At 49.5% G+C, this 42,279-nt stretch carries 38 protein-coding genes and 2 pseudogenes; 6 read left to right on the top strand and 34 right to left on the bottom strand.

Going from position 1 to position 42,279, the window contains the following annotated elements; genetic code table 11:
• Positions 1 to 384: 384 nt before the first annotated feature.
• The 21 genes from MJ770_RS11175 to MJ770_RS11275 all read right to left on the bottom strand — a co-directional run bounded on the left by MJ770_RS11175 (position 385) and on the right by MJ770_RS11275 (position 21,720).
• Complete coding sequence (locus MJ770_RS11175) at positions 385 to 1,170, bottom strand: IclR family transcriptional regulator (RefSeq protein ID WP_239254197.1); 786 nt, start codon at positions 1,168 to 1,170, stop codon at positions 385 to 387.
• Between the two features lie 280 nt (positions 1,171 to 1,450).
• Entirely contained in the window at positions 1,451 to 2,170 is a 720-nt protein-coding gene (locus MJ770_RS11180) for an ABC transporter ATP-binding protein (protein ID WP_239254199.1), read from the bottom strand.
• Positions 2,171 to 2,189: 19 nt separating this feature from the next.
• Positions 2,190 to 2,948, bottom strand: a complete 759-nt coding sequence (locus tag MJ770_RS11185) for an ABC transporter ATP-binding protein (RefSeq protein WP_239254201.1) — start codon at positions 2,946 to 2,948, stop codon at positions 2,190 to 2,192.
• Positions 2,945 to 3,961, bottom strand: a complete 1,017-nt coding sequence (locus MJ770_RS11190) for a branched-chain amino acid ABC transporter permease (RefSeq protein ID WP_239254203.1) — start codon at positions 3,959 to 3,961, stop codon at positions 2,945 to 2,947. Before MJ770_RS11190 ends, MJ770_RS11185 begins: the two co-directional genes overlap by 4 nt.
• Positions 3,961 to 4,824 carry a branched-chain amino acid ABC transporter permease gene (locus MJ770_RS11195; protein WP_239254205.1) on the bottom strand — a complete coding sequence of 288 codons (864 nt, stop codon included), beginning with the start codon at positions 4,822 to 4,824 and terminating at the stop codon, positions 3,961 to 3,963. Before MJ770_RS11195 ends, MJ770_RS11190 begins: the two co-directional genes overlap by 1 nt.
• Before the next feature lie 16 nt (positions 4,825 to 4,840).
• Positions 4,841 to 6,019 carry an ABC transporter substrate-binding protein gene (locus MJ770_RS11200; protein WP_239254207.1) on the bottom strand — a complete coding sequence of 393 codons (1,179 nt, stop codon included), beginning with the start codon at positions 6,017 to 6,019 and terminating at the stop codon, positions 4,841 to 4,843.
• A 43-nt stretch (positions 6,020 to 6,062) separates the two neighbouring features.
• Positions 6,063 to 6,866, bottom strand: coding sequence for a MaoC/PaaZ C-terminal domain-containing protein (locus MJ770_RS11205; RefSeq protein WP_239254209.1), 804 nt, complete (start codon positions 6,864 to 6,866; stop codon positions 6,063 to 6,065).
• An 89-nt stretch (positions 6,867 to 6,955) separates the two neighbouring features.
• Positions 6,956 to 8,182, bottom strand: coding sequence for a CaiB/BaiF CoA transferase family protein (locus MJ770_RS11210; RefSeq protein ID WP_239254211.1), 1,227 nt, complete (start codon positions 8,180 to 8,182; stop codon positions 6,956 to 6,958).
• Between the two features lie 426 nt (positions 8,183 to 8,608).
• Positions 8,609 to 9,316: an IS6 family transposase gene (locus MJ770_RS11215; RefSeq protein WP_239254213.1), complete on the bottom strand. Its 708-nt coding sequence runs from the start codon at positions 9,314 to 9,316 to the stop codon at positions 8,609 to 8,611.
• Between the two features lie 36 nt (positions 9,317 to 9,352).
• Positions 9,353 to 9,790 (bottom strand): SDR family NAD(P)-dependent oxidoreductase, encoded by a 438-nt coding sequence (locus MJ770_RS11220; protein ID WP_239254223.1) that lies wholly within the window; start codon positions 9,788 to 9,790, stop codon positions 9,353 to 9,355.
• Between the two features lie 135 nt (positions 9,791 to 9,925).
• Entirely contained in the window at positions 9,926 to 10,897 is a 972-nt protein-coding gene (locus tag MJ770_RS11225) for an alpha/beta fold hydrolase (protein WP_239254224.1), read from the bottom strand.
• 47 nt (positions 10,898 to 10,944) lie between these two features.
• Complete coding sequence (locus MJ770_RS11230; RefSeq protein WP_239254225.1) at positions 10,945 to 12,156, bottom strand: NAD(P)/FAD-dependent oxidoreductase; 1,212 nt, start codon at positions 12,154 to 12,156, stop codon at positions 10,945 to 10,947.
• 914 nt (positions 12,157 to 13,070) lie between these two features.
• Positions 13,071 to 13,514 (bottom strand): carboxymuconolactone decarboxylase family protein, encoded by a 444-nt coding sequence (locus tag MJ770_RS11235; RefSeq protein ID WP_239254226.1) that lies wholly within the window; start codon positions 13,512 to 13,514, stop codon positions 13,071 to 13,073.
• Between the two features lie 58 nt (positions 13,515 to 13,572).
• A complete protein-coding gene (locus MJ770_RS11240) occupies positions 13,573 to 13,992 on the bottom strand; it encodes a hypothetical protein (RefSeq protein ID WP_239254227.1) in 420 nt (139 codons plus the stop codon).
• Between the two features lie 91 nt (positions 13,993 to 14,083).
• Complete coding sequence (locus MJ770_RS11245; protein ID WP_239254228.1) at positions 14,084 to 14,842, bottom strand: SDR family oxidoreductase; 759 nt, start codon at positions 14,840 to 14,842, stop codon at positions 14,084 to 14,086.
• 314 nt (positions 14,843 to 15,156) lie between these two features.
• A complete protein-coding gene (locus tag MJ770_RS11250) occupies positions 15,157 to 16,902 on the bottom strand; it encodes a PAS domain-containing sensor histidine kinase (RefSeq protein WP_239254229.1) in 1,746 nt (581 codons plus the stop codon).
• A 248-nt stretch (positions 16,903 to 17,150) separates the two neighbouring features.
• On the bottom strand, positions 17,151 to 17,546 hold the full coding sequence (locus tag MJ770_RS11255; protein WP_239254230.1) for a response regulator transcription factor: 396 nt from the start codon (positions 17,544 to 17,546) through the stop codon (positions 17,151 to 17,153).
• Between the two features lie 82 nt (positions 17,547 to 17,628).
• On the bottom strand, positions 17,629 to 18,279 hold the full coding sequence (locus MJ770_RS11260) for a response regulator transcription factor (protein ID WP_239254231.1): 651 nt from the start codon (positions 18,277 to 18,279) through the stop codon (positions 17,629 to 17,631).
• Complete coding sequence (locus tag MJ770_RS11265; RefSeq protein ID WP_239254232.1) at positions 18,276 to 18,965, bottom strand: RrF2 family transcriptional regulator; 690 nt, start codon at positions 18,963 to 18,965, stop codon at positions 18,276 to 18,278. The genes MJ770_RS11260 and MJ770_RS11265 overlap by 4 nt, the downstream gene beginning before the upstream one ends.
• A complete protein-coding gene (locus tag MJ770_RS11270) occupies positions 18,962 to 20,593 on the bottom strand; it encodes a DHA2 family efflux MFS transporter permease subunit (RefSeq protein ID WP_239254235.1) in 1,632 nt (543 codons plus the stop codon). Before MJ770_RS11270 ends, MJ770_RS11265 begins: the two co-directional genes overlap by 4 nt.
• Before the next feature lie 5 nt (positions 20,594 to 20,598).
• Positions 20,599 to 21,720, bottom strand: a complete 1,122-nt coding sequence (locus tag MJ770_RS11275; RefSeq protein WP_239254237.1) for an HlyD family secretion protein — start codon at positions 21,718 to 21,720, stop codon at positions 20,599 to 20,601.
• Between the two features lie 192 nt (positions 21,721 to 21,912).
• Between MJ770_RS11275 and MJ770_RS11280 the strand changes: the two genes are divergently transcribed.
• Positions 21,913 to 22,539, top strand: a complete 627-nt coding sequence (locus tag MJ770_RS11280) for a TetR/AcrR family transcriptional regulator (protein WP_239254239.1) — start codon at positions 21,913 to 21,915, stop codon at positions 22,537 to 22,539.
• 631 nt (positions 22,540 to 23,170) lie between these two features.
• Here the strand turns inward: MJ770_RS11280 and MJ770_RS11285 are convergent.
• Positions 23,171 to 24,160: an MBL fold metallo-hydrolase gene (locus tag MJ770_RS11285; RefSeq protein ID WP_239254249.1), complete on the bottom strand. Its 990-nt coding sequence runs from the start codon at positions 24,158 to 24,160 to the stop codon at positions 23,171 to 23,173.
• A gap of 289 nt (positions 24,161 to 24,449) precedes the next feature.
• Between MJ770_RS11285 and MJ770_RS11290 the strand changes: the two are divergent.
• Positions 24,450 to 24,728, top strand: a pseudogene (locus MJ770_RS11290) (IS6 family transposase); the annotation flags it as partial.
• A 54-nt stretch (positions 24,729 to 24,782) separates the two neighbouring features.
• On the opposite strand, the gene MJ770_RS11295 reads toward MJ770_RS11290, so the two are convergent.
• The gene (locus tag MJ770_RS11295; protein WP_239254251.1) at positions 24,783 to 25,493 is read right to left on the bottom strand and encodes an IS6 family transposase; all 711 of its coding nucleotides are present in this window, start codon (positions 25,491 to 25,493) and stop codon (positions 24,783 to 24,785) included.
• Between the two features lie 463 nt (positions 25,494 to 25,956).
• A pseudogene (locus MJ770_RS11300) lies at positions 25,957 to 26,642 on the bottom strand (IS6 family transposase).
• Between the two features lie 301 nt (positions 26,643 to 26,943).
• Here MJ770_RS11300 and MJ770_RS11305 point away from each other — a divergent pair.
• Complete coding sequence (locus MJ770_RS11305; RefSeq protein WP_239254263.1) at positions 26,944 to 28,092, top strand: acyl-CoA dehydrogenase family protein; 1,149 nt, start codon at positions 26,944 to 26,946, stop codon at positions 28,090 to 28,092.
• A 203-nt stretch (positions 28,093 to 28,295) separates the two neighbouring features.
• On the opposite strand, the gene MJ770_RS11310 is transcribed toward MJ770_RS11305, so the two are convergent.
• The 8 genes from MJ770_RS11310 to MJ770_RS11345 form a co-directional block, all read right to left on the bottom strand.
• Complete coding sequence (locus MJ770_RS11310) at positions 28,296 to 29,513, bottom strand: CaiB/BaiF CoA transferase family protein (RefSeq protein ID WP_239254265.1); 1,218 nt, start codon at positions 29,511 to 29,513, stop codon at positions 28,296 to 28,298.
• A 22-nt stretch (positions 29,514 to 29,535) separates the two neighbouring features.
• Complete coding sequence (locus tag MJ770_RS11315; RefSeq protein WP_239254267.1) at positions 29,536 to 30,699, bottom strand: acyl-CoA dehydrogenase family protein; 1,164 nt, start codon at positions 30,697 to 30,699, stop codon at positions 29,536 to 29,538.
• Between the two features lie 44 nt (positions 30,700 to 30,743).
• Positions 30,744 to 32,024, bottom strand: a complete 1,281-nt coding sequence (locus MJ770_RS11320) for a TRAP transporter large permease (RefSeq protein WP_239254269.1) — start codon at positions 32,022 to 32,024, stop codon at positions 30,744 to 30,746.
• Positions 32,024 to 32,620, bottom strand: a complete 597-nt coding sequence (locus MJ770_RS11325) for a TRAP transporter small permease subunit (protein ID WP_239254271.1) — start codon at positions 32,618 to 32,620, stop codon at positions 32,024 to 32,026. Before MJ770_RS11325 ends, MJ770_RS11320 begins: the two co-directional genes overlap by 1 nt.
• Positions 32,621 to 32,684: 64 nt before the next feature.
• A complete protein-coding gene (locus MJ770_RS11330; protein ID WP_239254273.1) occupies positions 32,685 to 33,749 on the bottom strand; it encodes a TRAP transporter substrate-binding protein in 1,065 nt (354 codons plus the stop codon).
• 84 nt (positions 33,750 to 33,833) lie between these two features.
• Positions 33,834 to 34,619 carry an enoyl-CoA hydratase/isomerase family protein gene (locus MJ770_RS11335; protein ID WP_239254274.1) on the bottom strand — a complete coding sequence of 262 codons (786 nt, stop codon included), beginning with the start codon at positions 34,617 to 34,619 and terminating at the stop codon, positions 33,834 to 33,836.
• Positions 34,620 to 34,631: 12 nt separating this feature from the next.
• Entirely contained in the window at positions 34,632 to 35,423 is a 792-nt protein-coding gene (locus MJ770_RS11340; RefSeq protein WP_239254275.1) for an SDR family NAD(P)-dependent oxidoreductase, read from the bottom strand.
• A 25-nt stretch (positions 35,424 to 35,448) separates the two neighbouring features.
• A complete protein-coding gene (locus MJ770_RS11345; RefSeq protein ID WP_239254276.1) occupies positions 35,449 to 37,707 on the bottom strand; it encodes a CaiB/BaiF CoA transferase family protein in 2,259 nt (752 codons plus the stop codon).
• 421 nt (positions 37,708 to 38,128) lie between these two features.
• Here MJ770_RS11345 and MJ770_RS11350 point away from each other — a divergent pair, with 421 nt between their 5' ends.
• Genes MJ770_RS11350 through MJ770_RS11360 form a run of 3 tightly spaced genes read left to right on the top strand, consistent with a single transcriptional unit; the run spans position 38,129 to position 40,223 of the window.
• Entirely contained in the window at positions 38,129 to 38,902 is a 774-nt protein-coding gene (locus MJ770_RS11350) for an enoyl-CoA hydratase-related protein (protein WP_239254277.1), read from the top strand.
• A gap of 56 nt (positions 38,903 to 38,958) precedes the next feature.
• A complete protein-coding gene (locus MJ770_RS11355) occupies positions 38,959 to 39,756 on the top strand; it encodes an enoyl-CoA hydratase/isomerase family protein (RefSeq protein WP_239254278.1) in 798 nt (265 codons plus the stop codon).
• Between the two features lie 41 nt (positions 39,757 to 39,797).
• Positions 39,798 to 40,223, top strand: coding sequence for a PaaI family thioesterase (locus MJ770_RS11360; RefSeq protein ID WP_239254279.1), 426 nt, complete (start codon positions 39,798 to 39,800; stop codon positions 40,221 to 40,223).
• Here the strand turns inward: MJ770_RS11360 and MJ770_RS11365 are convergent.
• Complete coding sequence (locus tag MJ770_RS11365) at positions 40,220 to 40,465, bottom strand: hypothetical protein (RefSeq protein WP_239254280.1); 246 nt, start codon at positions 40,463 to 40,465, stop codon at positions 40,220 to 40,222. The genes MJ770_RS11360 and MJ770_RS11365 overlap by 4 nt on opposite strands.
• A 252-nt stretch (positions 40,466 to 40,717) precedes the next feature.
• Complete coding sequence (locus MJ770_RS11370; RefSeq protein WP_239254281.1) at positions 40,718 to 41,584, bottom strand: IclR family transcriptional regulator; 867 nt, start codon at positions 41,582 to 41,584, stop codon at positions 40,718 to 40,720.
• Positions 41,585 to 42,279 lie beyond the last annotated feature (695 nt).

Raw genomic sequence — 42,279 nt, forward strand, 5'->3', positions numbered from 1 at the left:
AATAGAATGTCTGGATTTATGCGGACACTAAAAAATGAAGGTTTCGGATGTTGGGCTGAATTTGAGGCAAGCAGTAATTACTTAGAGATTCGGTTTAGTCTTGATATTCGATGAGCTGCGGGATTTTCACAGGTATTCCGAAAGGCGATGACTTCGCATATCAAGTAAAACAAAAAAATTCTTGATTATCTATAATAAATAATACAAGTTATTATTGTCATTTCCCGTTATGGAGAAAATATTATGCCGTTAAGTATTATTAATAATTATAAACCTGACGAGACTATTTAAAACCATATCGGTTTACAGAAGCCGACGAACCCGAAGCGGAGTTTAAAATAAAATGTTGCTATTTACACTGAGGGTTATTAGCCGTATTTTTCTCTATTCGCCGTCACGGCTTTTGTCGCTGTCACGGAACATGCGCTCGCTAATAAAGGCCGATGCTTTTTCGGCGCCAGCCTGGACGACGCTTTGTAAACGATCGATCGATTTCTCTTTCATTCGCGCTGTCGGACCAACTACGCCAATACTAAAAAGTCCCGGCATATTGGCGACGATGACCGGGCATGCAACACTGAAAACACCCTCATCAATCTCACCGTCGCAAATCGCAATTCCATTCTTGCGCACCTCTTCAAGTGTTCGGCTAAAACTGAGCCAATCATGGCTCGGCGCGTTATTGTCCTTCTCATAGGCTTCGTATATTTCTTTTGCGGTTTCATCCTCGACATAGGCAAGGATTGCTTTGCTGGAGGAACATGTGTCGACGGGTCGGGAACCTGTTCCAGGATAGACATAGGATCGCCCGGACGCTTCCGGCGGAATTGCCTCGAGCAAATCAATGTGTTTATCAACACGGCGCGCAAAGAATGCGGTTTCGCCAAGCTCGGCCGTGATTGAAGAGAGGACCGTACGCGGTAGATAATCCGTCGCGCTTGCAGCAAGGCTCCGTTTTAATAGTTCCAACAACGCCGGTCCAAAGACATAGTGCCCATTGTCCTGCGACTTGAGGTATCCAGCTGCACAAAGCGATGCCGCCAATCTGTGTGTAGTACTCCGCGGCAAACCACCTCGTTCAACAAGTTGACTCAAGCTTACTCCCTGAGGGGCACTCGAGACAATTTCCAGTATTTGATTATACCGTGCCAACGGTGTTGGAATTAGCATTTTTACCTCAAAAGGTTGATGACTCTGTCACGCGACCACACGCCGCGATGAGTAAGTCTATTTTTATTGTACGGTCTCATTTTTTAGGATTATATCTTAAATTATAGGATCAAAAAGTTAACTAGTCAACTTTAGATTAATCCGGCCTTACAGGACAAACCCAAATTTCCATTGTAAATTCTAGTAGTGATAGTCAAGCATATTCAATATTTTATTTTTGTAAATTCTGGTCGAATTAGTATCCACGAAAAGCAGTGCCGACACTCTCACGAAGATTCCATCATATTTCATCGACGCCGATGAAAGCCGAAAGCAATGCTGGATCGGTACTCAACCGCGATGCATCGCCGGATTTTACGATTTTTCCTGCCTCCATTACATACGCGCGATGCGCCACGCCGAGCGCGGATTGTACATTCTGTTCCGCGATCAGGACAGAGCAGCCTGTCTCCAGAATCGTTAAAACAATTTCAAAAACCCGCTCAACCAATAGGGGCGCCAGACCTAACGATGGTTCGTCCAATATTAATAGCTTAGGTTGAGACATGAGCGCTCGCCCTAGGGCAACCATCTGTTGTTCTCCACCGCTAAGCGTTCCAGCAAGCTGATTTTTCCGCTCATTGACAACGGGAAACAGTTCTTCAATTTCTTTTATTTTTGCTCTGGTTTGCGCATTCGAAAGATTGAGTTTGGTTGCTCCCAACAGCAAATTATCCCGCACCGACATTTCGGGAAATAGATGCCGGCCTTCCGGGCACAGGATTACGCCTGCGCGAACCGCGGCTTCAGGGGTCCATTTGGTAACATCTCTGCCGTCGAAGGAAATGGACCCGCCAAACGAATTTTGAATACCGACAATCGACTTCAATAGCGTACTTTTCCCTGCCCCATTGGCGCCCACCAACGCGACACATTCACTGGCGGCAACTGTCATGGAAGCCTGATCGACTGCAATTCGGGACCCATATGCAAGCGACAAATTTGTGACATTTAGGATCATTTCGATCTTCCCAACCCTCTTAATCTGAGCCCGCCGGGCGTCCAAGATAGGCATTCTGCACATTGACATCACTCGCGATTTTCTTCGGAACATCGAGTGCAATCATTTTTCCCGCGGACATCACCATGATCCGGTCCGACAGGTTCATCATGAGACGCATTTTATGATCAATAACAACGATCGTGATGCCCCGAACTCGAATGCTTTTTATAAACGCTAGCAATTCCAAGACCTCAGCTTCAATCAATCCGCCAGACGGTTCGTCCAACAGTAATAGCTGCGGGTCCGTAATAAGCGCCATACCGATCGCGAGCTTTTGCTGCTGAAGATTAGTCAGCTCGGAAGGCAATAAATCCTCCATTCCCGCCAAACCGATAAAATCCAAAAACTCTAACATTTCCTGTCGATCAGACTTTAAATCTACTGGTCGCAGCCAGCCCGCCACTCCCCGATGCTTGGCGGAACCTGCCGATAGCAAGCTTTCTCCAATCGTATGGGTTGGGAACATTTGCGCAGCCTGGAAAGTCCGTCCAATTCCCAACCAACACCGCTTTTGCGTTGGCATTCGGTCAATTCGATGGCCAAAGGCCTCAATCTTTCCATGACTGGGCGGAAGAACTCCCGCAATCAGGTTGAATAAAGTGCTTTTCCCGGCGCCATTAGGACCGACGATGCCAAACACCTCGTCCTTCTTAACCTGAAAGGAAACCTGGTCGACGGCAGCTAGTCCACCGAAAGACCGGGACAAATTTTCCGTAGAAAGGATCCATTCAGTCATGAGGCATCTTTCCGATCTAGCAACACGTTCGACGAATTTCTGTTTGGATTTGTAGGCTTTCCCGAGAATAGGTTAGCTATTTTCCCGAAAGCGATTTTACTTAGGCCTGCCAATCCGTCAGGCGCAAACAGGACCACTAGTATAAGTATGAGCCCCAAAGTGATTATGCGAAACTCGTCCGCACTTCGCAGAATCTCGGGCAGAACAACAAAGATCGCCGCTCCCATGAACGGACCCGCTACTGTTGCACGGCCGCCAATAATAATTGCCATAAGAGCTGTGAAACCAACCTCGTAACTCGCGATTGAAGGCTCGATATATGAAAGATAGGATGCCTGGAAGCTGCCTGCCAAAGCAGCCATCCCCGCACTAATCAGAAAGGCGACAAGTCTCGTTCGAGAAACGTCTATTCCGACAGCTGCCGCAAGAGCTGAGTTATCCCGTATCGCACGCAGGCGACGCCCCGTCGATGTCCGCATCAAAAGATAAGATCCGGCAACACAAACGAAACTGACAATTGCCATTAGATAGTACATCGTTAAAGACGGGTTTAACGGAATACTTTCAAAGGAAATTGGTTTGGGAACGGGACTTAGCCCTAACTCACCATGCGTCAACTCCGTCCAATTGCGTATAACAATTGTAATCAGCAAACCAATTCCAAGGGTTGCAATGACGAAGTAATGCCCTTCCATTCGAAGCGTAAGCAAACCAATTCCAAGCCCGACAAGGGCACCAACCAGAATTGCGACCGGTAAGGTTGACCAAAAACCCCAACCCACATCAACAGTTAAAATCCCGGTGACATACGCACCCAGACCAAATAGGGCACCGTGCGCTACCGATACGAGCCCTGCGTGCCCAACGGCAATATCAAGTCCCGTAAACAATATCGCCCAAATCAGTAACTGTGTAAGGATTTGAATATGATATGGAGACTGAAAAATGAAGGGCAGCAGGACTAGCAATAGCACTCCCGTTATCGTCGGGAAAATATTTGCCCGCGTTATCATTATGCGACCCTCACAACTTTGCCATACAAGCCTTGTGGGCGAACAAGTAAAATCAAAATGAACAGTGCAACCGGATAGGCATCTTTGAATTCCAGCGACAAGTAGGCTGACCCGAAGGATTCACACAAACCAACAATAAACCCTCCTAGTAGAGCGCCATTGATGCTACCCATTCCAGCCAGAACAATGATAATGAACGCCTTGATTACCAGTGTATCCGCCATCGTCGGGTAAACTTGCGCGATGGGGGCGAGCAAGGCGCCGGCCAGTCCTGCCAAGGCACTACCGATTGCCATTGTAATCAAACCGACTCGCCTTGGAGAAAGCCCAACAACCAGAGAACCGGTACGGCTCTGGCCGACTGCTCGAATATTCCGGCCGGTTTTCGTGTAGCGAAGGAAAACATTCAGACCCAGGACCGCGATAATCGCCGCGGCAACCACCAACATTCGCTGATAGGTGATTGACGCGCCGAGTATTGTTGTGCCGCCAGCGATAGCGGGCGCCACTGAATGGTTGTTCGGACCGAAAAGGACAAGAGCCATGCCTTGAAGGACCAGCAATAGACCGAAAGCTGCGATAAACAATGTTGCTGGCGGCGCGTTTCTCAATGGGTCGAAAATAAGTGCCTGAACCAGAACACCAAGGATCGCCATCAAGACGATCGCCGCCGCAACTGGGATCCAATAACCATAGCTGGCTAATATTGCAACCGAATAGGCCCCCAGCATTGCATGCGCACCGAAGGCAAACTGCGGTACTTCCAGCACGCCGAAAACAAGGGCAAGAGATACCGCTAAAAGCCCGTATATACTTCCAGCCATTAGCGCGTTGGCAATATTCTGTGCAATGTCAGCCGCCATGATAATCTCCCAAGAACTAATTGCTGTCCGTGTAATCGATAATTTCATCCTTACTTTTCACAAGGCGAGGATGAATAACCGCAGTAGTTTCGCCGTTTTCTTCCAGATCATTAATATCCAGAATATTCCAGTCCTGATCCATTACTGCTCCCATTGCCGCGCGGATATTCTCGGCGCTATCAAAGTTCCCGGCCTTTTCTACAGCCGCAAACAGCCACATTGCTTGCGCGTAGCCGTCAGCAGAAATAACGACAGTTTCTCGGTTGAATTTTGCTTTAAAAGTGTCTTTGAAAGACACGACTTTGGCAGATTTTCTGTCCCAACCGCTGCCTTCGAACACGGATCCCTCAATTGCATCCCAACCGACAAAGGTTGATACCTCTTCCGGTCCGCATGAAACCTGAAAAATGAAAGGTCCTTTAAAGCCCAGTTCCAAAGCTTGCTTTACAACTGGCGTTACCTGTGGGCAGGCCCCTGGAACAGCAAGTGTGTCAGGCTTATCTTTCAATAACGCAGTTAGCTGTGGATAAAAATCCGTTGAACTATTTGCATAGGTTGCAATTTCCCCAAAATCACCGCCTGCAGCTTTCCAGCCCTTGGAAAACGTGTCTGCCCAAGCTTTCCCGAATTCGTCTTCACTTTGCATAATGGATATCTTTCCAAGATGGGGAAGAGTATCCTTGAGAGCCTTCGTGAATCCCGGCATGTACTTATAAGTATTATACCAGTACCGGGCGACGAGAGGATTACCTTGCTGCACCAGTTTATTGGAGGCGGAAGAGCTGATAATCAGGAACGGAGGAGCAGCCATCGTATTGAAGCTCATGATGGGGAAGGTTTCGATACTTGTAGAGATAAGCATCGCCGGAACCTGGTTTTGTGAAGAGAGGCGACGTCCGCAAGCGGCGGCCGTTGCGGAGTTTGCCTGGGTATCACAGAAGATTGCCTCAACCTGGACGTTCCTCCCGTTGACGGAGATGCCCCCCTTCTGGTTAATTTCCTCCACGGCGAGCCGGATACCATCAGAATAGTTGGCTCCATACTCCGCAAATTTGCCTGTTTCAGGGTATGGCACGCCAAAATGAAACACGTCTTTATCTTCACTGGCGGCCGTTGCTATTGTGGCAGTTGTTATTGCGAAAGCTGCCGCCAATCCCGCAGCGACGGCCCATAATTTAGATCTTCTAATCGTCATTTTACGCTCCCTTGGTTTTAAATTATTTATTGTCGATCTGCTCCTATGAACGATCGTTACTGTACTCAACGATGCCATCCTTGATGGCCAGCTCGCCCGATTGCGTGGCGAGATCAAATGTTACGACTTGCCCGTCGCCATCATCAGAAGCATGGACCTGATAGGTTAGTGTCAGTTCCGTCGGGACGATCACCATGGCACGCAATTGGCCTGCCACCCGTGAGATACTTGTTGGATTTCCACCAGAAATCTTGGCGGTAATGGCTGATACGGCCATGGCAATCGTTGCCGTTCCATGGAGAATGAGCCCGGGCAAGCCTGCCTCTTCTGCAATTCCGAGATCGGTATGGATAGGGTTCCAAATCCGCGAACATTCCGAGTACACATGGCACGCCGTTGAGGGAATATTCAATTGTTGGATAACTTTCTCTCCAACCTTGGCACCGAGCCGCGGCAAAGCCGGTAGAGCGGCAGGACAATCTTCTCCATCGACCTCAACATCGCGAAAGATCGCGCCGGAAATCGTCGTAGCTAATAATTCCCCGTCTTTGCTTTTCGTATCATTTTGCACCGTTGCCCAGGCGCCGGCGCGATGTCGGTGAACCCCGATTACTTTCGCCGTTGTTAGCGTACTAATTCCGGAGACTAGAGGCTTAAAAATACGGGTGTCTTGCGTTACCTGAACGCCCCGGCTCATCTCCTCCGCAGTAAGTCCAAACTGATCACGAATTGCCTTATGGCTCTCCCATTCAGGATGAGACAAAATCAGGGGATGAACAGGGACAGATCCGCTGCGGGTGTCATATAGAACGTCACTTCGATCATCAATCGCGGCCGCATAGTTCATCGCCCAACGGCGATCAATCTCGCAAGGTTCGGGACGAGAACAAGTGCCAATGACACGAGTCGAATACGGCATGGGGATACCTTTCTTTTCTATCGGGCAGATTTGGTTTCTTGAGTCACACGTTTTATTGTTTCAGGATCTAATCCCGCCAGTCCACCGAGCACCGCACCATTATCAAAACCGGGAGGTACGGTTTGCGCAGGTTCAATATCGGGTTTCGGAGAAAGCCGAATTGGACTAGCCGGAATAGGCCATTTACGCCCATCCGGAGCGATAACCTCCTCGATCATGTCGCGGGAAATTGCCTGTTCACTTGCCAGCACCTCGCCCGCTTCCAGCACCGGTCCTGCCGGCACGCCCGCCGCCGCCATGGACGCGGCCGCCTCCACTCGCGTTCGGCTCGCCAGCCAGTCCGACATCACGGGTTCAATGCGATCATGAAAATTTTTCACGCGCCCATCACCGGTTCTAAGTTCTGGATCGTTAGAGAGATCTTCTGCCTCAATTGCCTTGCAAAAACGCAGCCATTGCTCTTCGCTTGCAACGGCGATGCAGACATAGCCATCTGACGCTTGATAAAGACCATAGGGCGCCAAGTTAGGATTAATCCGACGGCCATATTCAAATTTATTACCCGTCATGTTAGTCGTGGCGATTGCCAGTTCATTTATCGATGTACATGAATCGAACATGGCAATATCGACGTAACTTCCTTCGTTGGTAATTCCACGTCGTAGCAGCGCCATCAGAATTCCTGAAACCGCATGCAGCGATGGCACCAGATCGCCGATTGCCGGTCCAAGCGCTATTGGTTCGCCGGTATCTTGCCCATGCTGGACCAACCCCGTCATGGATTCCGCAACCAGGTTAAATGCCGGCCAAGAACGGAGCGGCGATTCCGCCCCCCCAAATCCACTGATCGAACAATATACGAGCCTGCTATTTACTTCACGCAACACATCCACGCCGAGCCCAAGACGATCCATCACACCGGGCCGGAAGTTTTCGACCACCACATCTGCTTTCCGAACAAGTGCAATAAAGGCGTCTTTTGCCTCAGGGTTTCGCAGATCCAGGCAGACACTCTTTTTGCGCCTGTTCAGCCGTAGAAAATAGGAACTGATTGGCTCCCGATTATCTTCTCGCAAAATCGGTTCGAGGCTTCGGGTGATTTCGCCGTCACGCGGCGGTTCAATTTTGATTACTGTGGCCCCCGCATCCGCCAGCATCATCGTGCAATAAGGACCCGCGAGCCAACGGGTGAGATCCAAGACCACCGTACCTTTAAGCGGCGCTACATTCGATGTGCTCTGCATATGTCCCCCTGCTCACGTCTTGACGGATCCGAAATTGGTTCTCTTCCGTCATGCGTCCCGTCAGATCAGATTTTTCATTTCGTCCATACGGCTCAGTAAAACCAACGCCGCACGAGCTTTTATTTTCTGATTTTTCCATTTTTCGGGATGTCATCCTAAATATTAGGAGTATTAAATTTCTTGTCAAGGCGTTTCTAGAGAGGATCGATTTGGTTTGCGGAAATAGCGAAGGCACGACACGGTGCTGTCAGACGAATGCGACCTCGTCTCTGTTTGGCGTAAATTGGCACAACGGCGCCTCTATTATGCCGCACTAAGTTGCTGCCACTCGACCAGTGCGGCAATTCTTCGACGCTTGAATTCGGTGCTGTCAGACGAATGCGACCACGTCTCTGTTTGTCATAAAAGGGCGATAAGGTGCCTCAATTATACCGCGCTAAATTGCTGCCACTGGACCAGTGCGGCATTTCGTTGAAGCTTGAATTCTTTTCGGCTTGTTAGGTGACGCTCATGATTGAAGTGATTGTGGACTGATGCGTGAAGAGATACGAATTTCTGTAAACTTTGCAGGCGCCTAAACTTTAGCATTGCGTATTCTCGTCGCCGGAATGGGAGGTGAGAGTTTTCACAGCGATTGTTCTTCCACCGGCCAACCTCTTGAACCTCAGCATTTCCGATGGTCTTCATTGCGGCACAATATGAGCGTAACCTATCTGTGACAATAACACGGGGCCTCCCATACCGTTTCATGATTTTCTTAAGGAACACCAAGGCTGCTTTGCGGTCGCGTCGCTTGGAAACAAAGGCTTCCAGGACTTCGCCCTCGTGGTCAACGGCACGCCACAGGTAATGTGTTTCGCCATTGATCTTTACGAAGACTTCATCAAGATGCCATTTCCAGTTCGAATGATTTTGGGGAGGATGAAGTCGTTTCTTCCGGATCTCACCAGCAAATATTGGACCAAATTTATTCCACCAATATCGAACAGTTTCATGACAGATATCGATGCCGCGCTCATGAAGAAGGTCTTCGACATTTCGTAGAGAAAGCGGAAATCGGACATACATCATCACCGCCAGGCGGATGATCTCAGGCGATGTTTTGAAATAGCGAAATGGATTATGATTTTTCATTCAGGGAGAGTAGAAAATGACAAATAGGACGACAAGCTATTTTATTCTGACAGTCCCCGCCAGGGAGCTAATCAGGATAATGCGGCCTTCATCTCGCATGAGGGGAAGCAATGTTTGAACGCCGAAGAAAGTACCGCGTGCGTTCACGTCAAACTGGAGATCAAAATCTTCTGGCGTAACTTGTTCCGTCGACGACAGGTGAATAACACCGGCGTTGCTAACGTAAATATCAAGCCCGCCAAACCTGTCTTTAATTTCAGTCGCCAATTTTTTATGATGATCAAGATCGGAGACGTCGCCTTCTATACCAATGGCGCCGTAGCCAATCTCCTCAACAGCATTGTCCAGAACATCTTTTCTGCGGCCTGTAATAATCACCTGCGCTTTTTGTCGCGCAAATAACCGGGCTGTCGCCTTGCCAATACCACTATTACCGCCCGTAACAACTGCTACTTGCCCATTCAAAGATTGCATAGATCTATGCCTCCAAGATTACTGATTGACGAATTTATTATTCTGTTCTTTCCTCACACTTCGTTCCTGAAGCAGTGAAGAAAGCGAATTTGTTGGCATGGCCCACAGGTGGCGGGCCATGCCGCTATGGTTTTGTCAGCTTGAGATGAAAGAATGCAGATCGCGGTTAATTACATCAGGATGCGTTCCGCACATTCCATGCGGGAAACCGCTGTAAGTTTTGAGGGTCGCATGCTTGAGAAACTTGACCGACAATGGTGCGGAATCGACATAAGGGACAATTTGGTCGTCATCACCGTGCATGACAAGCGTTGGTACATTGATAGATTTCAGGCCTTCCGAGAAGTCTGTCTCCGAAAAAGCCTTAATGCAATCATAGTGGGCCTTGGCGCTTCCAGCCATACCCTGGCTCCACCAGTTCTGGATCAGCCCTTGGATGGGGTTCGCGCCGGAACGATTAAACCCGTAAAATGGCCCTGATGCTAAATCAATGTAGAACTGTGATCGGTTCGCGGCTAGCGTAGCTCTGATTTCATCAAACACATCGATCGGTAATCCACCGGGATTATTGGGCGTTTTCAACATGATGGGCGTTACAGCGCCGATGAGGACCAGTTTCGACACTCGTCCAGACTTCGATCTTGCAACATAGTGAGCAGCTTCTCCGCCGCCGGTTGAATGTCCGATATGAATCGCATTCTTGAGATCGAGTTCATCTACCAATGCAGCGACATCGGCCGCATAGGTATCCATCTCATTTCCCTCATCGGTTTGAGTTGAGCGCCCATGTCCCCGACGATCATGGGCGATTACCCGATACCCTCGCGCAAGAAAATAGAGTAACTGATTGTCCCACTCGTCAGCTGTAAGCGGCCATCCGTGATGAAACACAAGAGGCTGCGCATTCCTCGGACCCCAATCTTTATAAAATATTTCAACGCCATCCTTTGTCGTAATAAAATTCGCCATAGTTTGTCCTTTCAATTTTGGGGGCTGCGAAGCAGAGGGTTGCGGAAACGCTTCCGCGCATGAAGTTAGAAGGATCGCGCAGGCGCTGGCAGACAGAAATTCGCGACGATCAAGGCTTATAAATTCATTTTTTTCCATTGTTGATTCCTCGGCATAAATTTGTTTAACGTAGTAATTTTTAGAGACTAAAAATCTACGACTGAGCTCGGTTTAGCGTAAGCAAGAGCTACATTCCGATCCGCTTTGGGAGGGTAAATCCATATAGTATTGACCTCCTGTTTTATCGTTTTGGCATCGGCACCCGTCGCTTCAACCTTTCGGTCCCAACCGCGTGTGAAGAGCGCGCCAGGTTCCCCGAGGTCAAGACATGTAACGTAGGTTCGCTGGTGATAGGGCTCTGGTTCAACATTCATTAAGCTTGCAGCCGCATTGTTGCCTGCAAAAGCACCCATTCGCTTGGCGTGTTGGCACGACATCAGCGTATAGTTCCCAAGGTCGTCGCTTGCTGCTTTCGCAGCATCTCCCGTGGCATACACGTTGGCCACACCGGGAACTGCCAGATTTGCGTCTACCAACAATCTGCCGAGATTGTCGCGTTCAGCGTTAATTAGCGCAGTTAGATCTGTGGCGCGCATCCCAGCGGACCAGATTACGGTAGATGCATCGATCCTCTCGCCATTTGATAGGGTGACTCCGTCGGCATCAACACTCGTGATCCCCGCACCTGTAACTGCTCTAATTCCAAGTTGATTGAGTGCCTTAATTATATGTGGTCTCGCTTCATCGCCCATATCAGGCGCAATAGTCGACGAACGTTCAACCAGGACCACCTGTACATCATCATCTCGGCCAAGTATTTTGCGAAGGCGGGTTGGCATCTCTGTGGCAACTTCTATGCCGGTAAAACCGCCACCCGCGACGACAATTGTGTTGCGCTTCGCGCTCGCCGGACGCTTGACGAGACTGTTCAAATGGCCGTCAAGAGATACGGCGTCAGAAACATTATCAACACTGAATGTATGTTCGTCGACGCCAGGAATCGGAGGGCGGAACAAGCTGCTACCTGCAGCAAGGATCAATCGATCATATGTCAGTTTCGGCTTGTCATTACCCAGGTTCTCAAACGTAACCGTCTGATCTTCAGTATCTATCGCGTTGACGGTTCCCTGAACAAAGTTCACATCAACGGCGCTGAAAAGATCCAGAAGCGGAACTACCATTTTTTCAGGGTTTGGTTCGTAGAGCCTTGGGCGAACTGTTAGAACCGGGTTGGGAGCAATTACCGTGATTGCAAGGTCCCTGCTGGAGACTTTCTGTAGGTCGCGTAACCGGGCGGCAGAGAGAGCGGCGTCGGTGGCAGCGAATCCTGCACCAACAATCAAAATGCGTTTAGTCATTATCTTTCCTTCCTAATTGCAAAAGAAAGGCCGACAGCCTGGTCCTTGGGAGAAAGGACCATTACGGGGAGAGAAGAAGGTGACTGCCGGCCTGACTTGAATTGCCTGACAACTCTGCGGCGCCAAATTGAACACAAAAGACACGGCCAACGATATTGAGAGTACTACGTTCTCTTTACTTACATTTAACGGCATTCTTCTTGTCCTGTTTTAGTGACGAGTATTACCAAGCAAGACAAAAATTATGCTTTCCGAGCGCGTAGGACGATCGGACTCAGGTGTAGACTGACTATTACCGAAGTATAGGATAGGCCCGCCAAAATTAGATTGGTGCTTGACTTTGGTAATAAATCTATAAGCGTGCAGCTATACCGATCGGGTCGGGAACAAATACCTTTGGCGGTGCTGTGTTCGCCTAAGTAAGCAAGCGAGCCCTAACATACGTTGTTTTTAGTATTGGATCTTTCAATGAAACCAGGGCGACTAGGCCTATTGGAAGCACTGAAAGAGGTTATTATTTGGATTTAAGGCCGCTATTTATGACGGCCCCGTTTTTAGCTATGCGGATATTTTCTCGAAACAGCGAGCCAGTAACAGCGTCACAGGGAAGATCACGATTTTATTTGTATAGAATTGTTGTTTCTTCCGACCAGTCCCTTTGATTTTTGTTGTATTTATAAGGGAATAAGTCGGATAATGCCGAATTTCAATTATGCTAGCGCAAAATATAAGATCTACGCTTACTTGGCTGCGCCGTGTCAGGTTAAAAAAATAATAAAGCTATGCGCGAAAGGATATTTGGCGGCACCGCTATTCATATATGATGTATTGCCTCGATTGAGGCCAGGACGCCGAAGCATGTCAGCACAAGCGCCGCACGTCACAACAATCGACTCCCTTCGAGTAGAGGAGAACTATTGAGCTGGATGAATGGCCCTAGTACCAATCTGCACACGGTTCCAAAGATTGATTGTGCCGACTAATAGCGTGAGATAAGCAATCTCTTTTTCGCTAAATAGGCTTTCAAGAAGCTTGTAATCTTCGTCAGGCGCCCCTGTTTCGGAAACTGTGGTAAGTGTCTCTGTCCAGGCGAGAGCCGCACGTTCGCGGTCACTAAAAAAAGATGATTCTCGCCATCCGTTGAGTAGTAAAAGACGCATATCGCTCTCACCGGCCTTCAATGCATCTGTAACATGCATATGGATGCAAAAAGCACAGCCGTTTATCTGCGATGCGCGAACTTTCACTAGTTCTACGAGCTCCGATTCTAGCCCCCCTTTCTTAAGGCTGGTTTCAACGCCCATCATGGCCTTAACAACTTCTGGGGCCTGTTGGAATATATTCATACGTGAAGACATTATTCTTCTCCTTGGTTTTAATTTGAATGAGCAGAACGATAGGAAATTGATGAAATAGTCACTCAAACTGCTTACGATCTGCATTCTTAGCCTCGCCAATGGCCCATGCAGTCAATGCGATACCGATTAGGGCAGGAAGTGTGACCGCAGAGAAATCGCGCGCAAGGGCTGAAGGACCGCAAATACCGACTGCTACCTCCCAGAAATGAAAAAGGGCGTGACCAGATAGCCAGATTGTCGGGGCGGACCAAAGAAGTAGCCGGTACTTTCGCTGTGCAGCTCCGACGAGGAACGCGGCACCGATTAAAATGAAAATCAATCCGATGTCGCGGAGAAAGTGCTGGTTGAAAGGACCGGTTGTCGTCACACCAGGCACAGAAAAATACCAGTTTTCAGGCGAGATAAGCATGAAGAGACCGTTCGCCTCAAGCACCAATCCAAGTGCTATTGCCGTTCCGATACAAAGCAGCTTAAGCATTATTCTAACTCCTTGGTAAGATAGAGAGGTCCTTTGGAGACCCGAATTTACTCTGGTTCTGTTTGGAATTTTGTCGCCTTTATAGTGACTATCAAGAAGACGGCGACGGAGTTTGATTGAGCCACTCGTCGAATGTGATTGATCCGAGATGCGCACCAATATCGGGAACCAGTGTTTCTCTTTTTGCTTTGACGCCGAAATAGGGTGCCTTCGGGTCAATGTTTACTTTTTGTATGGCGTTGTCATATTTGAGAACCTTGCGGATTGGTTCGTCCAGCATGAATGTATCTGGGCCAGCAATCTCCAACGTATCGTTCAGCGGCTCGGCAAGCGCTGCATGCGCGATCGCAATCGCTACATCCTCCGCCGCAATCGGCTGAAAGAGCACTGGCGGTAGATTCACTGTATCACCCGTGGTCGAAAACTGGGCGATTGCGCGTACGAACTCGAAGAATTGGGTGGCGCGGATCAAGGTAAACGGGATGGGTGACTTCTTGATCAAGATTTCCTGAGCGAGTTTAGCGCGGAAATATCCGCTGTCCTGAAGCCGTTCAGTACCCACTACAGAAAGAGCGACGTGATGCTTGACGCCCGCTGCCACTTCGGCTGTGATCAATTTTCGGCCAGCGGTTTGGAAAAAGTCCATTGCAGCTTGATCGTCGAATGAGGGCGAGTTGGCAATATCCACGACAACGTCTGTACCTGTTAGCGCTTCCGTCAAGCCTTCTCCGGTAATCGTATTGACGCCGGTGCTTGGCGCTGCCGCAATGGTTTCATGGCCAAGCTGCTTTAACTTCTTGACAGCCTTGGCTCCTATAAGACCCGTGCCCCCGATAACAACAATCTTCATGATTTCACCTCTGTTTATTCGGCGATTACGCTTTGTGTTGCTCAATGTATTCCATCAAGCGTTTGTACGTTTTCGCATTAAGACAGGTAAAATTATCATCGGATTGATGTACTTTCGCCATCATGCAGAGGTAATAGTTCTATTGGCGAATGATTAGACAAACCTATATTTTGGAATAGGTTTGGGGTTTGCTATCTAGTCCGTTTCTGCATGTTTGCAATAATGCCCAACTTGGACAATATTCCCGCTTTCGGATATATGCACCACTTTGCGACAACCCAAGAATAGCCCCCTCCACTAGAGCCCACGACTAATTAGCCGTCTGGCTGAAGGGGTTCTACCGGAAACAAACAACGAAAATGAGCCCCTCCAGAAGGGTGGTTCGACGCTGACATTTGTCCGCCATGCTCCTTTACGATCGATTGGCAAATAGCAAGTCCAATGCCGATACCATCTTCCTTGGTGGTGAAAAAGGCATCGAAAATATGATCAAGATCATCTTCCGCAATACCTTGCCCGCTGTCGTGAATTGACATCATGATCGAGGTTTCATCCTCAATATCTGTTCTAAGCACAATTCTTCGCGAATTTCCATTGCTACGCTCGACGGCATGGATACTGTTTATGAGCAAGTTGACAATTACTTGCTGAAGCAAGACCCGATCGCCATTTACGCGTGGAAGCGAAGGAAAAAGTTGCACTGAAAGGTCAATCGATCCGAAATCAATTTCATGATGGACAAACAATAGTGCGTCATTAACAACGTCGTTTAGATTCAGCAAAGCTCGTTCCGGCGAGCGCTTCGCCGCCATAATTCGTATTCGCTGAACAATGTCGCTAGCGCGTCTAGCGCTTGCTGCGATACGGGTAATAAGTTGCTCGACCTTGGAGAGGTTGGGGGTATCGCGAGCGAGCCAGCGTATGCTCGTCTCTGCATTGGTGACAATGGCAGCAAGTGGCTGGTTTATTTCGTGCGCGATCGAGGTCGCCATCTCCCCAAGTGTTGATATCCGTGCGGCATGTGTGAAATCTGCCTGGACCTGCCGAAGTTGAGCCTCTGTCTGGAGCCGTTCAGTCACGTCCTCAAGACTGATAAAGAGTATATCCCGTTCCTCCAAAAAAGTAGGAAATGTCAAAGAAAGCAGAACGTCCAAAATACGCCCGTCAAGCGTGCGCACCTTCGCTATTTCAGCGTAGTCTCGCGTTCCATTGAAGCGCGCAATCATGATCCGTCGAGCTGTATCTGGTGACTCAGTGAATAGATATCCCACGGGCCCAATGCAATCGGCAGGAACACTACCGCCGAGAAGAGAGACCGCGCTACTGTTTGCCTCAGCAATGCGAACAGTTTTATTCGCAATATCAATTAGTTCAGGATGGTCATTTAAGTAAATTTCCAGATCACTAACACCCTCTGATTTCAGCTGATCGTATTGTTCTACGATTCCATTTGAGTCAATCCGTAATAAAGCTGTCGGTATATAATGGAATAGCTTGCGATAGTGCTCTTCACTAGCCTTCAGATTAGAGTAGAAATATTCACTTTCCACGCTACCACTTATTGTCAGAAACAAGATTTCAGGATACTTGGTTTCTTCCGATCGCTGAACAGTAACAACCGGGTTGCAGAGTAATCCATACGACGATATCTCACGTGATCGCCTGTCACACTGTTTGGTATCTGTCATCGCAATGTATATGAGCTCCGCGAGGACAGGTCTGCTTTCAGGTGGCCAAAAGTCCGAAACCGGACAACCGATCATACATTCGCGACCGGCATGCGCTCCGACAAGACGAACAGCATATTCATTGACGTCGACAATGAGGACATCGGCTAGAACCGCGTCCCTCCAGTCAGACCTAAGCTTCAAATCAGCAGCATTGTTATTCTTATCGAGCGAATTAAACCCCCTCAAGATGGTGCTAACAGCCGTTGCGTCTATTTCGAAACGAGCCGTTGCTTGCATATGTTGTTCTGCTTCGAAAAAATCAGTCGGATCGTATTGATTTCCTGCGAAATCGGCTTCCGTGTTTCCAGTTATATAAGGGGCCTTATACATAATCCTCGCCCTCCTCAAAATCCCCTGGTAGAAGTATGCTTGATTACTCCGTGTTCGTGTAAGCAACGACGAAAACCGGCAATTCACAAAACACAGATAAAATATCCCAATTGTGTGCGAGGCTATCGAACCGAAAGCATTCCCGCATTCTTTGATCTAGTCTATCAATCCTGACTCGGACCGCGAATTCAGCTGCATATTCGAGGCAACGAATAATGACTTTTTCTTAATCAACTTTCACCGCCCTTCTATTTTACATTCCCGTCTCGTGAAGGCTCGAAGTCAAGCAATAGTCGGAGATGTTGCAATAGTTCCTCATCCGCAAAAGGCTTCGAAATATAGGCATATGCGCCCTCTTCCAGCGCACGTTGCAATGTCGTGGGATCGGTGTGAGAGGTAATAATAATTACCGGCATCGAAGACCCCATCTCGTGCAATATCTTCTGAAGTTCCAGTCCTCCCATTCCTGGCATTTTCACATCGGTAATCAGGCAATCGAAAGCGTTAATCGGATTTTCTGCCAAGAAATTTTCCGCATTCTCGAACGTAGCCGTTGAATACCCCATTACTTGAAGGAGGTTTGAAAGTGCCTCTCGCATGGCTTCGTCGTCGTCTACAATGGCGATAACAGGTACTTTGGACAAATGTACGGTCCTCACTAAAACGGCCGGGTTGATCTCTCCTATACTGCGCAGGTTTGATCGATGAATGTAACCATACCATTGTCTAGGTTCGCCCTTGTACGCGTAGATTGATGGGCAATGCTTCCCAAGCGCGAATAAGTTCACCGAGGGACGCAAACTGCATTTTTCTCATCACATTGCTCCGATGAAGTTTTACAGTTACTTCACTTATCCCAAGGTCGAACGCTATTTGCTTGTTTATACGGCCATTCGCCACTTCTTTGAGTACCTGACGTTCGCGCGGTGTCAGTGTCCCTAATCGCTCAGCATATTCTTTGGTAATTTGGGAGGAATTTCTCTGTGCTGCATCTCTCTCAATACCAAGAGTCACTGCATCCAGCAGCGCTTGATCCCGGACAGGCTTGGTGAGAAAATCAATTGCTCCCGCTTTCATTGCCTGGACTGTCATCGGAATATCACCGTGGCCGGTAAGAAACACGATTGGTCTTGTATCACCTCTCAACATCAGGTGATTCTGAAGATCCAGACCGCTCGATCCCGGCATGCGGATGTCAACTACCATACAGCCTACCCTTTCAGGCAATTCTGTTTCGAGCAGTTCCTGCGTCGAAGTAAAACAGGTGGCATCCAGATCAACGGACAGAAATAGTTCCCGAAGCGCATTTCGAACGTCGTCGTCATCATCCACTATGACAACCAGGGGGCGTTCGATCGAAGTGTCGAGCATATTCATGACATAGCCTTTCGAACTGATGAAGTCAGACTTGAAACCTTCGGCTTTCGGATACGAGACTTGACCCGATCATCGATCCAGTCTTTGACACTCGCTGAAAAATCCGACGGCGCTTTGTGATCTACCATCACTGCCAGGTCAGCAAGAGATTGCTCTGCCAGCGTTTTACGCATCGCCTTTTCCGCTTGCAGCATTATCTTGTGGATCGAACAAAGGCCAGATGTGGCCCAAGTTGGTGGCTGATCTCCAAAGACAGCACAACGACCCCGAATGTCCTGACAATCAAACAACGGTTTCCTGCCTTCAATAGCATCCACTATTTGAAGGAAGCTGATACTTTCCGGTTTCCGGGCAAGAACATATCCTCCGCGTACGCCCTCTGTCGCATTAACAATGCCTGCTTTCTCAAGCTTTGCGAATATTTTGACGAGAAAACTAGGCGAAATACCCTGCAGTTCCGCGAGGTCCCGACTGCTGAGCGGAACAGCATCTGCTTCGATGAGCCACAGCAAGCAATGAAGACCATATTCTACTTTAACTGTTATATGTGCCATAACACGGACTATATCACTCCTTGTTATTTTTTTCAAGATAAAACGAGGACTATTAAACTCCGCATTTAAGAAAAGCTGACCGCAAATAACCTGGGAAAAATGTTTCTTATAATAGGCGACTTGTGGTTTCATCGGCGATTTCCGACAAGCTTTTGCGTTAACTTGAATGCAAGGACTAACGGAACGGCCACCAGGAACAACAGTACAAGCGAAAAGAAAGCTTCGTTAAACGACAGAGTGGCCACTTGAGTTATAATACTGTTTTGCATTAGCAACGAACCCGCGGTGCTGCCAGCTTCGGGATCCAACCCGCGGCTCGTCAATGCCGTGGCCAGCAACTCCTGATACTGCTGGAAGGATAAGCTTGCAGAATTGATATTTTCGATCAGCACAAGCCTGTTGAGTGCGGTCTGGTGGTTCAGGTATGTGGTCAGGAAAGATACTCCGAGGATACCACCCATCTGTCGTCCGAAATTAAATAGTCCCACACCAGACGCGACTTGTTCGGGAATGAGTCCGTTCAAGGCGACTATTGTGATGGAGATAAAAAGGAAGCCAAGTCCGAGACCTCGTAAAAGCAGGCTCGGCCACAGGTCGTTAGCACCACTTGCCGAACTGGACCATGACAACATCCACATCGCCATCATGACAAGAGAGACGCCAAAGGGAACGAAAGTTAAGGGGCTTATATTCTTGCGCGACATAAGTGCGCCAGCGAATAATAATGCTGCTCCGATTGTCATGCATGACGGAAGCATCAGCATTCCCGCTTCCTTTGACGGCAACTGCAAGACGTTAAGTGCGAAGACTGGAATGAGGAATGCGCTGCCAAAAAGCACAAAGCCGGCAACAAAACTGACCAGGAATCCAAAGGCGAATTGCGTGTTTGCAAATACTGCCCGATCATACAGTTCGGAACGAGTGGGATTGAAGAACCGCCACACGATAAAGGCAATCAATGCCCCGACACTAACGAGGCTCCAGAATGTAATATGGTCGTCGTCGAACCAGTTCCAGCGAGAGCCTTCCAGAAGCACATAAATCAGGGCGGTCATGGAGAGAAGGAAGAAGTGGAATCCGATCCAGTCGAATGGGCGACGAACTCGCAAACTGTTCGGCAGGTGACGACGATAAGGCCCGAGACAAGAAATCGCCAGCAGCACCAGAACTAGATTCACCCCGAATCCCCAGACCCAGGAAAATTCATCTGTCAACCAACCCATAACAGCAGGTGCTAGTGCTGTTGGCGCTACGACAACACCGAAGGCGTATACTGCTTGTACAAGACCTTGCTTGTTTATTGGGAAAAGCCGGAAGAGAATTGTCTGGGCTGCGACAAGCAACACCGCCCCCGCGCCCCCCTGAAAAATTCGGGCGGCGACAAAGGGTAGCAAGTGAACTGCCAGTAAACAAGCTACAGACGTCACGGTGACTATAAAGATTGACCAAAAAAGCGATCGAGTTTCACCAAAGCGATCTACGAACCAGGCAGCCACAGGCAAGCAAACCGTTTTAGATACCAGATAGGCGAGATTTACCCAAGTCACCTCGTCAGGGGTCACCCGGAAGTCCCCCATTAAATGCGGCCGTGCAATAGTAAATATTGCACCGTTGAATGCATCCGTAACCGCAGCGAGAGTCAATCCTATCGCTATAATCCAGTGCGCCGCGTTCACGGACCTGTTCTTTGTTAATGCACCGGATGAAGGCAGCTCATTGGCTTCGGAAACTTCGCCGGAATCGAATGGACCGCGTTCCAATTCTTTCACCTCGTCAGCTCTGCTTTCTGTATATTCCGGAAGCCTGATTTCTCTCGCGTGCCAATATCGAGAACAGAAGTCGTCTGCCGCTTAGCCGCGCCGCGAGTGTCCACCTGCACCTCCGCCGACATGCCTGGGAGAAGACGCTCCTGAAAATTGGCGTTCAGGAGGATCTTGACCGGAATACGCTGCACGATACGAATGAAATTCCCAGTCGCGTTGTCGGGTGGCAACAAGCTAAATTCGGCGCCGCTAGCTGGCGCAAGGCTATCAATATGACCGGTAAACTTCGAACGCCCAAAAGCATCGACATACACGGTTACAGGCTGACCCGGCGCCATACGTACAAGCTGATCTTCTTTGAAGTTAGCTTCGATCCATACGTTGTGTAGCGGCACGATAGATACCATCGGTACGCCCGGGCGGGCGTATTGCCCGGCCTCCAAATGCCTGTTGCCGATGACACCGGAAACAGGTGCAAGCACAACTGTATCATTCAACGCTATATCAGCAAGGCGAAGTTTGGCCGAAGCCTGATCGACCACCGCGTCGAGCCGCTTGGCTTCGGCGGTCAGGACACTAAGGCGCTCCTGTTGTGCCGCCAAGCCTGCTTTGGCCTGCTCAACGCCAGCGCGGGAGTGTGTCTCGTTCGCGATTGCGAATTCGTGTCGTTGCCGCGTGCTCCAGCCTTCCTTTACCAGCTTGTCGGAACGTTTGCGATCACTGGTCGCAAGTTCAGCTTCCGCTTGGGCAGCATCAATACCTGCACGCGCTTCATTTATGAGCGCGCCTTGCAGTGTACGTTCCTCAATAAGTCTCGCACGGGCCGCACGGGCTTCGTCGAGTGCCGCCAGACTTTGCGCATGGCGTGCCTCGTAGTCTTCTGGGTCAATACGAAATAGGGGATCACCTGCCTCAACGTACTGGTTGTCGGCAACGGCAACTTCGACGATATAGCCTGAAACTTTTGACGCGATAGCGACAATATCGCTTCTTACATAGGCGTTGTCAGTGCGTACGATGTAACGTCCGGAAACCCAATACTCAAATCCATTGTAAACCCCGACGGCGCAAACCGGCAAAGCGACACATACGATTATCATTATTTTCAGATTTAGCTTAACCATGATTTGCCACTATAGTAATTCGCAGGGCGAAACACGCCGTGCAAGGCTTTAATTAGTTCCAGCGATTTACCTGGAAGGCCACCAGTCACTATCATCCACCAACTGACAAACGATACGACGTCGTACCCTTGACATATACGGTACGGTACCGTACATGTCAAGTGATCAGGCTAAATTTTAAGGAGTAATTGATTGAAACCGACTATTCAGGAACAAACCCGTTCTCAACAATCAGACAAGCGAAAGCAGATCCTTTCAATCGCAACCAAGATCTTTTTTAGAGAAGGGTATGGCCGTGCCAGCATGGATAAGGTTCACTCTGAACTCGGCGGTTCAAAGCGCACGCTATATAACTACTTTCCCAGTAAGGAAGCACTTTTCGAGGCAATTGTCACCCAGGTGTCAGATCAGGTGCTTACCGCTTTGAGGCCGCCACTTGGCGACGCTGACTTGCGCACGACACTAGTAAAAATGGGCAACGATTACCTCGGGGTCCTGCTGTCCCCGGTTGGAATTTCCCTTTACCGCGCCATGGTATCGGAAGCGCCGCACTTTCCCGAGCTCGCTCATACTTTTTTCGAGAACGGGCCCAGTCGTTCAAGCCATCATCTGGCGGCCTTTTTCCGTGATCAAAATGCGCAAGGCCTAATTGAAGTGTCCGACCCTCAAATCGCCGCGGAGCATTTTCTTGGAGCCGTCCGCGGCGATATTCACCTTGCGGCCGTCCTCACTGCAAAAAGGCCCTCAAAGCAGATGGTAGAAGCCGCTGTCGCGCAGACGGTGAGGACATTTCTCGATGGTGTGAATCCTAAGCTTTAGCGCAATATTAAATGATATGCTGTGATTCATTTCTGGGGTTCAACTTTTGCTGCTGTCAGAAAAATGCGAATTCGTCTCAGCCTGACGAAATCTAGGCAGAACGAAATTCGCACCGTTCGGCAAGAGTGACATTACGTTGTTATTTGAAAATATCTCGTTTGGTTAAGCGGCTCGCGTGATTGAAATGGTTAAAACGGAGAAGTGGGCCGCCGCAAATTTTTCTAATGTTTTTGCGCTCTTGAATTTGATTATTGCGCGGTCTTGCCGTCGGTAAGGTTGATGAGAATTCTCACCACGATTGTTGACCCACATTCCCTTCTCTTCGTTTTGAGTTTGCCGAAATCCTAAATGGCAGTACGACAAGATTTAAATTTGTCAGAAACAATGTCAGCTGGATTCCCATTTCGTTTCATGGCTTTTTTCGGCAATACATTATTACAGCCATATGTATGAATTCAGGAGAGCGTTTAAAATGGCAAAGCAGGTTCCTTTTTGTCATGCACGAACGCATATCGACGAACAAATAACTATCAAGCAATTTACTTCCGGTAATTCTCTCCTCAGGCCTCTACAGCCCATGCAAGCGGACTGTAGAAGCCTGGACGTCGGGTTTCTTGCCCAACAAGCATGATCAGTAATCCCAGAAAGCCGCTACCCAGCGAAACGCGTCGCCCTCAACTGCCACCCGTCCGACGGAGGGGAACGGCAGGTGGGTGGCTACTAGCAACTCGCCGGTCGCCGCCGCTTCCTGCAAAAGACGAACCCGAACGCGAACCGACTCTTCAGGATCATGTTCAAAACCATTGTGCCATTCAGGATGGTCGAAGCCGACCGGGAAGATGGCGTCCCCGGCAAACGTCAGCCGCTCGCCGCCGGACGTCACGCGGACCACACTGTGACCAGGAGTATGGCCACCAGTGCGCCAAACGACTACTCCAGGTGCAACCTCGTACTCCTCGTCAAATGTCCGCAGATTGCTATGGTATTCGTCCAAGAACTGGCGGGCGGTCACCCGAAGTACATCCGGCACCGGGTTCGGCATAGACGTGTGCGAAAAGTCGGGCGACGCCCAAAAATCGACCTCGGTGGCTGCCACATGGATGCGCAAGTCTGGACGCAGCCGGTTCTTCACCTCGTCGACGAGAAGCCCACCGACGTGGTCCATGTGCATGTGGGTAATCACCACGTCGGTCACGGACGCGAGATCGATGCCAGCGGCCTCCAGACGCTTAGGGAATTGCCCTGCCCGTGGAAAACCAGGAAACTGCCCCCCCAGTCCAGCGTCAACGAGTATGATCTGGTCGCCGCTACGCACTACAAGGACATTCAGCGCCCAATCGAATGCGTCCGGTGGGAGGAACATGCCTTCAAGCCAGGCTGCGCGGACGGCTGGGTCGGCATTGGTGGCCATCGTAGCGGTTGGCAAAGGCAGCACACCATCGCTGACCACCAGCACATCAATCTCACCGACCCGCAACGCATAACGCGAAGGTACCAGCTCCTCGGATCCGTTCCTACGGGGGGATGAAGTGTTGTCAATGCCCATCTTTGTCTTCAGCGGGCTGTTCCTTTTCTGCTGTGTTTCATACTTATTAGTGGGGGAATTCAAAGATTTTGACATAATCGTTCTCCTATTACTTGGGTAAAGAATCTCAGGCACATGCCGCTCTCTCGGCGCGAGACAGACGGATCGCCCTGAGAACAAGGATGCACCGCAACACGCCGTGTTCGATACTGATCCCGTGTATAGGTCGCGATAGCCAATCGTCAGGTGCGCATGTGCTTTAGCATGATCGTTTCCGGCAAAGAGGTGCTTGAATTCGGTGAACCGGATGCTGTCAGACTAAAACGACCGGTTTTGTCACATTAACTTAGTGGCGAGAAAATTTATGATCCTCTAATCTCCACCGATGCAAAAGATCTCCTATTCCCGACATCGCTTCCCTTCTCACATAATTAAACATGCCGTTTGGATTTACGCTCCATTTACATTGAGCTATCGGGATGTTGAAGATTTACTGGCAGAACGCGGCCTGGATATTTCGTACGAAACAGTTCGGCGATGGTTTCTAAAGTTTGGTGACCCAGTAGCCAGAAACCTAAGATCTACCCGCCCTACTCCCAATGATATCTGGCATCTGGATGAAATGGTCATCGTCATTCGAGGAAAGCGACACTGGGGTGCTGTCAGACGAATGCGACTTCGTCTCCGTATGGCATAAATTGGGGTAACGGTGCCCCTATTATGCAGCACTAAGCTGCTGCCACTCGGCAAGTGCGGTGGTTCTTTGAAGCTTGAATGTTGCTCTGTTGTTTAGGTGGCGTTCATGGTTGAAGTGGTTATGGACGGATGAATGGATTGAGACGAATTTCTGTAAACTTTGCAAGCGCCTGAATTTCAGCATCGCTTGCTCTCTTCGTCGGAATGGGAGATGGGAATTTTCACAACGATTGTTCTTCCAATGGCCAACCTCTTGTACTTCAGTGTTTCCGATGGTCTTCATTGCGGCACGGTAAGAACGTAATCTGTCCGTTACAATCACATGCAGCTTTCCGTACCGCTTCATGATTTTCCTAAGGAATACCAGAGCTGCCTTGCGATCGCGGCGCCTGGAAACAAAGGTTTCCAGCACTTCTCCCTCGTGATCGACGGCCCGCCACAGATAGTGTGTTTCACCATTGATCTTCACAAATACTTCGTCCAGATGCCATCGCCAGTTGGAGTGATTCCGGGAAGAAGGATGAAGTCGTTTCTTTCGGATCTCGCGCGCAAACAGGGGGCCAAATCTATTCCACCAATAGCGGACCGTTTCATGACAAATATCGATGCCCCGTTCATGAAGAAGGTCTTCAACGTTGCGAAGTGAAAGCGGAAATCGGACATACATCATAACCGCAATGCGGATAATCTCGGGCGATGTCTTGAAATAGCGAAAGGGGTTCTTTTTCGTCATGCTCGGAGGCTAGTCGACGAGCAAATGAACATCAAGCTGTTTTCTTCTGACAAAGCCCTGCAACGCTATCCCACGCATTATTCAACAATGACATGCCGATCTCGTCAAAATCCTCCCTAGTTGGAAGGTCTTCTATCATCTTCCTTCTCCCATGTGACGAAGCAATTAAAACAGGTCAAGGCTACTTCAAAACTGGGCTTTGTTGATCCGATTTTCGCGCAAAAATTCTCTACATAGCGCAGGATGAATAAAAAGCGAGGTGAGCGATGGAAATGTATGGGGAATTTGTGTGGGGAAAGCGTGTGGGGAAATTAAATTCTACCCTCTTCTATAACATTGATTTTATTGACTATTTTAAGAAGAAAGAAGCGTGGCGGTGGTGTCAGACTAATGCGACGTAGTCTCTGTATGTCGCAAAATGGGCATAACGGTGCCCCTATTTTGCCGCACTAAGTTGCTGCCACTAGACCAGTGCGGCATTTCGTTGAAGCTTGAATTTTTCTCGGTTGGTTAGGTGACGTTCATGGTTGAAGTGGTTATGGACTGATGAGTGGATTGAGACAAATTTCTGCAAACATCGCAGGCGCCTGAATTTTAGCGTCCCCTGCTCTCGTCGCCGGAACGGGAGGTGGGAGTTCTCACAGCGATTGTTCTTCCACCGGCCGACCTCTCTTGGACCTCGGCGTTTCCGATAGCCTTCATCGCGGCACGGTAAGAACCCAATCTGTCCGTTACAATCACTTGAGGTTGACCGTAGCGTTTCATTATCTTCTTAAGGAAAACCTTTGCAGCCTTGCGGTCGCGGCGCTTGGAAACAAAGGCTTCCAGCACCTCACCCTCATGATCAACAGCACGCCACAAATAGTGTGTCTCGCCATTGATTTTCACAAAGACCTCATCAAGATGCCATTTCCAGTTTGAATAATTTTGAGCTTGATTGATCCGTTTCTTTCGGATTTCACTTGCGAATAACGGACCGAACCGGTTCCACCAATAACGCACAGTCTCATGACAGATATCGATGCCGCGCTCATGAAGAAGGTCTTCGACATTTCGTAGAGAAAGTGGAAACCTGACGTACATCATCACTGCCAGGCGGATGATTTCAGGTGAAGTCTTAAAATAGCGGAACGGGTTCTTGTTTTTCATTCCAGAATTTTATGGAATTACTAAAATATGGTCAAAGCTCGATTTTCCTCTGACAGTGCCATGACAATGCCGTTAGGAAGCGAGTTGACAACAAACCCACGATTAGATAATACTATAATATAGAACTTGATTACGCATACAGTAATTATTCGATAGCTTATTGTGGCACTCAGTAACAATAAAAAATTTGAGAATTCTGGATGTAAAGTAGTTTGATATAGACCGATAAGATAATCGCATTAGTTGATTATGCGTTGAGCGAGAGGCATTTACCTCTCTTGATATAGGGAGTTATTTTTAAATGGACGTGTTTGGCATCACCTCAGAACAGAAATTTTTCAAAGAGACACTTACAAAGGCAGTGCAGCAACAAATTGCACCCAAAACAATTGAAATGGACCAAACCGATATTCTGCCGTCGACAGTAATACCTTTGTTACAGGAGCTAGGTGTTCTGACTATGTGCCATGGAAAATCTTATGGCGGACCTGGTTTTGATCCCGTCACGTGCTGCCTGGTAACAGAAATATTGGGCGCAGTTTCGCCCGCAATTGCTGTGATGACGGTTACCAATTGGGCGGCGATAAACCTTCTGGCCGCACGTCCTACGAATGTCAACATACAATTTCTACGTCGTTGGATCGACTCTCCAACTCTTGGTTCATATTGCTTAACGGAACCACGCGGCGGGTCAGATGTTGGAAATCTTGAAACGATGGCCGTGCGCAAGGGAGATAGATACGTCATCAATGGGACGAAATGCTACATAACAAACGGTGGACTTTCCTCTGTTTACGTAATTGTGGCCGCGACCGATCGAAATGCGGGTGCACGCGGAACCACTGCGTTTGTTGCGGACGCTGGTACGTCTGGACTCAGCGTTAGCCGGTTGGAAGATAAGATGGGTACACGGGGATGCCCTCTAGCGGAAATTACTCTGACTGACGTCGAGGTGCCAATCGAAAACAGAGTTGGCGAAGAAGGTGAGGGACTTACCCTCGCTATGGAAAGCCAGAATGTTAGTCGTGTCACGCTCGCGGCGGCTTGCGTAGGTCTCGCGCAAGGCGCGCTGGACCATGCTTATAGATATGCGTCAGAACGGGTGCAATTCGGTCGAAAGATCAACGAATTTCAAGCATTGCAGTTCAAGCTTGCCGATATGGCCACCAGTATTGAGGCGGCACGGGCTTTAGTCTACCAAACCGCGAATATTATCAAAGTAGAAGGCCAAAGCTCAAAAAATGCCCGCAGGTTCGCGGCAATGGCAAAGCTCTATGCCAGTGACGTTGCCATGGCGGTTACAATTGATGCTGTTCAACTCTTTGGCGGCGCCGGTTACATCAAGGGAAATCCCTGCGAAATGCTGATGCGTGATGCAAAAGTCTTCCAAATATTTGCTGGAACAAACGAGATCCAGCGCCGAGCCATTTTTAAAGCATGGCCGAATTAAGTTGGATCGGCGCAGACGAATCAGTGTCTGGATGACCTGATGATCATCGAAGCAGGTGGTGGATGACCGATTGTACTTGCCGGACGCATCCTCTTTGAACTCGGTGCGACGCTGATAAAACTTAAAATACTCAAAGGAAATTCGTAGAATAATAAAAAAACTTTGATCAGTTATAAGGCGGCAGAACACATCTCGCTTAAATACTAAATTACACCATCTTGTCGCAGCTTCTCCATTTCAGTAGGCGACAGCCCCAACCACTCTGAATAAACTTCCTCATTGTGCTCACCTAGCAATGGGCTTGCGGCCATCGCAACTTGGTCTGTTCCGTGAAGTCGTATTGGAGTCGAGGGAAGGACAACGCGCCCTAGATCAGGGTCGTCAAACCATTCAAGCATACCACGCGCATGCATGTGTGGATCGTTCATGACTTCATCCAGGTCGCGTACCGGTGCCGATGGAACACGATGCGCGCTTGTCAGTTTGAATATATCCGCCCGCAACATATTTGACGTCCACTCTTCGACGACTCTGTCTGTGTCGGACAAATTCGCGACTCTCAACTGGTTTGTAGCAAATCGAGGATCTTCGCGAAGCTCATCTCGCCCCATTGCAGCAACCAATTTAGCCCAGTGATCCTCAACAACGCAGATGATTGCCACAAAGCCGTCTTTGGCACGATAAACATTGTAAGGAGCAAGCGCCAAACCGCCGTGCCTATTCCCGACACGGAGCGAGGCGGCAGTCCCACTGCTGTAAAGGAGTCCCAAATTCGACGCGAGCGTCGGATAGACTGCTTCCTCCATAGCCACTTCTACAAGTCGCCCGATACCAGTCGTCGATCTTTCATATAGAGCCATCATGATACCGGCGAAAAGATGGACGCCACCGAGAAAGTCGCATATTGAGGGGCCTGCACGCATGGGCGGTCCATCGGGCATCCCAGTGATACTCATAATTCCAGAAACGGCCTGAACCGTCAGATCCATTGCAAGATTATCGCGATCTGGGCCGGAGAGGCCATATCCCGTTGCCGATGCATAAATCAGACGGGGATTTGCCTCATGAAGAACCGACCAACCAACACCCAGTCGGTCGAGCACGCCTGGCGCGTAGTTCTCCACAAGAACGTCGGCTTTTAAGACTATCTCTTTAAGCAAATCACGGCCTTTCTCCGTCTTTAAATTCAGCGTAATCCCTCGCTTGTTCGTGTTTAACATAACCATAGGTAGTGATGCGCCGCGGCCAATTTTCGCACGCAAACGTGATGGCTCCCCTTTAGGTGGCTCTACCTTGATGACATTTGCGCCCGCTTTTGCCAACAAAAATGAGGCGTACGGTCCTTGATAAATTTGACCTAAATCCAGCACCTTCACTCCCGCCAACGGAGAGTTTTGACCAATTTGTTGTTTCGTTTCCATTACTTTTTTGATCCTTGTAACCTTAACGCGCTTCGCTCAATATTCTCCGCGCAATCGTCATCCTATGTATTTCGCTCGGCCCTTCATAAACTCTCATCACGCGTGCTTTTTGGGCCAAGAGATGGAGAGGCATTTCCTTGGTAACACCCATAGCACCGAATGTTTGCATGGCATTGTCAATCACGCTCGTCGCCATCTCTGTGGCGAACACCTTGATCATGGACGCCTGGGTACGCACATCATGGCCCTCATCCTGCATTCGTGCGGCATCGTAAACCATCAAACGACAAGCATGAATTCGAGTTGCCGCGTCAGCAATCCACCATTGAATGGCCTGCCGGTCGGCGAGCTTGGTACCGAACGTCGTGCGCTGCTTCGCCTGTTCGATCATCATATCGAGCGCGCGTCTGCTCATGCCGATGCACCAGGCTCCCATTTGCAGTCGCCTGACCGTCAGCCGCAACTGCATCGGCGCAAAGCCGGCACCAATTTCACCGAGAAGCTGCTTTTCCGGAATTCGGCAATTCTCAAAAATGACTTCGTAAGTCCGATGGCCGGCAAGCATCGGGATTTCCCGTGTAACTTTAAAACCAGGCGAGCCCTTGTCCACAATGAATGCGGAAATCCCCTCGTGTCGTTTACCGGCGCCGACCCGCGCCATGACAATCGAAAAATCTGCAGTCGCGACGCGACTTATCCAGATTTTGCTTCCATTCAAGACCCAATTTTTGCCATCTTTTTCCGCACGCGTGGTCATCCCGGCCGGATCTCCCCCCGCCCCCGGTTCAGAAATAACGATGGCCGCTTTAAGTTCACCCTTTGCATAAGGTTCAAGATATTTCCTTCTCTGCTCTTCGTTCACTGTCGCCAGCAGCATATGCATATTCGGGGATTCCGGCGGGAATACGAATGGTGTGATCGTTCTGCCGAGTTCTTCGTTTATTCTAACCCACAATGTATTCGGCAAATTTGCGCCGCCGAGTTCTGGCGGAGCGTCAAGCGCCCAGAGGCCTAATTCTCTGCATTTCTTCAGCAGCGGTTCCTCCTCTGCTTCTAAAAGACGGAGTTGCTCTCCTCGCATCTCCCGTTGTAGAACTGCGGCTTCGACAGGTATTAATTCCTTGTCAACAAATCGCTTTACCAAATTGAGCACCATCTGGTGCTCCTCCGAAAGTTCGAAGTTCAAACTGTCCTCCTTTCGGTACGCGTCGTACCGCTGTTAAAGGTTGGTCAATGTACGCCGGGCAACCAGAGTGCGATTTGCGGAAATATCATCAGGGCGGCAATAAAGAATAACATCGTGACGACAAATACCGACGCCCCGATCACGACCTGACTGAAATTTCCGGTTTTCCGTAGCGATTGAATAACAAATAGATTTAAGCCAAACGGCGGGGTGATGAGAGACATTTCCATTAGAATAACGAGCACGATTCCATACCAAATAGGATCGTAGCCCAGTGTGATGACTATCGGGAAAATAAGTGGGATCGTCGTGATCATCATTGAAAATGTTTCCATGAAACACCCAAGGACGATGTAGAAAATAATGATCGCGATCATCGTCCCTACTTTCCCGAAGCCAATATCCTGAACAACAACCGTAAGCTGATGAGTCAGCCCTATCGCCGAAATCACAAAATTGAGAAATGTCGCGGCGGCAATTATCAACAACAATATGGCCGTCATGCGCATCGTCCCTTCGGTCGCGAGACGAAGCATCTCCCAAGATAACGATCGGTTGAACGCGGCAAGAATGATTGCACCGACGACCCCCAGGGAGGATGCTTCGGTGGGCGTCGCCACCCCACCGTAAATCGAGCCTATTACCAAAATGAAAATGAACAGCGGCGGCAAAAGGTTTGGTAAAGTGCGCATGCGCAATTCCCAGCTAGTCTGCACCGGTACCCCCCCCCAAGCCCGTCGAATGAAGCAGGAGATGATGACCATTACGGAAAATATGACTGCGAGCAGGAACCCGGGAATGAACCCAGCCAAATAAAGCGATGGGACCGACGTTTCTGTCAACATTCCGTATATGATTATGTTGATCGAAGGCGGAATGAGAATCCCAAGCGTGCCCCCAGCAGCCAGCGTTCCGAGATAGAGGGTCTCGTTGTAACGGTGTTTCTCAATTTCCGGGAGCGCGACGGTCCCTACCGTCGCCGCCGTGGCAACACTAGATCCGGAGGTCGCCGCAAACATCATGCAAGCGCCTATGTTCGCGTGCATGAGGCCGCCGGGCAACCAGGCCAACCATTGCGCGAGCGCGCCGTATAGCTTCGCCGCAATACCTGCCCGAAGCATGATTTCGCCAAGCAGTATAAACATTGGGATCGCCACAAGTAGCGAGTCTGTGTTCGATTGCCAGAACATCTCTCCCATCGCGAGATCCAATGGCATGGGAGAGAAAAAATGACTAAATAGTATACCGAGAATGCCCAGAACGGCCGCGACCGGAATACTGAGCGCAATTAAGACAAGAAGAAGGAGAAGACCGGCACCCAGCATCAGCCCTCTCCCTCGACAGAAATTCTCTCTCGTTCCACTTCAATATCATGGCTATGCGTTCGTATGCCTGCCAAGTCATTAATTGTCTGCAGATCACCCTTTAAAAGAGCAATCGTAGCGCGAGCCAACAGCAGGACGATAATTAACGTAAAACCTATGATCCCAATAAGCCACAAGCCTTGAGGAATTGCGAGCGGTGTCTGAAGCGGTGTATTGGCTGTCGACCAAAAGTGAACGCTCGTTTGAAATACTACCGTGGCTCGATAGGACAGAATTCCAGCAAACGCCAAGAACGCCAATAGAGACAATACATCTAGGAACGCAGCCCAGCGACGTGGTAAAGTGAGATAAATGATGTCGATACGGATATGATAGCGCTCGAGCAACGCAAATGCCAATGCCCAAGTAGTGCCAATCGCAAAGACATAACTGGTTATTTCGTCAGACCCCGATATCGAAAATTCAAAAAATTTACGCGATATGACGTCAAGGCTGACCAAGAATGCACAGCACAACATCATGCCGCCACCAATCCAAGTCGCCCATCGGGATACCCGGTGACTTAGCGCGATCAACGCGCTCAACTGAACAAGCATTGAAATTCTCCGTAGGCCCGACCGTCAACGTCCAAAACGCTGATGGTCGGTACCCTAGCCACAATCAATTTGCCGTAATACCTAGAACCTTGCCGACTGTTTTGTTCCAATCATCCGCACAAGCTTCGCCGCAACGTTCCACCCAATGTTTCAGCACGGAATTTTTCAAGATAAGCTTCCGCTGAGCAACATCTTCCGGTGAAGGCTCGAAAAGCTTCATGTTTGCCGGTTTACCAAGCGAGCATGCTTTGCCTATATTGCAATCTATGCCTTCTTGATCTTCACGAGCAATTCCGTCCCATATGCGGTCCTCATATGCCTTCATCTGCTCAGTTATCAGCTTCTTGGTTCCGTCGTCGAGGCTATCCCATGTGTTCAGGTTTGCAAAGATCATGGCCATGCCGTAGCCGACGCGAAGGCCATAGATAGAATTGGCGACTTCGTACCATTTACCAGCATAGGCGGTTGATCCACCTCCAATCGAACAATCGATCGTGCCTTTCTCAAGTGCAGGAATGACTTCGGGGAAAGCAATCGTAGCGCTGACTGCGCCGCTACCCTCAACGAAATCACCTAAAGTCGCCGAGTACACTCGCACCTTTTTTCCTTTCAAATCTGCCAGGCTCTTGACTTCCGAGCGGCAGAAGACCATCTGGCTCGGATACGGATTTAAGCCAAGCAATTTCACACCATGCTTCTTTTCAAGCAACGGCTCCAAAATCTGCTTGTAACGTTCCGATATCTCGCGCTGTGTTTTAAAATCTTGAGTAAGGCCTGCAAGGTCGAGACCTTCGAAAGCCGGATTATCGCTCGCAATATATCCGATGACGACATGCCCGAAGTCGAAGACCCCAAGATTCAAAAGGCGAAGAATTTCGAACCCTTTCAAACCCAGTTCCGTGTGTGGTCGGATAGTGGCCGTGATGCTGCCGCCTGATTTTTCGGCAATAACTTCCGTCCAAAACGGCTGCTCGTACTTAAGGAAAGGTGAAAGATTGGCAAATGAGCCGAGCACCTTAAAAGAATGCGGCGGCAACTTTTCCTGCGCGAAGGCGACGCCCCCCGTAAATATAAACGCACCGACAATTGATGCGGCCAAAATCTTGGCCATTAATCTATTGTTCAACATGATTCCTCCTTGCTTGCTTTTGCTATTTTTGCGTTGGTCGTTTCTCTAATGTAGTCCGTCTTACGCAGCGATTGATTCTAAATCTCACGCTCCGGTAAATTTTGCCTTTCTCTTCTCGAGAAAAGCACTCATACCCTCCTTGCGATCCTGCGTGCCGAAGGCAGCAGCCGTCAGCAGCTGCTCAAACACAAGGCTGGATTCCAGATCAAGCTGCTGTCCGATATTGATGGCAATCTTGCTAAGCCAGACACTCAATGGTGCTTGCTTCGCGTATTCCTCGATACGCTCGATAGCGGCATCTAGCACTTCATTTCGAGGCAAAACAGTTGTCACAAGGCCGATATCATACGCTCGCTGCGCGTCAATGAAGCGTGCACTGAACAGAAGATCCTTTGTGTGATCAGAACCGATAAGGCGCGCAAGCCTTTGCGTGCCGCCAGCACCGGCGACAGAGCCGATCTTCGCGCTGGTTATCCCGAATTGAGCGTTATCTCCTGCAAAGCGTAAATCGCAGGCCAATGCCAATTCAAGACCGCCAGTGAGACAATAGCCACAAATTGCCGCGATAACCGGCTTGCGGCTACTTTCGATCACACTATTCGCGTTACGAAAATTGTCCAAAAAGGAAATAATCTTCGGAAGTTCGGTCGCAGCAAGTGCTTCGTTAAGATCAGCGCCGGTTGAAAAAAAATCATCTTGGCCAGCAATAACGATTCCGCGAACACTGGGATCCTCATCCAATGCACGCACTGCCTGCGCGATTGCAATGAGTAGCTCGCCGCTCAATGAATTGTGCTTTTCAACACGATTCAGTGTCAAAATTGCGGCTGCGCCGCGCTGCTCTCTCAACAAAATATCAGACGTTGACATTGGATTCCTCTCCTAACCCGGCATGGCGTAACCGCCATTCACACTGATGACCTGACCGGTGACGTTGCAAGCGGCATCGGAAGCAAGAAATACAACCATATTCGCAATATCTTCGGGTTTTCCGATACGGCGAAGCGGGTAAAGGCGGAGAATTTTGCGCTCGCGTTCGCGATACTTTTCCTCTCCCAGCCGTTCTAACTCTTTTTGCTCGACGCTCTGCCGCAAAGGCGTGTCCGTACCAGCTGGCGAGATCGCATTTACATTTATGTTATACCGCCCCAGCTCTTGTGCGAGAGATTTGGTCATCCCAATCACTGCAGATTTTGACGCCGCATAAGCGACTTCGCGCGCTTGACCAATACGGCCCGCGTCGGATGCAATGCTGACAATATTGCCCGTTTTGCGCTCCACCATCCCTTTCGCAACAACGTGGCAACAGTTGAGCGCTCCGTAAAAACAAACTTTAATTTCCCGATCCCAATCATCCGGGCTGGTCTCAAGAAAATCATGATGGCCTAAGAGGAAGGCTGCGTTATTGACGAGTATATCCACACCGCCATATTCAGATTCTATTTTATGCAGTCCCTGCTGCACCGCACGATAGTCGGTAATATCAAAAACGGCTTCAATGGCGGCACCTCCCGCGTCATTGATCTTGGCTACCGTTTCCGACGCTCGTTCCGCATTAATATCATTCACGGCAACTTTGACTCGTTCCTGTGCAAGACGAAGAGCAATTGTCTGTCCAATACCCTGTCCGGAGCCGGTCACCAATGCTGTGTAATTGTGAAGTCCAAGATTCATTTGTGATACGTCCGTCGTTGTTGATCTATTTATCCACTTGAGTGGCAATGTCGTTGAAAGCAGGTCCACCCCTCAATATCCGCCCCGGCGTCCTGCTCATTTTGAACGGAGATCCGGTGAGTAACAGCTCTCCGTTATTCAATCCGTGAACATTGACCAGCATGTCCCGTTCCACCGTCCGCTGGTTGGTCATCGTCTCCTCAATTGTACGGACCGGTGATGCGGGAATGCCCGCCCCCTGACACTTTTTAGCGACTGACGATGCCGCCTGCGATTTGGTCCATTCCGCAACGTGGCTGTTGACTATATCCCGCTCAAGAAGCCGACCCGATGCATTGGCCCATTTGAGATTGTCTCTCACATTTAAAAGCTTGCTTAGCGACATCCATTGTCGATCGTCCTCGACTCCAATGAAGACATCGCCTGTCCGTGTCGGATAGCAACCATAGGGGACGTAAAACTGATGCTGATTCCCCATACGCTGCACGTCGCCTCCTTGCCAAATTTTCGGCCAAAGAGACTGCGTCGCTGACGCACAAACGTCATACATCGAAACATCGATCAACTGCCCACTCCCGCCGCGATTTCTGTGGTGAAGCGCCGCAAAAATCGGGATACAAGCAAAAATCGGCCCTAACAGATCGGCCGCTGATACCCCAATTTTGGTTGGCAAATCGTCACCGGTCGCGCCCATCATGCCGGACATCGCTTGAATGACCGTATCGTAAGCCCGGTTACCGGAATAAGGGCCGGTTCGACCGAAACCGCTAACGGAACAGTAAACCAGGCTAAGATTACTTTTCTTGAATCGCTCATAGCCAAGACCGAGCCTCTCAATCACGCCAGGACCCAAGTTTTCAAGATAAACATCAGCGTCGTCTATGAGTTCGCGCGCCAGCTTGAGACCGCTCTTCAATTTTAGGTCGAGGACAATCGATCTTTTATTGGCGTTGTACAAGTGAAAGGGATATGCCGTCCCATCAAGTTGCGGTTGATAGTGCCGCATCCCGTCACCATCAGGCGACTCTATTTTGATCACGTTCATGCCCAATTCAGCCATCAATTTGGTCGCGAATGGCCCTGCACCGAAAACGCCGGATTCAACGATCGTCATTTCGAAAAGCGACCGCGCATTGAGCGATTTTCCTTGCCCTGCCGATTTGTGCTCAAGCATTCGTTCCGTGATGAACGCACGATCCGCATCCAGTACAGGACCGCATCCGACAATAATGCCGGGCGTTTCAGACATTTTGCATAGCGGACCGGCGACTGGAACATGCCCTCCCGCATTGTCCGGCACTTCGGCAACAATTCCTCGTGCCTTGGCATGCGGATCTTTAAGCATCTCAGTGACCGTTAAGATCGGTCCCGTTGGCACACCTATTGCATGTAGTTTCTCGACAACATTGCTCGTTGTCTGCGTCTTTACCCATTTGGCAACGAGTTCATCGACAAAGTCCACGTTATTCATCCGCTCGGGCAGCGAGTCTAGACGCCCACCTTTGAGATCAGAACGGCCCATCAGATCGCACAACCTTAACCATTGCGCGTCCGTGCTTGTGCAAATCATGATCCAACTATCCAGCGTCCGATAATTGTTCCAAGGGACACTACTCAAATGGCGATTACCTTGACGGGAAGGCGCACTACCGGTCATGAAATACTTCGGCAACCACAGCAAAAGTAACGTTATGAGGCAATCATACGACGCCATGTCGATCTGCTGCCCCCGACCGGAGTGATCCCGATGCAGTAACGCGGCAAGAATAGCCGTGACCGTGTAAAATGCTGCGACGTGATCGGCAAGGCCGCAACCGGCGCGAACTGGAGAATCTCCAGGAAATCCAGTGGTCGCGATAATTCCGGCCGCTGCCTGAATCACGCCTTCGCAGCCGTGTTTCCAAACCGTTGGCGGCATCGTGCCAAACGGCGTAAGAGTAACATAGATCAAATCCTCGCGCGCGCGCCAGGCGTCACCACCCAGTTCAAATTGCTCGCCATCGGTTAGCACAACGTCAGCCATATCAATAAGTTGACGAGCTAAATTCCGTTCACTTTCGTGATCCAAGTCAAGCGCAATGGACCGCTTGCCAGCTGACACGGAGTGCCAAACGTAACTTTGTCCATCACTATGAATTGGACCAACGTGCCTTAATGAATCTCCTTTGGGCGTTTCAAGCTTTATCACCGTTGCGCCGAGTTCAGCGAGGACACGACCGGCAAGCGCAATCGGCCATCCACCCCCTGCTTCGACAATCGTCAGGTCATCAATACACTGATTCATCTGTCCCGATCCAACTTAATTCGACCGTACTTTAAAAATGGCTCGGCGCAGGATCTCGTTCGGTCCATATCAATCGATTTGGATGTAATTTGTTGCTGCACTGACTTTGTAAGTACCTCTTTGAAAAATCTTTGTTCTGAGGTGATACCAAACACATCCATTCGTTAATTAACTCCCCATATCAAGAGCGGTAAATGCCTCGCGCCCAGCGCCTAACCAATTAATGCGGTTACTTTAATTGGCCTATATCAAACTCTTCTACATCTAGAGTTTCTAAGTTTTTCGTCGTTACTGAGCGCTATAATAGAGTTGCTCAATAATTTCTATATGCGTAATCGAATTCCGTATGATAGTATTATCTAATCGCGGGTTTATTGTCAACTCGCTTCCTAACGGCCCCAAAAGTGAAAGGCAGAAGCATATGCAAGACTACGAGGATTTGATCTATGAAGTTCGCTCTGGCGCAGCAACAATTACAATCAACCGACCAGACAAGCTTAATGCCCTTCGATCTCAAACATTTATCGAATTGCTTGACGCCGTACAGCGCGCCGCATGGGACAAGCATATCCATGCAATTGTTTTGACTGGGGCGGGCGATCGTGCGTTTTGCGTCGGAGGAGACACCGGGGAAAAAAAGCATGAGCGCGTGTCGCGCGGAGTTATTGGCGTACCACTTGAAGATTTACATTCCGCCCTGCGTGACGCTCCAAAGCCGACATTGGCTAAAGTACGCGGCTTTGCAATTGGAGGGGGTAATGTTTTAGCTACTGTTTGCGACTTGACTATCGCCGCCAAAAGTTCTGTGTTCGGTCAAGTCGGACCAAAAGTCGGCTCCGTGGACCCTGGCTGGGGCACGGCGTACCTAAGCCGGATCATCGGTGAAAAGAAATCGCGTGAATTTTGGTTCATGTGCCGCCGCTATTCCGCGGACGAAGCAATGACTATGGGACTTGTCAACAAAGTCGTAGCGGACGAGCGGCTAGACGCCGAAGTCAACCTATGGTGTGAAGAAATTGGTGAAAAAAGTCCGACGGCATTAGCGATCGCCAAGCGTTCTTTTAATGCCGACAGCGAAAATATTCGCGGCATCGGCGCACTCGGTTTTCAAGCCGTCTCGCTTTATTACGGCACCAATGAACAGAAGGAGCATAGCGTTGCCTTTAAGGAGAAGCGCAAACCAAAGCGCCACTAATCTTATTTTCTGTAACTAGAGGCGACATTGTGTCGTCTTAAGTAATCTCGGCGGACATGACATTGGACTACATCACGCAATCTGGACAATCTGACCTCCTTATTGAAAAGGAAAACTGCGTTGCGACTGTGACGATACGGCGGCCTCCGCACAACTTCTTCGATTCGAGTTTGATTTCACGAATAGCCAAAATATTCGAAACACTGGATCAAATGGCGGATTGTCGCGCTATCGTGCTTGCCGCTGAAGGTAAATCATTCTGCGCCGGATCCGACTTTTCCAAGCGTCAAGATTTAACTAATGCGCCGGATTCGCAAGGCGAGCATATTTATAAGGCGGCGGTACGCCTGTTCCGTATACGGAAACCGATCATAGCCGCGGTTCATGGTGCGGCCGTCGGCGGCGGGTTAGGCTTGGCGCTTATAGCCGATTTTCGCGTCTGTTGTCCTGAGGCGCGCTTCAGCGCGAACTTCAACCGAATAGGCATTCATCCAGGATTCGGGTTAACCGCCACTTTACCGCGTGTAATTGGTGCGCAGCGTGCGTCACTTCTTTTTTATACCGGACGCAGAATCACCGGCAACGAGGCTGCAAACATTGGCCTCGTGGATGTCTTAGTACCGCAAGCGGAGGTCTTAGAAGCGGCAAGAGCATTGGCTCAAGAGATTGCGCAGTCCGCTCCGCTTGCCGTACAGTCGACGCACGAAACAATGCGCCGGGGGTTAGCCGACGCCGTATCAATAGCCATTGAACGCGAATGTATGGAACAGGATTGGCAGCGGAGCACGGCTGATTTTCGCGAAGGGACGAAAGCAATGTTTGAACGCCGCAAACCAAAATTCTTAGGTGCCTGAGAGTTATATTCCTCCGGCTCACAAATTTTTTGAGGAAAAAAATGGACGACGATGTAGGTTTTCGAAAATGGCTCGGCATTCAATACCGTGATGTATCAGACAGTCGCGCCGTTGTTGCACTCCCTCTCGATGATGCGAAGCGCAATATTCGAGGCGTGGCGCATGGCGGAATCATTGCTTCCCTTCTCGATATCGCGATGGGAACAGCGGCATCCGGCGGCACTTATCAAACGCGCACACGCCTCGTTGTTACTCTTGAACTAAAGCTGAACTATCTAGCACCGGGAAGTGGGGACGAATTGGTGGCTATCGCGGAAGTCGTACGCAACGGCGGCCGCACGCTCGTCACACTTTGCAACGTGTTCACTGACAGCGGCGAAATCTGTGCCACAGGGTCGGGAACATTCATTGTCCGGAAGCCGCATAAAAATGATCCACCACGTCTTCGCCAACGTCAAATTGATTAAATCGGCCTATGCCGCTTATGGAATTTCAAAAAGTGGTCGGCTATATCCGACTCGATATCCCCCAGACCCGCCGGACCAAGGGCTGGGTAGCAGCGCGCTGTGGTAGTCATTAGAAACTCGGCTGGAACATCGAAAAAAATTCCTTGGGCGCGGAGGTACTCCATGTATTCGCGCCCATTTGCATCGAACGGCTTCAACAGCGCGTCGTCACAACTCGCTGCGCGGCCAGCGAAGTGGTCCACGCACGTCGCGAATTCATAACGCGCAAGATGTCCCTCCACAGCGTACGCGTTCGCAAGCCCAAAATATCCTGATCAACACACGGCGGTCGTCAACACGCCCCCGCGACTTATTCGGCAACAAAGGCACTATCGCAGACAACACAAAATCTGTTAAATCAAAACGCGCCGTCTGAGAGTCCCCTTAACTAAGAACGTCGGGCTTTCATCAATGTATTGAAATTGTCTTTATGGGTAAATGACCTTGTCTCAATTTCAATCACAATCGTCTTCATGTTTCTTGAGATAACCTAGTTCCTCTGAAATTTCCTCCGCCACAGAACGAATTTCTATAGCCAGTCGACCGCCCGGGTCTATATCGAAGTACTTGGACGCTCCAAAAATCGCGATAACGCCTGGGAGATCGCCCCTATAATCGAAAATCGGCGCAGCAAGCGCACTGGTCTCCTTATTAACCTCTCCCACAGTCCAGCCAAGCCCCAACTGCCTAATTTCTTCGCGCCATTTATTTAACTCGGCTTGCTTAGTTTTCAAACCTCTTGCGCCAATTCCGTACCGCAGGATCAACTCCTTTTGTAATAGTGGCTGGATACTAGCTTCGGGCATCCAAGCCGAGAATACACGACCAATCGCTGATGTGTACAATGGCAAAATTTCACCGACTCGAGTCGTTACTGTGATCGGCCTAGTTGCGTCTTCCACCCACACGACCGTCGGGCCACTCTGCGTCCAAATCGCCAGTGTCGATGAGAAGCCCGTTACTTTTGAAAGATTTGGCAGACGCTGGCTCGCGGCATGGATAACCTGTGCGCCGCTTATAGCCGCTACCCCAATTAATCGAGCATTCGGACCAAGCCTATAACGTCCATTATCGGCATCCTGTTCGACCATACCGGTGCGCTTGAAACTAACTAGATAACGGTGGGCCTTAGAGGCAGGAATTCCTGCAGCTTGGGCAATCGTTTTGAGCATCTGTAGGGGTGATTCTGCCGATAAGCGCGCCAAGGCAACCAACAATTCTATACCTGTCTCGACGGATTGAACGCCTCCTGGGCCATAGTTCCCGTCATCCTCTCGACGTTTGACTTTCATGTCCTCGGATGATGCTTTTTGTCTTGCCATATAGCCTTCGCTGCATTTGTCACTTGCTAAATCTTCGCTGCGCCACAGACTGGTGCGCCTCAAAACTTCATTAGTTAAGATTCTATCTAATATATATTGTCACTACTATTCGCGACCAATTTCCTATCACCACTGAAAATTACATTTGGATATATACCAGACACGGTGTCAGAAGAAAGTTGCTTGTGCCTTTGGAAAGTCGACTTTAGCGTTCACGGACTGTCCATCATCACATAAAATGGACTTAGTTATAGATCTAGTTAAAAATACCGTTCTCGTAAATAGTTCAGTCTCAGCCAGTAAGCAATACTAATCTCATAAGTTTTACCGCGACCGGGTGCTGTCATGTCTGGATGGCGCTCCTATGGCAAGGTAAAAATGTGATGTTTTCTGGCGGCTGGGTGCAGTCATGTCTCCGGCCTTTAAACGCGGCTTTTATCTTACAACCGCCGGCCCTGATGTTTTTCGCTGGAACTGATCCCTATCAGACTATCGCGCTTGAGTGGCGCAAGACAGCACCTCGGGTTTTTCAGTCCTGACGATTTCCATTTCGCCTTTGTTTCACATCATCCCGTAATCACTCCGCCAACTATAATGCCCAATAGGGGCAAATTCTGAATATTACTTTTCTTTAAGTCCTTTGTGAGGAAGCTTCCTTGAACATCGGGTTGTATGTCGTCTTTTGTGCCATAACC

The sequence above is a fragment of the Candidatus Nitrotoga sp. M5 genome (assembly GCF_927904885.1).
Classification (GTDB): domain Bacteria; phylum Pseudomonadota; class Gammaproteobacteria; order Burkholderiales; family Gallionellaceae; genus Nitrotoga.

Coding starts and splice junctions, on each gene's coding strand:
- MJ770_RS11175 (WP_239254197.1), bottom strand. CDS start 1,170: ATGCTAATTCCAACACCGTTGGCACGGTATAATCAAATACTGGAAATT.
- MJ770_RS11180 (WP_239254199.1), bottom strand. CDS start 2,170: ATGATCCTAAATGTCACAAATTTGTCGCTTGCATATGGGTCCCGAATT.
- MJ770_RS11185 (WP_239254201.1), bottom strand. CDS start 2,948: ATGACTGAATGGATCCTTTCTACGGAAAATTTGTCCCGGTCTTTCGGT.
- MJ770_RS11190 (WP_239254203.1), bottom strand. CDS start 3,961: ATGATAACGCGGGCAAATATTTTCCCGACGATAACGGGAGTGCTATTG.
- MJ770_RS11195 (WP_239254205.1), bottom strand. CDS start 4,824: ATGGCGGCTGACATTGCACAGAATATTGCCAACGCGCTAATGGCTGGA.
- MJ770_RS11200 (WP_239254207.1), bottom strand. CDS start 6,019: ATGACGATTAGAAGATCTAAATTATGGGCCGTCGCTGCGGGATTGGCG.
- MJ770_RS11205 (WP_239254209.1), bottom strand. CDS start 6,866: ATGAACTATGCGGCCGCGATTGATGATCGAAGTGACGTTCTATATGAC.
- MJ770_RS11210 (WP_239254211.1), bottom strand. CDS start 8,182: ATGCAGAGCACATCGAATGTAGCGCCGCTTAAAGGTACGGTGGTCTTG.
- MJ770_RS11215 (WP_239254213.1), bottom strand. CDS start 9,316: ATGAAAAATCATAATCCATTTCGCTATTTCAAAACATCGCCTGAGATC.
- MJ770_RS11220 (WP_239254223.1), bottom strand. CDS start 9,790: ATGCAATCTTTGAATGGGCAAGTAGCAGTTGTTACGGGCGGTAATAGT.
- MJ770_RS11225 (WP_239254224.1), bottom strand. CDS start 10,897: ATGGAAAAAAATGAATTTATAAGCCTTGATCGTCGCGAATTTCTGTCT.
- MJ770_RS11230 (WP_239254225.1), bottom strand. CDS start 12,156: ATGACTAAACGCATTTTGATTGTTGGTGCAGGATTCGCTGCCACCGAC.
- MJ770_RS11235 (WP_239254226.1), bottom strand. CDS start 13,514: ATGTCTTCACGTATGAATATATTCCAACAGGCCCCAGAAGTTGTTAAG.
- MJ770_RS11240 (WP_239254227.1), bottom strand. CDS start 13,992: ATGCTTAAGCTGCTTTGTATCGGAACGGCAATAGCACTTGGATTGGTG.
- MJ770_RS11245 (WP_239254228.1), bottom strand. CDS start 14,842: ATGAAGATTGTTGTTATCGGGGGCACGGGTCTTATAGGAGCCAAGGCT.
- MJ770_RS11250 (WP_239254229.1), bottom strand. CDS start 16,902: ATGTATAAGGCCCCTTATATAACTGGAAACACGGAAGCCGATTTCGCA.
- MJ770_RS11260 (WP_239254231.1), bottom strand. CDS start 18,279: ATGAATATGCTCGACACTTCGATCGAACGCCCCCTGGTTGTCATAGTG.
- MJ770_RS11265 (WP_239254232.1), bottom strand. CDS start 18,965: ATGAAACCACAAGTCGCCTATTATAAGAAACATTTTTCCCAGGTTATT.
- MJ770_RS11275 (WP_239254237.1), bottom strand. CDS start 21,720: ATGGTTAAGCTAAATCTGAAAATAATGATAATCGTATGTGTCGCTTTG.
- MJ770_RS11285 (WP_239254249.1), bottom strand. CDS start 24,160: ATGTCAAAATCTTTGAATTCCCCCACTAATAAGTATGAAACACAGCAG.
- MJ770_RS11295 (WP_239254251.1), bottom strand. CDS start 25,493: ATGACGAAAAAGAACCCCTTTCGCTATTTCAAGACATCGCCCGAGATT.
- MJ770_RS11305 (WP_239254263.1), top strand. CDS start 26,944: ATGGACGTGTTTGGCATCACCTCAGAACAGAAATTTTTCAAAGAGACA.
- MJ770_RS11310 (WP_239254265.1), bottom strand. CDS start 29,513: ATGGAAACGAAACAACAAATTGGTCAAAACTCTCCGTTGGCGGGAGTG.
- MJ770_RS11320 (WP_239254269.1), bottom strand. CDS start 32,024: ATGCTGGGTGCCGGTCTTCTCCTTCTTCTTGTCTTAATTGCGCTCAGT.
- MJ770_RS11325 (WP_239254271.1), bottom strand. CDS start 32,620: ATGCTTGTTCAGTTGAGCGCGTTGATCGCGCTAAGTCACCGGGTATCC.
- MJ770_RS11330 (WP_239254273.1), bottom strand. CDS start 33,749: ATGTTGAACAATAGATTAATGGCCAAGATTTTGGCCGCATCAATTGTC.
- MJ770_RS11335 (WP_239254274.1), bottom strand. CDS start 34,619: ATGTCAACGTCTGATATTTTGTTGAGAGAGCAGCGCGGCGCAGCCGCA.
- MJ770_RS11340 (WP_239254275.1), bottom strand. CDS start 35,423: ATGAATCTTGGACTTCACAATTACACAGCATTGGTGACCGGCTCCGGA.
- MJ770_RS11345 (WP_239254276.1), bottom strand. CDS start 37,707: ATGAATCAGTGTATTGATGACCTGACGATTGTCGAAGCAGGGGGTGGA.
- MJ770_RS11350 (WP_239254277.1), top strand. CDS start 38,129: ATGCAAGACTACGAGGATTTGATCTATGAAGTTCGCTCTGGCGCAGCA.
- MJ770_RS11355 (WP_239254278.1), top strand. CDS start 38,959: ATGACATTGGACTACATCACGCAATCTGGACAATCTGACCTCCTTATT.
- MJ770_RS11360 (WP_239254279.1), top strand. CDS start 39,798: ATGGACGACGATGTAGGTTTTCGAAAATGGCTCGGCATTCAATACCGT.
- MJ770_RS11370 (WP_239254281.1), bottom strand. CDS start 41,584: ATGGCAAGACAAAAAGCATCATCCGAGGACATGAAAGTCAAACGTCGA.